This is a genomic window from Pseudovibrio sp. Alg231-02 (assembly GCF_900143565.1).
In the GTDB taxonomy this organism is placed as follows: Bacteria; Pseudomonadota; Alphaproteobacteria; order Rhizobiales; family Stappiaceae; genus Pseudovibrio.
In genome coordinates this window covers 1,207,919-1,264,723 of record NZ_FREX01000001.1, presented here as the reverse complement: position 1 = coordinate 1,264,723, position 56,805 = coordinate 1,207,919, and the positions used below count along the sequence as shown (strand labels likewise).

The window sequence follows — 56,805 nt, the reverse complement described above, 5'->3', positions numbered from 1 at the left end:
CGCGGCAACTTGGTCCGCAAACCGGTAAAGTTATCCGCATCTCCATGACAATCCGCGCAGGACTGATTGGATTTTCCGGCGGGCGTTTCCCAAAGTTCCTCTGCATATTCAATGGCCACAAACGCTGGATTCTCGAAATCATCCATTTGCAGCGCCTGAGTTTCAGCAGAGCGGAAACGCCAACCTGAAATCAGCTCGTCCAGTGGATGGTCATCCGCCGGAACAGCAGTGGTTGCAATTGTTTCGCCGTCGATGACAAGTTCGCGTCCGTCATCAGCAAGCGCAGCAGTGCTAAGTGCGCCGAAAAGAAGCCCCCCAGCGAGTATTGAAACCGTCCTTTTCATACCCTTCTCCTCCCAAAGAATGGCTGCCTAGGCGACCGTGATTTTCTTTTCCATGTCGTAGACCGAGCCGTCATCATCGGTCCATTCAAACCGAACCGCTCCAGACTCTGGAATCCGCATCTGAAACTCGATGTAAGGATTTGCCGAAACAGAAGGTTCAATATCTGCCATGAACACGGGCTCGCCATTAAAGCTGGCAGCAAACTTATTGATGATCTTGCGTGGAATGGTCTCGCCGGTTTTCTTGTCCTTGCGCTGACCAGATTCCATCGGATGCGAGATCAGTGTCTTGATGGTCACGACCTCGTTTACGCTTGCCTTTTTAGGCACTTTGACGCGTGGTTTTACCTTTGCCATGTGTTTCTCAATGCCTTTTCTGATTAACCGCCACAGCCACCGATGGTGACCTTGACACTACGCTTTGTCATGATGGCGGACCCGTCCGGCATCTTTGCAATGGCGACAATGTCCTGCGTTTTCGCAAGGCGAATACGGGTCTTGGCTTCCTGAGCACCGGAAAGAGCGCTGAAATGGAATGTCGCAACACCTGGGCTCGGGTTGCCTGCTGCAAGCAGCATGATGGAGGCTGCACCCGGCGCAGACACTTCAATCGGAACAGTATTCCCGTTTTCAGCAATCTCTGGCGCACCAATGGTAATGTCACCGCTTCCCGGCTTTGCGCCGCCAGTGAACTCCACAATTGCATCTTCAACAGCATTGCCTGCTGCAAACGCCGGCGCGGTAAAACGCAGTGTCGTCAGAGCGGCTGCGCCTCCCACTGCCAAACCAAGCGCTTCACGTCTGGTAACAGTCATTAAAAATCCTCCTTGGAGCGTATCTCCCCAACAGGCGCTGAGCACTCTTTGGGAAAATACGCTTAAGCAATAATTCTGAGCGTGATGCGGAACTGGTCAGCAACGCAGCACGCTCAAGGCAAACGCGCCTATTCTTTCAAAGTCGCCAGATAAGCGACGATGTCTTCAACTTGCTCTGCTGAAAGAATGGTCTTTCCCGCAAACTTCTTTGCCACGCGGTTCAAACCTTCGCTCTTGTAGAAGGCAGGCATAATGGTCGCTTCCCCGAAGACTTCCTTCGAGTTCACAACAATCGCCCGCAATTCCGCTTCGGTATAAGTGTCTCCGATACCCTCAAGGTACGGACCTATCTCTCCGTGGAACTGCTCTTCAGCAAGATCATCATTCGCGTGACAGGCAAGGCAGTTTCCCAGTTTCCGATTGGCGAACCATTCCCGTCCTTTGGCTGGGTCACCAACTGCACCGGTCAAAGACACCGGCACTGCTGCCTCGACAAATTGAACGTCACCTGGAGCAACAACTCCGGCAACGGCACTTCCTGAAATTAGCAGCGTTGCAGCCGCTATAGTTTTGGCAATCGCCTTCATTGCTCCCTCCCAATTACAGCGATTCAATATTTTTATGCTACTCAGATACGTAGAAACACTCAACTTAAAATTCACATAATTGAATATGTTAATATATCGACCTTAGTCTAAGTAATTGAGTGAAAACGCTATTCTGAGGCTGCTTTTTGTTTCAAAAATTCACGTGCATGAAATTTTTGAAAATGTTCTTCGCCCTCATAGCCCTTCTGTTTGACCCAGCGGAGCATATTGAGGGTGGTCCATTTTCCAAATGAACCAGGCATGGTCTGCACAGAGGCAGTCCCTGCTGTCTTGCCAGTCCCAACCTCTTCAGGCAGGAACAGGAAGGTGGGCGTGAACACAACGCCCCAGCGACGTGCGATGTTCTTCTCGGTTTGAACTTCCCCGTCGAAGTCCGTCACCTCTTCATCGCCAAACAGGTTCATCTGAACCACGAAGTAGTTGTCTTCAATGAATTTGCGAACCTCCGGGTCGCTGAAGACATTCTTATGCAAGCGCGAACAGTAAATGCAGCCGCGTTGCTCAAAGAGAATGACCATGCGTTTGCCTTCTTCATTGGCAGCGGCAAGGTCCTCTCTAAGGTCTTTGAAGGTAAGGCGAAGCCATGGCTGTTTGTGGAGACCGTCCTCTCCAACCTCAGCAAAGCTCAGTGTCATGCTGGCGAAAATCATCGCTGCAGCAAGCATTAATTTTTTAAGCATCGATCCCTCCCATAACGCACCGCTTCCAAGAACCCCTCTATGGTTTCAGGACGCGGAAACGCCTCAGCTTAAAGATGTCAATCCTGGCGCATACTCAATCATTTGCTCTGCAATCCAGGAAACGGTGTTCGTCCCAATCAACACCGCAAAAATAATCAAAAGAACGCCCATGCCTTTTTCGATGGCACCAAGGTACTTCCGAAAACGGCCCATGAAACTCAGGAATGGCTTTGAAAAAACAGCTGCCAGAATGAACGGCAACGTCATGCCAACCCCATACGCAAACAGCAGCAACATGCCCTGAGAAACATCATCACTGGCACCAGCCGTGAACAAAATAGTTGCCAGAACCGGACCAACACAGGGCGTCCAGCCAAAGGCAAAAGCCAGTCCCACAAAGTAAGCGCCAATGATTCCAGCCGGGGCCGAAGAGCTGTCGAGCCGGGCTTCTCTCAGCAGCAGATTGAGCCGGATGATGCCAACAAAATGCAGGCCAAGAATAAAGATGACAGCAGCAGCCATGTAGCGCAGCACATCAAACCAGTCTCGCAGCAACTGGCCGAAGACCGTTGCTGTTGCACCAAGGCCGACAAAGATTGTGAGAATACCGGCAGCAAAGAAAAACGACGTAAAAACAACACGTCGCTGGATGGCAGGGGTCACCCCGTCACCGGAAAGCTCGTTCATTCCAATGCCTGCAATGTAGCAAAGGTAGAACGGCACAATTGGTAAAATACAAGGCGATAGGAACGAGAGTAACCCCGCGCTCCCCGCCGCAATGATAGTTAGATCTGGATACATATGGGCACTTGCTAAAAACACATTCTATTATTAGAATATTTAGATATCATAGATTTTAAAATGTCAATCGTGGATATCATGAGCAATTTTGGTTGGATCTCATTTGTCATTTTCGCCCTACTTTTCAGCAGCGCTCAAGCGGCTGGTTCGACCATGAAATTGCTCATGGTCGAGGACGAAATCTGTCCTTGGTGTGAACGCTGGGAAGAGGAAATTGGTGGCGCCTACGGCAAAACAGAGGAGGGGCAAAAAGCCCCTTTGATGCGGATGGATATTGATGATCCGATTCCCAAAGACGTGACCCTGAAAGGAAAGGCGCGGTTTACGCCAACCTTTATCCTTTTAATTGACGGCGCCGAAGTCCAGCGGATTGAAGGTTACCCGGGAGAAGACTTCTTCTACCCCGCCCTGAACCAGATGCTTCAGTCTGCTCAATAACAATATTGAAAAGAAATTCATCTTTCCCGGCCAGTCCGGGGCATAATTCAGTTGGGAGAACTCCATGAAATCATTCATCACAGGGGCGGCATTGCTCGCAATGTCCGCAGGCTTCAGCGTTGCGCAGGCCGAAGATGAATCCGCCTTTGTCAGCTTCAAGTCATTGAAGCCGGAAATCGCCATGAAGCTTGCCGTCGCCACCATGGAAGCTTGCCGCGAAGGCGGCTATCAGATCTCTGCTGTTGTCGTTGACCGCTTCGGCCAGACACAAGCGGCAATTCGGGATCGTTATGCTGGCGTTCATACAGTCGACACAGCCCGCGGAAAAGCATGGACGGCTGTCAGTTTCCGCGGATCTACACTGGAAATTCAACAGGAGATCAAGGCAGGCAATCTGTCGGCAGGTCTGCGCGACATCCCGGGTGCTGTGGCACTGGGTGGTGGCCTCCCAGTCGAATCTGCAGGCGCTATTGTTGGTGGAATTGGTGTCTCCGGTGCGCCCTCTCCAAAAGTTGATGAGGAGTGTGCCCAAAGTGGCCTAGAGGAAATCTCGGATTTGCTGGACTTCTAAAAGGTAATCGCCGTGCAATGGTTGAAAAATGATTGCATTCAGCGTATGCCACCACTTCAAAGGTGTGCTGCAAGGTCAGCTTTAATTTATTCAACTTTAGCTGACCTTGCCATTCCGTTCCGACTGGTCTGCAGGATTTGGTTTAATGGCTATACCCATGATTGAACGTGGGATGAAAGAAGAAGACATCGAGCGCATGGTCGGCCATGCCAAGGATGCAACTGATTTCCTGAAAGCATTGACACACGAAGGCCGATTGATGATCCTGTGTCATCTCGTTACGGGCGAAAAGTCTGTAACAGAGCTGGAGCAGCTTCTGTCGTCTCGTCAGTCTGCGGTCAGTCAGCAACTTGCACGTTTGCGCCTGGATGGTCTGGTAAATTGCCGAAGGGACGGCAAGGCAGTCTATTACAGCCTCAAGGATGAACGCGCAGCTCGGGTTCTGGACCTGATTTTCGAGTTGTTCTGCACCGAAGAAAACAGCGATAAGTAATATTTAAGCTCCGGCGTTTTGGTCTTGGGAGGGATCAAATGTCCGAGGATATTCTGGCGGCATTCGCAGGCCTTGCGGGTGGTGTTTTGCTTGGTCTTGCTGCACGTCTTGGCCGCTTCTGCACACTTGGCGCGATTGAAGACGCCCTTTATGGCAAAGAATGGCTGCGCATGCGCATGTGGGCCTTCGCCATTGCCATCTCCATCGCATCGACGTTTCTGCTGGCGGATCTTGGTCTGATCGCGCTGGACCAAACCATCTATCTCACCCAAAGCTGGAACCCGCTCGCCTGCATCGTCGGTGGCCTGATGTTTGGCTATGGCATGGCCATGGCTGGCTCCTGCGGTTTTGGCGCTTTGGCACGCTTGGGCGGCGGAGATATGCGGTACTTCGTGCTCTCTCTGGTGATCGCCATTTCAGCGGCCATGGCCGTGGGCGGACCAACAGCCTATCTGCGTGTGTTCCTGTTCCCGACCGAACTCTCGGAGGCAAGCTCAACAGGCATCGCGCACGCTCTTGCCCAACGGCTGGAGCTTTCCGAACTGACAATTGCGCTGGTCATTGCCGGAGCAATTGGCCTTTTCGCTGTCAGCAACAAAGAGTTCCGCCAAAGTCCAAAGGCCATTATCGCTTCATTGACTGTTGCTCTTGCGATCCTCCTCGGCTGGGTTGCAACCAGCTATCTCTTTGAAGAAAGCTTTGAAGAAGTTGCAGTGGCCAGTCACTCCTTCACAGTCCCGGTGGGCGATACCCTCATGTATCTCATGACCGCATCTGGGGGTGGTCTGTCTTTCGCCGTAGGCTCAGTCTTCGGCGTCCTCAGTGGAGCATTCCTTGGCTCACTCATCAAAGGCCATTTCAGATGGGAAGCCTGTGACGACCCACGCGAACTAAGACGCCAGATCCTTGGTGGTTTTCTGATGGGCACTGGCGGCGTGATTGCTCTGGGCTGTACCATCGGGCAGGGCATATCAGCCTTCTCAACACTCGCAGTCAGCGCACCTGTTGTCATGCTCTCTATCATCGCCGGAGCAGCAATCGGGTTGCGTCAGCTCGTTGTTGGCTTTCAGTTTGCCTTCTGGAAGCAGTAACCGGACGCTGTGTTCGCAGTGACTTGTGCACAAAGATGGCCTTGGAGTAAGGCGCCCAAGACACACATTGCCTAAATTATAGATTTTACCTCTGGTTGCGGATTAATCCCGCATATTTTGCTTGAGTTTGGCGGAGATTATCGCAATATTTCGCGCTGGCCACTTCGGTGTATCTAAACGTCCTCGCATTTTGCTCTGCGAAACTCATACAGGACTACTCATCGCGAACAGGAAGCAACCATGACACGACCGGCAAACGAAGCTCTGATTATGATTGATATTCAGAACGATTTCTGTTCGGGCGGAGCTCTGGCTGTGAAGCACGGTGAGCAGATCGTCCCCTTGGTCAATGAGCTGCAAAACGACTTTGCCGTCAAAGTGTTGACGCAAGACTGGCACCCGCAGCATCATAAATCCTTTGCGGACAATCACGATGCCAAGCAGCATTATGATATGACCGATATGCCTTATGGCCCGCAGGTTCTCTGGCCAAACCATTGCGTGCAGGGCACAAACGGCGCAGCCTTTCACAAAGACCTGAAGACCGACAGCGCGGACCTTATCCTGCGCAAAGGCTTCCGCCCGCACATCGACAGCTACTCCGCGTTCTTCGAGAACGACCACACTACCCCAACAGGCCTGTCGGCTTACCTGCGTGAGCGCGGGGTCGATACGCTACACATGGTTGGTCTGGCGACAGATTTCTGCGTCCGGTTCTCAGCTGTGGATGCGGCAAAGCTGGGGTTCAACGTGATTGTACACCTGGATGCCTGCAGAGCGATTGACCTGAACGGATCCCTGAAAGAGGCTTTGAATGAGATGCAAAGCCACGGCGTCAAATTCTCTGGCGAGATGGTTGCACAATGATTGATATTGCCTCCCGCGTTTATAACCACAATTGGAAAATCGATCCGATTGTTCGTTCCCTGATCGACACCGACTTCTACAAGCTGCTCATGGCGCAGTCGGTCTTTCTGAAAAAGCCGAACACGCAGGTCACCTTCAGCCTCATCAACAGAGCACAGCACATTCCACTGGCAAAGCTCATTGATGAAAAGGAACTCCGCGACCAGCTGGACCACATCCGCACGCTCTCCCTGTCTCGCGGGGAAAGCACATGGCTGCGCGGCAATATGTTCTACGGCAAGCGGTCCATGTTCCGCGCCGAGTTCCTTGAATGGTTCGAAAACCTGCGCCTGCCGCCCTATCATCTGGAAGTCAAAGACGACCAGTACGAGCTCACCTTTGAAGGCGACTGGCCTGCCGTGATGCTCTGGGAAGTTCCGGCTCTTGCCGTGCTGATGGAACTACGCTCCCGCGCGGTGCTCAAAAACATGGGCCGGTTTGAGTTGCAGGTCCTGTATGCCCGCGCCATGACCAAACTCTGGGAAAAAGTCGAATGCCTGCGCAAGGTTGAAGACCTGTCACTGGCAGACTTCGGCACCCGCCGCCGCCACTCCTATCTGTGGCAGGATTGGTGCGTGCAGGCCATGATGGAAGGCCTCGGCAAGAAGTTTGTCGGCACATCCAACTGCCTGATCGCAATGCGCCGCGAAGTGGAAGCAATCGGCACCAACGCGCACGAACTGCCTATGGTCTATTCCGCTCTGGCAGAAAGTGACGAGGAACTGGCCGACGCACCGTATCAGGTGCTGAATGACTGGCAGGAAGAGCACGACGGCAACCTGCGCATTATCTTGCCAGACACGTTTGGGACCGAAGGCTTCCTGAAACGTGCTCCGAACTGGCTGTCCTCCTGGACAGGCATCCGCATCGACAGCGGTGACCCAGTCAAAGGCGCAGAAGCAGCAATCAAATGGTGGAAAGCCTGCGGTGAAGATCCAACACAAAAGCGCGTCATCTTCTCTGATGGGTTGGACGAAGACATGATTGCCCACCTCCAGCGCAAGTTCCATGGCCGCGTTCGGTGTAGTTTTGGTTGGGGAACTATGCTCACCAACGACTTCCGCGGGCTCGTGCCAGATGATGCCTTGGCGCCGTTCTCACTGGTCTGTAAAGCCATTTCTGCAAACGGCAAACCAACCGTCAAGCTCTCCGACAATCCCAATAAAGCTATGGGATCACGAGAAGAAATTGAACGCTACAAGCGCGTTTTCGGGGTTGGCAAGCAGATGAGCCAGAAGATTATCGTGTAACGCGGCGTATTTTAGCCATCACTCAAAATAATCCACTTGCATAGTTTCCCTATGCGTAAACTCTGTGTAGCATGCGTCACGCAGCACAGTTTATACGTGTGGGGGAGCGACGAAGATGAGAAGATGGAACGGTTGGGGCGATGATACGCACCAGGCGGAGCTGGCCGATTTTGCTAAGGCCTTGATCGCAGAGCTTTTAGGCGAGACACATCCGTTATCTGACGCCACCTTGCAAAGCGCCATTGAGCGTGTTCCTGCGTCTCGCGCACCAGACCATCCCTTACTGGATAAAACGCCCTCAACGCGCATCAGGCATGCATCTGGGCAGAGCTTCTCAGATTGGCTGCAAATGCGCAGTGGCAAGTTTGAAAACATCCCTGATGCAGTCGCTTTCCCGGAAACCTCCCAGCAAATCCGTGAGCTTATGGACTGGGCAGCGCAGCAAGATGTCATCCTCGTCCCGTATGGTGGAGGCACGTCCGTTGTCGGCCATCTGGCATGTCCTGTTGGCGAGAAACCACAGATCACCATTGCACTCACGCGCATGAATCGCCTGCTGGACTTCGACAAGGAAAGCCAGATCGCGACTTTCGGAGCTGGCGTGCGCGGGCCGGATCTTGAAGCCCAACTGGCAGCCATCGGTTATACACTCGGCCACTTCCCGCAAAGCTTTGAGCTTTCCACCGCAGGCGGCTGGGTCGTCACGCGTTCCTCTGGCCAACAATCTCTGCGGTATGGCCGCATTGAGCAGCTCTTTGCCGGTGGCACGCTGGAAACGCCAAAGGGAACATTGGAAATTCCAAGTCTCCCCGCATCATCTGCTGGCCCTGATCTGCGGGAAATGGTGCTCGGCTCTGAAGGCACACTTGGCATCCTGACTGAAGTAAAACTACGCGTCACACCATTGGCTGAGGCGGAGCAGTTCTATACAGTCTTCATGCCGGATTGGGAAAGCGGTGTCGCTGCAGTTCAGGCCATCACGCAAGGCCGCGTTCCGCTCTCCATGATGCGCCTGAGCAACGCAACAGAAACCGATGTGAGCCTGAAACTGGCGGTGCCAGAGAAGAAGCTCTCCAAGCTCAATATGCTCTTCAAACTCAAAGGCCTGACAGATCAAAAATGCATGCTCACCTTCGGGCTGACAGGATCAAAGAAGCAAGTCTCCGTAAACCAGAAACTTGCAAACACCTACCTGAAACAACATGGTGCCAAGCGCGTTCTCTCCAAGATGCTGGGCGACAAATGGAAGGAAGGCCGCTTCAAAGGGCCATACCTGCGCCATCCTTTGTGGGAGCATGGTGTGGGCGTCGATACCTTTGAGACAGCAATGGACTGGTCAGCCCTGCGCCCATACATCAACGTGGTTGAACAGAGCGTCACCAAAGCACTGAAGGAACAAGGCATTCCCGTGTTCGCCTTCACGCATCTGTCTCACGTCTATCCGCAGGGCTCCAGCGCATACACCACCTATCTGTTCCCAGTTGCCAGCACCTATGAAGAGACGCTGGAACGCTGGAAAATCATCAAGAAAGTCGCATCTGAAACCGTGGTTGCCCATGGCGGAACCATCAGCCATCAGCATGGTGTCGGACGTGACCACGCGCCGTATCTGCCAGCAGAAAAAGGCGTGCTGGGCATGAGTGCTCTGAAAGCCCTCAGCAACAATTTCGACCCAGACCACCGCATGAACCCCGGCGTTCTGATCTTCGAGGAAACCGTAGGCAACACAGAACCCGCATAACTCTCAATATTAGAGGAGGGGGCAATGGCGAATACAGGACAACTTAGCAGGCACGAAAAGCTGTCACTCATAAATGAGCGCAGCAAGCCGTGGGACATGGTTGTTGTTGGCGGTGGCATCACCGGAGCCGGTGTTGCATTGATGGCAGCAAGAACCGGACTCGATGTTCTGCTGCTGGAAAAACAGGATTATGCATGGGGCACGTCCAGCCGGTCCTCCAAGATGGTGCATGGCGGCCTACGTTACCTGTCTCAGGGCGAGTTCCGACTGGCGCGGGAATCTGTACAGGAACGTGAAAGGCTGATGAAGGAAGCCCCAGGTCTCATCGAACCCATGAGCTATCTTTTTCCGTTCCGCGAAAAGCAGTTCCCAACTCGCCGTGCCTTCTCTGTCCTTCTCAACATCTACGGATACTTCGCCAGAAAGCGCGACCACAAATATTTGGACCGCGACCAGACCATCGCCGCGTTACCGGGGCTCAATGAACATGGCTTGCTTGGCTCAGCGCAATATACTGATGCCCTCACAGATGACAGCCGCCTTGTCCTGCGCGTCCTTACTGATGCCAGACGCAGCGGTGCAACCACACTCAACTATGCTGCTGTGAAGATGGTCCATAGTGAGGGGGAAGGATCAAAACTCCTTGAAGTGCAAGATCAGGAAACCAGCGAAGTCTTTGCCATTGCATCCAAAACAGTCATCAATGCGACCGGAGTTTGGGCGGATGGCCTGCGCGAGCAATTGGGCCAGACCAAACGCATTCGCCCTTTACGTGGCAGTCATATCATAGTCCCGTCCTGGCGCATGCCAGTGCATCAATGCCTGACCTATCTGCACCCGCAGGACAAGCGCGGTGTCTTCATCTACCCGTGGTTGGGCCGCACGGTAATCGGGACGACTGATCTGGATCACTCTGAGGATCTGGATCAGGAAGCCGCGATCAAATCGGAGGAGGTGGCGTATCTGCTTGATGGTGCCAACCACAACTTCCCCGGCACAAAGCTTACTGAAAAAGACGTCATTTCAACATGGTCTGGCGTCCGGCCAATCGTAGGCAATGAAGGCGTTGACCCTAAAGAACTGCATCCGTCAAAAGCCAAACGCGACCATGTGGTGTGGGATGATGATGGCATCATCACCGTGACAGGCGGAAAGCTCACCACCTTCCGTGTAATGGCAGAGCAAGTGCTGGAAACCTGTGAGACCTATCTGGAAGGCAAGAGCACTGCGCGGGCGGGAGACTATGTGTTCGAACCTCCCATTGAAACGAAGGACAGTATTGGGTTACCAGAAGCCGAATTCAAGCGATTACAGGGCTACTATGGCGCTGATTTTCCAACACTTATCGCAGCAATATCTCCCAAGGGTCTTTCCTTCATCAGTGGCACAAACCGCATTTGGGCAGAGCTTGAGTGGGCTGTCATGCATGAAGAAGTCGTGCATTTAGACGATCTCCTTTTGCGCCGCACACGAATTGGCTTAGTGTTGGAGAACGGCGGGGCAGCATTAGCTGATGAGCTAGAAATACAACTGAGAGAAAAACTGGGGTGGTCCATGGACAAATGGCAGGATGAGTGGTCGCGATATCAGAAGATTTGGCGAGACCACTACTGCTTGCCAACAACCCACGCTCCCCAAGAGCAGGAAATGATGCATGAGGTCGCAGGATGACCGAAACGCTTCTCGCCATCGACTGCGGCAGCCAGAGCATCCGGGCCTTGCTGTTCTCTCCAGACGGGGCGCTGCTGTCCAAGGTACAAAAGCCGATCACGGATTATCGAAGCGACAATCCCGGTTGGTCAGAGATTGATCCGCTTATCCTGTGGGAGCTGCTGGGCCGCTGCTGCCGTGAGCTGTGGGATAGAGGAGCTGATCCTACTGCCGTCAAAGCCATGAGTGTCACCACACAGCGCGGCACGCAAATCTCAGTTGATGAGAGAGGCATCCCTCTTCGTCCTGCGATCACATGGATGGACGAGCGCATTGAAGACCAACAGAAACCATTGCCACTGCTTTGGAAAACAATCTTTGGCGTGGCAGGCTTGTCCCGATCGATCAAGAGCGTACGTAGCGAATGTGAAGTGAACTGGATCGCAGTCAACCAGCCCGGAATTTGGAAGAAAACCTATAAGTTCCTGCAGGTTTCCGGCTACCTCAACTTCAAGCTGACAGACCTTTTTCGCGATTCAACAGGCGCTCAGGTTGGCTACATTCCCTATGACTACAAAAAGCAGCAGTGGGCGAGTGATAAGCACTTTCTCTGGAAGCTCTTCGCCTTCAAACGCAGCCACCTGCCAGAACTCATAGAACCCGGAAATCCAATCGGCTATGTGAGTGAAGAAGCTGCCCAGCACACTGGACTTCCAGAAGGCTTACCAGTCATCTCCGCAGCTGCTGATAAGGCATGTGAAGCCGTCGGCTGCGGCGCAGTGGATGCCAGCGTCGGCTGCCTCAGCTACGGCACACGGGCAACGGCGACCATTCATTCCAAAAAGTACTTCGAGGTGGAGCGCCCTCTGCCAGCCTATGCTGGCGGTATGCCGCGGATGTTCACGCCAGAAACCTCCGTCATTCTGGGGTACTGGATGGTCAATTGGTTCAAGGAAGAGTTCGGCCACCCGGAGCAGGAAAAAGCCAAAGAGATTGGCAGTCCGGTCGAAGTGTTCTTTGACGACCTGCTCAACAGCACACCTCCCGGGTCCCATGGCCTGACCCTATTGCCCAAATGGGGCCGCGACAACGGACGTTCCACGCCAGTGAAAGGCGCGATTATCGGCTTTGGGGATGTGCATACCAGAGGCCACATCTACCGCGCTATCATCGAGGGCATTACGCTGGAATTACATCGTGGTCTGAAGCGGATCGAACGCAAAAGCGGCGAGAAGATCAAAGTCTTACGTGTCTCCGGCGGTGGCTCTCAGTCTGACGCCATCATGCAGATCACCGCAGACATCTTTGGCCTGCCCACCGAGCGCCCGCATACCTTTGAAACTGCTGGTCTGGGTGCCGCCATTGCCGCAAGCGTAGGTGCTGGGGTCCACCCTGACTTCACGCAGGCCATGAAGGCCATGACACGGCAAAACGAGGTGTTTCAGCCGGACCCGAAAACGGTTCAGCTCTACAAGAAGCTGTTTGAGGATGTCTACCTGCCCATGCCGCGCAGGCTTGCCCCGTTGAACAAAGCACTCAGAAAGATTGTCGGCTAGGCAACATCGCTCTTGGGCTGGGATGCTGTCTGCACCACACCAGCCTTCGCGAGCGTCTGCACCCGTTTGGACGCCACAATTTCCTTCTTATTCGCAAACACTTCGTGGTTCTGCGAAATCTTTTGCAAATCGTAAAGATAGTTCACCATCACCCCCGCCGATTGCTTTTTGCCGTTCTCAGAAGTATCCGCCCCCACATGCACGTCATGCACCAGCGCACCGTTGTAAAGATGGAACCGTGCCACCGGATCAAACGGCATATCGTTCTTCCGCTTGCCTTCAAGAAGGTAATAAGCAGCGAGTTCTTTAAGGGCTGCATCAGTCTCCGGCAACTCAATCTCTTGCTCTTTGGCCCACTTGCAGAAAGTAGGGAGCGGCGATAGCGTCACAAACGTCTTCAGCTGACTGAGCTCACGCGAAAGATCCTGTACCACCTGCTTGATCAGCGAGTTGCCAAAGGAAAGACCGGCCAGCCCGCTCTGGCAGTTGGAGATCGAGTAGAAGACCGCCGTATCCACTTCATCAACCGGCACAATATCCCGCTCTTCTGCAAGCACGCCTTGAATGGACGAGGGGACCCCCTTGGTCAGCGCCACTTCCACAAAGATCAACGGCTCATCTGGCAATGAGGGATGGAAGAAGGCAAAGCAACGCCGGTCTTCCGGTTGCAAGCGACGGCGCAAATCATCCCAACTATCAATAGCATGCACGGCCTCATAGGCGATGATTTTTTCCAGTATCTGCGCCGGACTATCCCAGCTGATAGGTCGCAGCACCAGAAAACCACGGTTGAACCACGAGTTAAACAGGTGCTGGAAATCCAGATCAGTGCGCGCCAGATTCGGCTGCTCCTTCATGAAGCCCAGCAAGTCCTTGCGCATGTGTACCAGCTGATGAGTGGCACCGGGAACCTGATTGAGCCGCCGTGCCAACTCCTGCCGTTTTGGCTCCGCAGCTTCCACAAGCTTTCGGTAATTGGCTTCCGTCCGCTCTGTTTTATAACTGGAAACAACGGTTTCCAGCTTATCTGGATCGATGTCCATTTCGCGGTTCAAATGCTCAAAAAACGCCCGCTTTCCCTCAGTGTCTGTGGTGGCATAACCATCCAGAATCTCGTGAGCAATGGCAGCACCGGAAACGTCTCCCTGACTGCTCATCAAGGCATTGCAAAGTTCGGTAAGGGGACGCTCATCCCGCTTGCCCATAAAAACATAACGACGATCAAAAAGAGTAGAAAGTAAATCTGCCAGCAGGCTCATGGTCAGGCGTCCCGTAGTTGCACAGCGCAGTGCATCAGAAAATCGCCGGAAGCCTAACAAGGGACTGCTGGGAACGGAATGCAACAAACAGCTTAACAATGAAGTGATCCCTAACAGCACGCTAACATCTGTAAATGAGCGACAAGTGTGCTTAACTTGAGAGCATCATGTGATGGAGGCTTCAGTGAAGATCAACGGCGATTTTTCAAAGCGAGTGGTTGAGTTCAGCGACGATATTCCTTGGGTCGCGTCCCCAATGAAAGGCGTTGAGCGCAGGCCACTTGATCGATTGGGAGATGAAGTTGCACGAGCAACCACCGTTGTTCGCTTCGCACCCGGAAGCCATTTCTCTGAGCATGTCCATACAGGCGGAGAAGAGTTTGTTGTGCTAGCGGGAGTATTTCAGGATGAGCACGGGGATTTCCCGGCTGGCTCCTACATCCGCAACCCACCTGAATCCAAACACACACCAGCCTCTGAACCCGGTTGTACCATCCTCGTCAAACTCTGGCAGTTCGACCTTGCAGACCGCACCCATGTGCGCGTGGACACCAACAAACTTGGCCGCGTAAACGATGCTACGCGCAAAGGTGTTGCCGTCTCCCCTCTGTTTCAGGATGAACGCGAGAACGTGCGCATGGAGCACTGGCAGGCAGGTGTAAACCACGCGGTTGAGGCTGACGGCGGAGCAGAAATCTTCGTGCTGGAAGGCTCAATCATCGAAGACGGAGAGGACCTTCCCAAACACGCATGGCTCCGCGTTCCCGTCGGTTATGACCTCAACATCACAGCAGGAGAAGAGGGCGCCAAGCTCTGGATCAAGTCCGGACACCTTCCCTTTGTCACTGCCCCACATGGGGAATAAGAGGACCGCCTAAAGCTGCTCCTGCAACCAGACCCGACTGCTTTCTTCCAGCGCGTTGCGAGCTGATATGATGTTCGCAACATGCTCCGGAAAAGAGGAGAGCTCATAGCGCAGCGTATATTCCAGCTGTCCCTGCTCCCCGTCAGGATGCCACGTCACCTGCTGCACCGCAGGTGTGCTGCCATCCAAAACCGCTGGCTTCTCCAGCCACGGCAGTGCAGAAAGCGTTGTTTCTTCAGAGAGTTCAATCTCAGGCGAAACCCCTTTTGCAACATCCATCCGCTGCGAGACCTGCGTCGAAATCGGCAAAGTCCAAAGCACGGTGAGAAACCAGAGCAGAGCTGGCACACGTGCGACCTCAACAAAGCGCAGTTGATATTTGCCCTCCAGAAACTGCGAGATCATCACGAGACCAGCCAGAATAAGCACCACACCAAACGCCAGCTCCCGCGCACTCAGTTGTGGGGACAGGAAGATAAACATGGTCACCAGCAGCACCAGCAGCGCGAATGAGATGCCACAGTACAGCTTGGTCAGCGGTGAGATCTCCGGATCAAATTTAGGGCGATTGGTGACGCCTGTTTTCTGCAGTTTGCTGGTGTTCCGCCGCCTGTCTTCTGGTCGCCATCCCGTTGGTTTGAACCACAGCCGGACCTTGTCCCACCAGCTGCGCGTATGAAGGCTGTCGCGAAACAGCATGGACCAGTGCTGCAAGTTGGCTTTCACCGGATTCCACGTTTTCAGCGGCGTTGTGGTGCCATAATGGCAAGGGTGCTCTGCAACCTCCGGCTGCCAGCTACCAAACATACGATCCCAGATCACCAACGTGCCGCCGAAGTTCTTGTCGATGTAAATCGGGTTCTTGGCATGGTGGACACGATGGCTTGAGGGCGTGGAAAACACACCTTCCATCAGGGGGATACGATCAATCGCCTGGGTGTGCAGCCAGAACTGATAGGCCTTCAGCAGCATAAATTGCACAAGGAACACCTCTGGCGGGCAGCCAAGGAAGGCGAGAGGCAGATAGAAGACCCACGAGAATGAATACTGAAACGCACTCTGCCGCAGCGCCGTGGTCAGGTTATACTCCTCACTTTGGTGATGCCCCACATGGGCGCCCCAAAGAAAATTGTAGGTGTGTGCAATGCGGTGGAACCAGTAATAGCAGAAGTCCACACCAAAGAAGAACAGGACCCATGTGGCCCAACTGGTTGAGCCAAAGTCAAACAGCCGATAGGACGACCACGCCCAGATAAACACCGAGAATGTAAAGGTTTTTAGCAGCGCATCTGAAACCAGCAGGCAAATGCCCATGGAAAGGCTGGCAATGTTATCGCTAAACCGGTGCAGGTCCCGCCCGCTCATGCGCAGGTAGGCGTATTCCATCAGCATAAAAAACAGAAACAGCGGAATAGCCAGCGCCGTCACATTATACTCTGCCATTTTATTCCCCCTCGCACTGCATTCCAAAAGAATGGTCGTGCAACAAAAAAGCGTCGAGCTGCAGGCCTGAGCGAATACCAATAAAGGACCGCAAAGGCGCTTATGTTGACTTTAACGTAAAGGCAGAGAGGTGGGCTGACAACACAATTCTGAGCTCATGAAAATGGCGATAAGTAGAAGTTCTGCAAGAAGATGCAGGAGTTTTGCGCAGAACTAACATAAATGATTGCCATCCAACATATTGATTTAAATGAACTAATTAAAATGACAGTGCGGCAACTGATCGCATTTTGAATATTTTTTCTGCAAATGATTTTTTTTGCGTTAAAAGTGCAATTACAGGGTAGGGTCCGCCTTGTCGGGCGACCTGAATATTCAAGGACCTTAGCTGGCTGTCCTTCACGGTTTTCGGTCATACACTCAGGGGACTGCAGGGGTATGGGCGCGCAGTAAAAGCAAGGGCTGTAGTTCAAAGAAAACAGAGTTTTCTGAACAATAAGAAAGAATTAACGGGAGACACCATGGCTGAACTGCTTATGTCAACACTTGCTGGCTTCATTATTGGAGCGATCTTCACCGCAATCAAACTGCCTATTCCCGCTCCACCAGTTCTGTCTGGTTGTGTAGCGATCCTTGGCGTTTGGGGTGGTCATCAGATCATGCTGCAGATCACTGAGCGCTTCTTCTCCTAAAGTGCGTTCGGTTTGATTGAGGCCAATCAAACCCTTCAACGTATCTCCGAAAAGTGGAAACCGGTTTTCGGATAAAGATACGCAAAAACAAAGGCTAAAGCAGTGCAAGTGTTTCAGCTTAAATGCGAACTGCTTTAAGTGTTCGCTAGAATAAAGAAGTGTTTACGGTCAAATTTCAAAAAGCGGTGCTGAAGTTCAGTGCCGCTTTTTTTGTACTTGCATAATAAAGAAACAAAAATGTATATAAAAACAAAAATATTGTCATATGGAGTTTCCCATGAATATCCTCCTCATCTCAGGAAGCACCAGAGAAGGCTCGTTGAATAAGAGCCTGCTGGATGCCGCTGAAGAAGAAGCGCATAACCTGAACCATCAGACGACCAGCCTGTCGCACCAGCTTGCCTCTTTTCCCCTCTATCACTCCGATCTTGAAGCAGATGCCGCCGTTCAGAACCAGCTCTCGATGCTACGGCAACAGATTGAAGCTGCTGATGTAATTCTGATCTCCTCTCCCGAATACAACGGCTTCCACACTCCGCATCTCCATAACATATTCACCTGGGCGTCCAGACGGGCAGCTGGCAAGTCCCACTCCGTGCTTGAGGGAAAAGTGGTCAGTCTGCTAGCCGCTGCACCGGGTCCGTTCGGGGGTGTAAGAATGCTTCCGCGTCTGGCGTCGTTTGCAGCTGATCACGGTTGTTGGGTACATCCGCGATATGTCGCTGTCGGTAATATGGCATCAAAGACCAATGATGATGGTCAGCTAACCTGTTCTGAGACAAGGCAAAAACTGCGCAATCTAATCAGCCAGACCTGCAAAATGGCCGAACCTGTAAAGATCACAGAGCCTGCCTGAACAGACCTGCTGCATCTCAGAAAAGCCAAACCCGGTGTCTCAAACACCGGGTTTTTTATGTCTGATTGCTTAGCAGACGGGCAATCTGATCAAACAATGGGCAGTATTATCGATTTCTTGGATCCTCCTTCAATGAGTTCCATCCGGAAATATACACATATTCATCAATGAGTTATCAGAAGATCGGTGCGTCATCGTTAGTTTGGCACGCCCCTTGCGAATGTGCCGACCAACAGAGTTTGCACAAACAGCGCGCGGAGAGGGGGCAGCTACAGAAACTCACAGTGCCACGTTTGGAGAGGCGGGCCTTAAGGCTTACGGCAAGTGAGTTTCTAATCCGCGCGCGAGGGGAGATGAACCATCAGTCATCTCCCCTTAGCCTTCCGGATTTTGGGTTGCGTTCGTATGTGCGTTGCTTTGCGTTATTTATGTGTTTCTAGCGTTGAATTGGAAAACCCATGGAGCTTCTTCGCTCTTTTGATGCCACACTCATTTTTGGTTTTATCGTCACCTTCATGGCACTCAATTTCACACCCGGTCCCGCGGTCCTGAAAGTGGTTGGCGACAGCATCACAAACGGTATTGGTAAAACCCACGCCAGCATGGCGGGTGTGTTCGGAGCCAACCTCATGTATGCGCTCCTCGCCGCGGGAGGCATGAGCGCGCTGCTGCTGTCTTTTCCGGTTCTGTTTGAGACGGTCAAATGGATTGGCGTAGCTTATCTATTGTATCTTGCATATGGCTCTTTCAAAGCCGCTTTCTCAGCCTCGCTGGGCGAAGCAAAAGAACAGAAACCAGCATCCACTTTGAAGCTGTTCCTCACCTCATTCGCAATGCAGGGCGCAAACCCGAAATCCGTCCTGTCATTTGGCGCAATGCTGCCTGTGTTTGCTGGCGAAGGTGATGGCATGGCCCTGCGCATGATGGCACTGGCCATCTTCAACATCGCGCTCGAATACCCGGCATTGCTGTTTTACGCCTATCTCGGAACTCGGGCCTCCAGATTCGCAGTCTCCGCCCGTTCTCGCGCAGCTATGGATGCCTTCGCCGGCACAGCATTGGCCGGTGCAGCCTACATGATCTCCAAAAGCACGCTGAAAACACAGTAGGCAGCTTCTCACGCATTCAGGAAACCCAGTGCCTTCTCGTTAAAGAGCGCTGGGTTTTCGAACATCAGGAAGTGGCTCCCGCCATCGGTCTTGCGGACCACCTCAAGCGCGCCATTTGGCATTGAGGAGGCGATGAACTGCTGTGAAGCCAGCGGATGCCAACTGGCCTCGCCTGTAAACACCAGAGTGCGCTGGTGAATGTTAGGCAAAAAGGCCCGCCAGTCTTGCATCATGAGGTTTTCGATAAGAGCAGCAGCATGCACGCGGGGCAATTTCAGGTTCTCGGCAGCCAATGCGCGCAAGGCAGCATCACCAACCCTGCTGGTGAACATCCCGCTAATAATCTCAAGATGATCCTCAACACTGCGGGTCCTGCGAATAGCCACCACCATCTCATCAAGTGACTCCAAAGTGGGATGGATAGAACCCGCCTCGTTGATCTCTTGTTGTGTCCAGGATGGCCGTGCCATGAGGGCCGCTGGCTCGTCGATAAAAATCAGACGGCGCGCAGGGCGTTCAGCCCCGAACATATCCAGATATGCCCAGAGCATGGCGACGGAAAGCGAATGGCCAACCGCGTCGAAATCGCGAAGGTCCAACGCCTCGACAACATCAAACAGATCCTTGGCAAACCGATGGATCCGATAACCATCCGTGGGCTTTTGTGACGCGCCGTGCCCCCGGTTCTCAAGAGCATAAACCGTATGGCTCTGGCAAAAGTCGGCGAACTGTCCTTCATATACAGATGCCGTCTGGCTCCAGCCACCCAGCAAAAAGACAGGCCGTCCTTGCCCGCCTGTCAGATAGGAGAGTTCCACCCCATCTCGGGTCCGTACACTCTTGCGTTCCATCCTCTTTGGCCTTTCGCAGACAACTCAACACGCTCCTGCAAGTATAGAACCCAACACGTTACCCAGCCGCAAATGAGGTCTTAATCGCGATGTGAGGAGCGCCACCTTGAATAACTGGTCCTAAATTTTACAGGCTGATCGCCTATCAGCCAGAAAGCTCTAACAACCACCATGCCTTGCTCCGGTATTGATGCAACAAGGCAGGCGACTGCGTTGGAAAACAGAATTGCAGTCAAAGACTTATGCAACCTGAAAAGTTTGTATTTGATTTGTCACCATGAGTGTTTGTGCAAGTTTCAGCTGTGCAAAATAAAGTAACTACCCGCGAACTTTGAAAGTAATACCAATTCAAAATTATGGATTTATTTGTCTGCCAAGGTGTTGACAGGCCCAGCCAAGTAGAAGCTATGCTACTGCGTGTTCTTCAGGAAATGAAACCTGATTTTCTGACAAGGACAGTCGCAAATTCAAGCAGTTAGAGCATACGTTCAGGCAACCCGTTGCCTTTGGTGTGCTCGCTGCAACATCCTGAAATTGGTGAGGAGTCGTGGGCATGGAAGCTGCTGCCTGTGCTGATACTACAATCAGAATGGAAACATGGAGAACGGAGGATCGGCAGATCAACTGCATCCTCTCTGCCAAGTGCGATGCACCCATCTCCAACTACACCTTATGCTTCAGCATGCTTGCGCCTTGTGAGGTGATTGAAGGCGCCTTTGTCAAGAAAATGACGGCGGGCTACATAGAGCTTGGCTTTGACAGAGATGTACTGGGAACAGGGCAGGCTCTGGCGTTCACGCTCAAATACAAGCGAAGCATGAACCCCTCCAACCGCAGCTGGCTGCCAAAAGGCGCTTATCTGCGTATGGAGGATGGCAGCATTGCGCCAGTCCAGCTCGCCCCGCGTGGCATTGATCAGGCCTTCACCACCAAACTGCCTGAACAACAGGCCGATCCTGCATCCAGCGAACTGATGCTTGTCCCAGCCCCGCAAAGCTGGCAGCCCTCCGGTGATACTCTGGACGTAAGCGCAGGTTACAAGCTGGATCGTTCTTGGGATGCAGAAGGCGAGGCCGACAGCACGGACGCTGTGGAAGCCCTTGCAGAGCGCAACAACATCGGCCCGTTCCTCTCTGAGGATGGCGTTGCGCTTCGCTTTGCCAAAAACGAAGATCTGGCGCAGGATGCCTATGAACTCGCAATCACACCAGAGGGCATCACACTCTCTGCGTCAGCGGCAGCCGGTGCTTTTTACGGTTCCATCACACTGCTCAACCTCAAGCTGATCTACGGTGGAACCATCCCTTGCGGCCAGATTTCCGATGCACCACGGTTTGAATGGCGCGGCCAGCATCTGGATTGCGCACGCCACTACTACGAGCCGGAGACACTGCTTCGGCTTGTCGATATGCTGGCCCTGTTCAAACTCAACCGCTTCCACTGGCATTTCTGCGATGATGAAGCCTTCCGTCTGGAAGTGGAGAGTTATCCGGAACTCTGGAAGAAGTCAGGCATGCGCGGTGAAGGTCGCGTCGTGCCGGGCATTTACGGTGCAGCAGACGGACCACAAGGCGGCACCTATTCCAAAACCTTCGCCAAGCGACTGGTGGACCACGCCAAAGCATTGAACATCGAAGTCCTGCCAGAAATCGAAGTTCCCGCTCACTCCTGGGCGGTTCTTCAAATCCACCCAGAACTGCGCGATGCTGCGGATGAAAGCGGTGAGGTCTCCGTCCACGGCTACCTGAACAACACCATCAATCCCGCCCTGCCAGAAGTGTGGACCTATATGGAAACGCTGGCCAAGGAAATCTCCGGCATCTTCCCGTTTGCTCACTTGCACCTTGGTTGTGATGAGCGCCCGCCAGCAGCATGGACCAGGTCTCCTGCCATCGAACAGTTGAAGACTGAGCAGGGTCTCAAAACAGCGGATGATGTGCAAGGCTGGATGATGGACAAACTGGCGTCGTATGTACGTTCGCTGGGCGTACGCCCCGCAGCGTGGGAAGAAGCGGCCAAAGGTGCCAATGGAGGCATCAACAACGACGCCATCCTGTTCTCGTGGACACAGCAAGGACCGGGTCTGGAAGCTGCCCGTAAAGGATACTCGGTGGTGATGACCCCAGCTGCGCACGCCTATTGGGACATCGCTCCCTCCGGCAACTTCAACGAGATCGGCCTCAACTGGGCCGGCATCACCAGCCTTGCAGACAGTGTGAACTGGGATCCGGTGCCGGAAAATGAGCCCGAGCTGGAAGGCAAGATCATTGGCGCTCAGGGTTGCCTGTGGTCAGAGGTCGTCCTGCGAGACGCCAACATGGAAACCATGATGGCTCCGCGCATTCTGGGTATTTCTGAAATCGGCTGGGCGACCCGCGCCAACAAACCGGATGCAGATGAGATCACGCAAAAGGCTGCGTGCTACAGCAAGCTGTTCTCTGCCATCGGGTGGTGTCAGGATGTAAGGGACTAAACAGCAAAAGCCCCGCTTATGGTCTATGATGCGGGGCTTTCGACATCTCAGACGTTGCGCAATTCTGCAACAAAATCATAGATATCACCGCGATAAACGCCTGTGGTCAACTCGATCGCCCGGCCACTCGCCAGATAAGCCGTGCGGTCAATGTAAAGCGCTGCATCCCCTTCACAAACTTCCAGCAAGTCAGCTTGCTCTTCTGTCAGCTTGCAGGCGGAGATACGCTGGATAGCACGGGAAGGGCGCATACCGTTCAAAGACAATTTCTCATAGAGAGACGTTTCAATCCGCGATGGATCAGGCACGAACTCGGTTGAGAGCGAACTGGTCTCGATCGCCAGAGGAATACCATCCGCACGGCGCAGACGGGTAATCCGCGAAACCTGACCGTCAGACGCAAGCCCAAGCGCAACAATTTCCTCAGGTGAGGGAAGGTAAATCCCACAGGACAGCGTCTCGGAGGAGGATGTCTTCCCGCGCCGCTGCATGTCCTCGGTAAAGCTGGTAAGCGCAGACAAGGACTGTTCCATGCGCTTCATCTGCGGAGCCACATAAGAACCTGAGCCCCGGCGCTGAATCACCAGACCATCCACCACCAGCTGCGAAATGGCTTTGCGAATCGTCACGCGGGACAGCCCGGTCAGTGTCGCCAGCTCACGCTCTGCTGGCAGAGTGGTCGCTGCTGCTAACCGTCCATCTTTAATGGCAGATTCAAGGTGTCGGTAAAGCTGCAAGTAGCGTGGACCGCCACTCCTCTGCTGCCAGGATGTCGTTGAGAACAGATCGGTATGGGTATCTTCTTGTGCGCTCATTCTGCTCTTCTTTATGTGAATCCGTATTATCTATAATACCTTTTTGATACCAATGCAAAACAATACCGATGACATACCAATGAAAGAAATGAAGCTTATCCCCTTGCGATTTTCTTGAAAAATCGGAGTTTTTTCGTCTGAAACAGAAATATTTCACAGGAGGTACTGAAATGGTAGACAAATGGATTTGTTTTGGTATTATTTTGGTGCTCGCAAAAAACACGCGGTTCGTCTCCCTGGCGATAACAAGACGCAAGCGGCGAGTGACAAGCGATCACCTTTGGGAATTGGGGAGAGCGCATGACACATGCGTCAGGGGACCTGCTGCCTTATCAGGGCGAGCGCGGCGGTTCGGCACAAAAGAAACAAGGGATGCTGCAAGGGCTCATGCGCTCACAGGCAACCTTTGCATGGCTACTGATTGCTCCGGCAGCATTGTATCTCGTATTAGTCGTGGCCTGGCCGCTGGTAGAGACAGTCCGTTTGTCTTTCACCAACGCCAACATTGGCGGCGAAGCCTACATCGGCACTGCCAACTATGAGAAGCTGCTCAGCTCTCGCAAATTCGGTCAGACAGTGTCCAGAACGTTCTATTGGATGTTCCTGTCTGTTTCATTCAAAATCATTTTCGGTTTGATCGGCGCAACGCTGCTCAACGCGGCAATTCCGGGGCGGGCTCTGTTCCGCATGCTGGTCATGCCGCCGTGGATTGTGCCTGTAGCGATTGGCTGTTTCGGCTGGTTGTGGCTCTACAACGGCCACTTCGGCATCATCTCGGGAGCCTTGCAATACGTAGGCATTCTGGATGGTCCGTTCGAGTTCCTCGCCTACAAACAAAGCGCGTTTTACTCCGCCGTTGTCACCGATGTCTGGGTCGGTCTGCCTATGGTGACCATCTTCATGCTGGCAGCCATGCAAGGCGTGCCGCGCGATCTTTATGAAGCTGCCTATGTTGACGGGGCCTCCCGTTGGTACCGCTTCCGCCGCATCACCATTCCGCAAATCCTGCCGGTGATCATCACCATGTCGATCCTGTCGATCATCTGGACCTTCAACTCCTTTGAGATCATCTGGATTTTGACAGAAGGCGGCCCGCGCAACGCAACCACAACGCTGATCATCGACACCTACAAGATGGCCATTGCAAACTTCAAGTTCGGGCAGGGGGCAGCCCGTGCTGTGATCGTGGTGACACTGCTTAGCGTGTTCTCACTGGTCTATCTGTTCGCACTTCACCAGATCAAAAAACGTTTCGAGGCAGCCTAAAATGATGGATCGTTACTCGCTGCCACATAAAGTATTTCTCTACTTCTGCGTGGTGCTATTCCTCGGCTTCATTCTGCTGCCGTTTTTTGAGATGTTCATGACCTCGCTGCGGCCACTGGAACACCTGTTCCGCTCGCCCTACCAGTTCTGGTCAGACGACTTCTCGTTCAAAGCCTACTCCCAGATGTGGGAGACAGTGCCAATGCTGCCGCGTTACATCGCAAACAGCATGCTGATCTCTATCTCGGTGACAGCTCTGGCTTTGGCGTTCGTCATTCCCGCCGCTTATGCCTATGCCCGGTTTGATTTCAAAGGCAAATCACTCAGCCTCGGCATCTTTCTGGCGGTTAACATGTTCTCCGGTGCTGTCCTGCTTATTCCGCTGTACAAGCTCCTGAGAAACTACGGCCTGCTGAACACCTACTTCGCCATGATTGTTCCCGGTGCAGCGTTTCTGGTGCCAATGGGAATCTGGCTTCTGAAATCCTATCTGGAGAAAATCCCGCGAGAACTGGAAGACGCAGCCTTCATGGATGGCGCCAGCCGTCTGTACACCTTGCGCCGCGTTGTTCTGCCTTTGGCGGTTCCCGGTCTCATTGTGGTGGGTGTGGCTGTGTTCCTGTCAGCCTACGCACAGCAGTTCCTGTTCGCGATCACGTTCAACAGCGTCAAGGAGTTCATGCCTCTGCCAGCGGGCATCCTCGAGTTCATCGGCTATCAGTCAGTCAAATGGAACCAGATGATGGCAGCAAGCATAGTTGGAATACTGCCCGTACTCGTAATTTTCCTATTTTTACAACGCTACTTGGTGGCCGGCCTCACAGCCGGTGCAATCAAGGAGTGATTTTTAAAAGTGTCAATGGTTACTACTGGGAGGAGAAACCATGAGAACCAAACTACTATTTGCAGCGGCTGCAGGGGCAGGCGCAATGATGGCAGCAACATCTGCACAATCAGCTGAGCTACATTTCATCCGTTGTGGGGACAACGGGTTGGATGAAGATCGCAAGGTTATTGCCGCATTTGAAGCCGCCCATCCCGGCAACACCGTCAACATGGAAAGCCTTCCATGGGGCACCTGTCAGGATAAGTCTTTGAAACTTGCATCCGCAGGCAGCCCGCCATCTGTGTCCTACATGGGCTCACGTACGTTAAAACAGCTGGCAGACAACGACCTCGTTGTTGATGTGACGATCTCTGAAGATCAGCAGAAAGCCTATCAGCCGGGCGTTCTGAACACCGTGAGTTACCGCGACAAGTTCTGGGGCTTCCCGCGTGCATTTTCCACCAAGGGTCTGTTCCTCAACTGTGACATCTTCGAGGAAGCCGGTCTTGCGTGTGAAGCACCAAAGACCTGGGACGAGATGTATGCGGCTGCGAAGACCATCAAGGATAAAACTGGTAAAGCAGGTGTCGGTCTGACGGGCAAAGACTTCGACAACACCATGCACCAGTTCCTGAACTACCTGTATTCCAACGGCGGTCAGGTCATCGATCCATCCACCAACGAAATCACTCTGGATTCCAAGAACACTCTGGAAACTCTGAAGTTCTACGGCAAGCTGGTGGAAGTTGCTCAGGAAGGTCCAACCGCATTTGAGCGCACGCAGGTCCGTGATCTGTTCAACGACAACAAAGTTGGCATGTACATTGACGGCCCTTGGGCACGCGGTCAGCATAAAGAAGGCATCACCACCAAGGCTGCTCCAATTCCAGCAGGTCCAAGTGGTGTCAGTGGTACACTTCTCATCACCGACTCCCTCGCTGTCTTCAAAGGCTCTGGCCATGAAGAACTGGCGATGGAATTTGCGCGCATGATGACCACAGGCGACTCTCAGTACACGCTGGACAAACCAGACGGTTGGGGTCTGACACCAATCCTGAAATACGAAGAGCTGGGCTATGAGAAGCCATACTACATGGATGACCCATACTGGGCAGTCTTTGTAGACTCCATCCCAACAGGTGGTCCGGAGCCTCTCTTTGTTGATTACAAAGCGATGCAGACAACCATCAACTCCATGATTCAGGGCATCATCCTGAAAGACGATACCGCTGAAAACCTGGTGGCAATCGCCGCTGAAGAACTCGAAGAGTTCAAGTAAGCAAAACCCGGAGAGGCTGGCGACAGCCTCTCCCCGTTCCTTAGTGCGAGAAGACGAATATTATGGCCACGCTCCAGCTACAAAACATCGAAAAATCATTTGGACCAACAACCGTGTTGAAAGACGTCAACCTGTCCATTGAGGATAAGGAATTCGTCGTCTTCGTTGGCCCTTCTGGCTGCGGAAAAACAACGCTCCTGCGGATCGTGGCAGGTTTGGAAATAGCCTCCGAAGGCTCCATCATCATTGATGGCAAAGACGTTTCCGATGACCACCCTATTGACCGTGGCATCTCCATGGTGTTCCAAAGCTACGCGCTCTATCCTCACCTCTCAGTTTTTGAAAACATCGCCTTTCCGCTGCGCGTTGCAAAACGCCCGGAAGAGGAGATCAAGGACCGCGTCAACAAGGCCGCTGCTATTCTGCAACTGGAAGAGCGCCTGAACCACAAGCCGGGACAGCTCTCCGGTGGTCAGCGCCAGCGTGTTGCCATTGGCCGCTCCATTGTTCGCAATCCAAAAGTGTTCCTGTTTGACGAGCCGCTCTCAAACCTTGATGCAGCGCTGCGCGGGGACATGCGTGTGGAACTCTCCAAGCTCCATAAAAGCCTCGATACCACAATGATTTACGTCACCCATGATCAGGTGGAAGCCATGACCATGGCCGACCGCATTGTGGTGCTCAACGGCGGTGTGGTGGAGCAGTGCGGCACCCCGATGGACCTGTACCTGCGCCCGCGCAACAAATTCGTGGCTGGCTTCATCGGCCATCCAAAAATGAACTTCCTGCCTGCCATCGTCAGCCGCGTTGAAGACCGCATGCTGCACGTGAAGCTCGCCAATGGTGGTGTCATGAGCATGCCAGTGGCGTCTGAGGGCGTGAAGGCCGGTGACAACGTGGATATCGGCATCCGCCCTGAGCATATGCAGCTCGATGAGAATGGACCAGTTTCCATGCATGTAGAAGTGCTGGAGCGTCTGGGAGCCCATTCCATCGCTTACGGTAAAGTTGAAGGGGACGGCGCGTTTTGTGCATCCTTGCCTGGCATGGCTGAGATTCCGGAAGGCACAACCATAAAACTAAGTATCAAGCCGGAGGATGCCTACGTCTTTGACGAAAGAGGAGTTGCACTGCAACGCCTTGGTGCTCTGGAACTGGCATAGGAGAAACACATGCGTATCATCGTTGTTGGTTTGGGTTTGCGAGCTGTCAGTGTTCTGGAAAGACTGCAGGCTCACATGAGCGAAGCGGAAGTGGTGGCCTATGTAGACCCCAAACCGCACCAGATTGAACGCCTCAGAAACCACGAGGCCATCAAACCCTACGACACGCTGGAAGAGATGCTGGCTGGTGAAAAGGCGGATCTGTTGTTCGTCAGCTCTCCCAACCACATGCATCTGGAGCACATCCGTCTGGGTCTGGAAGCTGGTATCCGCATGTTTGCAGAAAAGCCTGTCGTGATCTCCATGAGCGAGACCATGGAACTGGCAGAGCTGCTTTCCAAACACGGTGCAGATCAGGTGCTTATCGGTCTGGTTCTTCGCTATGCCCAGCATGCAAGAGATCTGCGGGATGCGCAGGCGGCTGGGCAGATCGGTGATGTGGTTTCCATTGAGGCCAACGAGCATATTGCGCCGTATCATGGAGCCTTCTTCATGCGTGACTGGCGCCGCCATGAGAAATATTCCGGCGGCTTCATGCTGGAAAAATGCTGCCACGATCTTGATATCTACAACATGGTGACCGGCTCGCGCCCATCCCGCGTTGCCAGCTTTGGCGGTAGAAAATCCTTTGTCCCGAGCAATGCACCAGCAAAAGAAACAGATACGCAAGTGTATCATGTTAAAGAGTCCATCTGGGAAGCTGCGGAAGACCCGTTCCTCTCTGATGGCGATATCGTCGATCACCAGACCGCGATCCTCGAATACGAGAGTGGGGCCACCATGGCCTTCCACACCAACATCAACGTACCGGACGAACACCGCCGGTTCTGCGTGATTGGTACCAAAGGCATGGCAGAAGGTGACTTTGTGCGCGGTTATCTGAAAGTGACTGATGCCCACACCCGCGGCACATTGGTGGATGAAGATTACAACAAGTCCATCGACCGCCCCGGCGCACACTACGGCGCTGATGACATGATGTGTCAGGACCTTTGCGCCTATCTGCGCGGTGAAATGGACAGCCTGCCAGTTTCCGTCGTGGATGCGCTGGAAGCAGGCGTCGCCGCACTGGCTCTTGATCAGGCGCGCACAACCGGTCAGGTCGTGGACCTGACGTCCTATTGGCAGAAATTCGACAGTTTCAACCTGCGGGAAACCGCAGCAACAACAAAAAAGATGGAATCAATACAGTGACCAAACTCCCCGGCGCGTACATGCGCGCTGAGATAGATCAGGCAATTCCGGCATTCGCAGAAGGGGTCCGTCAGGACCTCACTGAGAGTGTCAAAGCAGCAGCGCTGGACAAGCTCGACACGTTCTACACCATTGCGCGTGGAAGCTCAGATGCAGCCGCCAACTTGATCTCCTATGAACTGATGGCCGAACTGCAAAAGCCGGTAACAACACTGCCGCCCTCTGTGTTCAGTCTGGGGAATGGATTGCAGTTGGGCAATGCTGGCGCCCTTATTTTCTCCCAATCCGGAGGAAGCAAGGATCTGGTCAGTGCTGCAATCGGGTTTAAAAATGGCGGCGGTAAAACGCTCGCCATCACCAACACACCGGGTTCTCCGTTAGCAACTGAGACGGACGCCTGCGTTGATATCAAAGCAGGGCTGGAGCAAGCCGTTCCGGCCACCAAAACAGTTATCTGCACCATTGCCGCCGGAATGGCTCTTCTGGCAGTCCTCAAACCAGACTACGCCAAAGCCTGTGAAGCAGCAGCAAAAGCCATGCTGGCCAGCGCTGAGGCGAAACTTGAGCAGGCTGACGAGATCATTGAAGCCGTGAAGTCCACGCCGCATGTGTATGTGATCGGACGCGGGTGTGGCTTTGGTGCAGCGCAGGAAGTTGCGCTGAAACTGAAGGAAACAACAGCCATTCATGCAGAAGCGTATTCCGCTGCTGAAGTGCTGCACGGCCCGCTGCAACTGGCCACAAAACCGCTCTGTGTCCTCATCCTGGATACGGGGGAAGAGGTCAGCAACCAGAGCCTGAGCCTGGCGGAGGAGCGGTTCCGCTCTGTCGGCGCAAATGTTTTCCGCCTGACACCAGAAACCGTTGGTGCGCAGGGCCTTACTCCCGCAGCAAGCTCGGCCATGCTGCTGCGTGCATTGTACCCGGTGATTTTGGAAACTGCTCTCCAGTTGGGTCTAGATCCAGACCAACCGGAAACACTTTCTAAGGTAACTGTAACTATTTGATTTTATGAAGGAATGCTGCGATGGTCGATCTGACCAAATGGGCAACTACGCGCGAAATTCAGGCGCAACCGCAAATCTGGGCAAGTTGGGGACAGGAATTCGCTGCGCGTCTGAGTGATCTGAGCGAATGGGTTGCCAACTCCGGAGCCACGGAAGTCTGGTTCTGCGGGGCAGGCACATCCGCCTATATTGGCGACCTTCTGTGCAGAGCGCTGGACGCAACCTCTGTGTTGCCAATGCGCTCCGTTCCTTCAACAGATCTCGTCAGCGCCCCGCACGTGTTTAAACGCAACGGTGTCATTCCGCTGGTTGTCTCTTTTGGGCGCTCCGGCAACTCCACCGAGTCCATTGGCACGCTGGACTTGCTGGACGCGATCTTCCCCGAAGCACCACGGCTGAACATCACCTGCAACAAGGACAGTGCACTGGCAACCCGCCAACCTGCCTCAAAGGCCAGTCAGCGCGTGATCGTTCTGCCAGACGAATGCCACGACAGCGGCTTTGCTATGACCTCCAGTTTCACCACCATGATCCTGACAGCTATGGCAGTGTTTGGGCAGGAGACGCCAGAAGAATTCGCGGCCAATATGAACGAGATCAGCCACGCAGCTGAAATTGTTTTGGCGCAAGCGGATCAGCTGGCAGGCAAACTCACCATCCCACAGCGCGCCGTCTTCGTAGGCTCCGGTCCGCTTGCCTTTGTTGCCCGCGAAAGTGCGCTCAAAGTGATGGAACTAGCCGCAGGAAAAATCCCGTCTATTTGGGACAGCTCCCTCGGTTTCCGGCATGGACCAAAGTCCTTTGTCGATGACCAGACCAAGGTCTTTGTGTTCCTCTCCAATAACTTGCATTCCCGCCGTTACGACGAGGACTTGGCAGAAGAAGTGAAGGCACAGTTCGGCGAGCAAACAGTTACCACCATTGGTAATTCTGCAAAGGCAGATGTACACATTCCATGCAAACTGGAGGATGGCTGGATGTCCGTGCTCCATGTACTCATTGCGCAGTGGCTGGGGGTGGCTTGGTCTGACAAGCTTGGTTTCAACGTCGACAATCCGTTTGAAGGGCAGGGCACGCTGACCCGCGTTGTCTCGGGCGTCAAGCTATATGCACTGGAAGAGGCCTGATATGGTTCGAGCTGGCGGCATTGATCTGGGCGGCACCAAAATCGAGGCAACCGCCTTTGATAGTGATTGGGCGGTGGTTGAAACCAAACGCATACCAACCCCTCAAGATTCCTACGAAAATCTGGTTGACGCTCTCTGCGAGATGGTCGTGTGGCTGGAAGAAACCGCAGGCTCAAAAGGCTTGCCGGTTGGTGTCGGTATTCCCGGCTTCCATTCCAAACGAACCGGCAAGTTCCTCACCGCCAACCTGCTGGCCTCAGGCCGCACCGTCCATCAGGACCTGATCGACAAGTTGGGCAGAGCCGTCGCGTTTGAAAACGACTGTAACTGCTTCGCGCTTTCTGAAGCCATGTTGGGCGCAGGCCGCAGCTATGCCAGCGTCTTCGGCCTGATCATCGGCACAGGTGTTGGTGGCGGTTACTGTTCCAACGGTACGTTGATCTCGGGCCTGAATGGGGCTGCTGGAGAATACGGTCACCTCGGCATTCCCTACATGACCATGAAGGAACTCGGGCTCGACGGTATCCAATGTGGTTGTAGTCGCACCGGCTGCTTTGAGACCTATCTGGCTGGCCCCGGAATGCGCCGCCTCGCCAAACATGTCACCGGCAAAGACGCCGATGCGAAGACCATCACCACGGCAGCCGCTGCTGGTGATCCGCAGATGCAGGAAGTCATGCGTATGTGGGCCCGTATCGCGGCGGAACTGGTTGCGGCGCTTCAATGCACGGTGGACCCGGACTGCATTGTGCTCGGCGGTGGCCTTTCCAAGATCCCGAACATCGACCGCCTCATTGCGCAAGCTCTGCCCGGCCATTTGCTGGACCAGACCGAGCCGCCCGAGATCCGCGTTGCAGAATACGGTGACAGCAGCGGCACACGCGGAGCAGCGCTTGCAGCTGTCCAAAACTATCAAATACTGGAGGAGCCGTCATGAGCAACCCTTTGCTTGAGGTGATCACTGCCAACCGTGCAGGCGCCAGAGCCGCGCTTCCCTCCATCTGCTCCGCGCAGCCGGATGTCATCCTTGCTTCCGCTCTGCTCGCAGCAGAAAAAGGCACGACCCTGCTGCTGGAAGCGACCAGCAACCAGGTCAATCAGGATGGTGGTTACACAGGGATGAAGCCAGCCGATTTCGTCAGCTATGTCAAAGGCATTTGCGCCACTGCCGGATTGCCGGAGGACGCGCTCATCCTCGGCGGCGACCATCTCGGCCCGCAAGCATGGCGCTCCATGCCAGCTGATCAGGCCATGGCAAAAGCCAAAGAGCTGATGAAAGCCTACGTGCAAGCTGGCTTCACCAAAATCCATCTGGACTGCTCCGAAGGGTGCGCAGGCGAAGAGGCTCAGGTCGGTGATGAACTCAGCGCCAGCCGTGCTGCGCAATTGGCTGCTGTTTGTGAAGAATATGCACCAGACCCAAGCCGCCTCAGTTACATCGTCGGTACGGAAGTTCCTCCTCCCGGGGGCGCGCGTGAAGAAGGCGAGGCTCATAGCATTGAGCCAACCCCACCCGCGCGTGCCTCCCGTACCTTGCAAATGCATTTTGAGAAGTTCGATGAGCTGGGCCTGCAGGATGCAAAAGGCCGTATCTGCGGCCTTGTCGTGCAGCCGGGTGTCGAGTTCTCACCCTTCCACATCGATCATCTACCCGCTGATGACGGCAAAGCTCTGCGAGCAGCGCTTGACCCATTCCAGACCGTTGTGTTCGAAGCGCACAGCACCGACTACCAGCTGGACAATGCGTTCCAACGCCTCGCCAACATGGGTTTTGCGATCCTGAAAGTCGGCCCTGCGCTCACCTTCGCCTACAGGCAGGCCATCTACGCGCTCGATCAGTTGCTGGACTGGCTGGAAGAAGACAAGCGCACCGCGCCAAAAATCTCGAAGATTCTGGAAGCAGAAATGCTGTCTGAGCCCAAGTACTGGCGCTCCCACTATCAGGGATCGGATCAGGAACTGCGCCTGCTGCGCCACTTCAGTTATGCAGATCGCATCCGGTATTACTGGCCGCGAGAAAAGGTACAGGATGCCCTAAAGGCACTCTTTGCTGCCCTCCAAACCCATGAGATTCCAAAGGTACTGCAGCTTCAACTGTTTGCATCTCGCACTGTTGAACGTGCACGGGCTTTGCAGCGCCATGGTTTTGGCATAGAGAAGGCGCTGGTGCTTGCTGAAATCCAGCAGGCATTGGACCCATATTTCTTTGAGAGAGTTGAGGCACCTCAGCTTGAGGAGGCTCTATGAGCACCGCACCGGGCAACCAAGACATCTGGCTGTGTCCAGATCAGCTGTTTGACGGCCAGAACCTGCTAACCGATACCGCCATTCATCTCGTGAATGGCAAATGTGCAGGCCTGTCTCCAGCAGACCAGTTGCCCGCTGATGCGACCGTGAAAAAACTCTCTGGCCTCATCACGCCGGGCTTCTTTGATATCCAGATCAACGGCGGCGGCGGGGTTCTCTACAACACCTCTCCATCACCAGAAGGTCTGGCTGCTATTGCAGCGGCGCACCGCCAGTTCGGCACTACAGCCTTACTGCCAACAGTCATCACCGATGCGCCAAATGTGCTGGAGGACGCCGTTGAGGCCATGAAAGATGCTTACGGCACCTATGGCATCAAAGGCATCCACATCGAAGGCCCGCACATCAGTGTAGAACGCAAAGGCACCCACGAAGCCAGCTGGGTTCGCCCACTCAACGAGCGCAGTTTGCAGCTGGTCCGCGACCTGCGAGATCGGGACATCCCGGTCCTCATGACGGTCGCACCAGAAGGCGTTGCCAAAGGTGATGTTGCAAGACTGGTTGAGATGGGCGCAGTTGTCTCTATCGGCCATACTGATGCAGGCGCAGCGCAGATCAAACCTATTCTGGAAGAGGGCGCAAACCTCTTCACACACCTGTTCAACGGCATGTCCCAGATGGTCAACCGCGAGCCCGGTGCAGTTGGAACGGGCATCAACAGCACCGCCTATTGCTCGCTGATCGTAGACGGGCACCACGTCGCCGATGATATGCTCCGCCTTGCCATACGTGCACGGCCTGTCAAAGATCATATGATCATCATCAGTGATGCTATGCCAACTGTCGGCGGACCGGAAAACTTCAACCTTTACGGTCATCAGGTCTATCTGGAAGACGGCAAGCTCATCAACAAAGCCGGATCTTTGGCGGGGGCACATGTCACCATGCTGGAGTCTGTTGCGCGCATGGTAACGGAGCTTCAGTTCCCGGCAGAAGAAGTGCTGCGCATGAGCCTGTCCAATCCGGCTGTCCTGATGGGGCTGCAACAGTCCGTGGCCTCTCTGCAAAACACTGACTTGGCCGATATGCTGTTGCTCGCACCGGACTATAAATCCTTCTCATTCCTCTCGCCTATGCTCTAGTTTGCTGCGAGAGGAGTTGCTGTCTCACCGCTCGCGAAATGCCTCCGCTTTCACCTTGAGCAGTGGTTTGGCAAGATAACTCAGCACGCTTTTCTCACCGGTCAGAATATCAATGCTCGCCGTCATGCCCGGCGTGATGGGCAACGGGTTTTGCTCTGATCCCAGATGGTTTTGCTTGGTCCGCACAATCACCTTGAAAAACGCCTGTCCCCGCTCGTCCTCTGACGTGTCCGGACTGATCCGCTCCAACACCCCGTCCAATCCACCATAGATAGAATAATCATAGGCCGTGATTTTCACGCTCACATCCTGACCCGGATGTAGGAAGGCCACATGTTGCGGCTGGATTTTTGCAGCAATCAGCAAAGTATCTTCCAGCGGAACAATCTCTATCAGTGGCTCACCAGTCTGAACCACCGCCCCAATGGTGCTGACATTAAGTTTGTTGATCACCCCGCGAACGGGTGCCACCAACGCACTGCGATGCACCCGATCCTCCGCCCCACGCAGCCGCTCCTCAATCACAGCAAGTTCTGCTTTGGTCGCCACCAGATCTGACTGTGACTGAGAGGCAAACGTCGTCTGCGCGGAAGCTACCTTTTGTAGAACCTCTTCCTTGGCAGAGCGAGCGCTTGCAAGAGAAGCCTCCAGCATCTGCCGCTCCCCCTCCAGAGTTGTGTACTGTCGCTTGAGCCGCAAAAACTCGATCTCTGGCAGGACACCACGTTTATAGAGCTGCTGGTTGATCTCCAGTTCTCGCGCAATGATGGTAAGATTGGCGCTCAGCATCTGTGCTTCAGCTTCAAGCTGCTTCAGATCCTGTTCTTTCTGGCTGAACTGACTGCGAAGCACCGCAACTTCCGCAGCAAGCTGCTCTTTGCGAGCTTTATAAACCGCCAGCTCTCGCTGCAAGAACGCGGCAATGTCGGCAGGCGTGTTTGAAAGATCAAGCGCCAGATTTGCCTGACGGGCCTCAGCGGTCAACCGTGCAAGACGAGCCTGCAACGCATACTTCTTCTGCAACAACTCCCCCAACTGAGAGGCAAAGCCGGTATTATCCAGTTTCACCAGAACCGCCCCTTGCTCAACGATCTCACCCTCATAAAACAACACCTCAGAGACAATCCCGCGTTCTGGAGCTTGCACAATCTGCATCTGACGAGAAGGGATGATGCGTCCATTGCCTCGTGTGACCTCTTCCACATGCGCAAATGCAGACCAGACGAACAACAGCAGCATAATTGCGGCACATGTGAAGATCAGGATTCTGGACTGCTTTGGGCTGTGAAACTCTGGCAAATGCAGCGGTGTAACGGGAAGCGACCAGCCCTTCATGCTCTCAGCCTTTCTTCAATCGGAACCTGCGCAGGCTGTGGCACTTCATGCAGACGCGGTTGCTGCATGGATTGCTTCACTTCCTCGCTCGGTCCATCTGCAATGATGCGGCCTTGATCCAGAGCGATCAGCCGATTGGTGAGCTTCAGGAGGGAAGGGCGGTGCGTGCTGATAATGAGTGTCAGAGAACCGTTGTTATAGCGCCGCAAGCCACGCAACAAACGCTGCTCCGCGGAAAGATCCAGCTGACTGGAGGGTTCATCCAGAAACAGGATCTTCGGCTTGCGCAAAAGAACACGAGCCAACGCCACACATTGCCGCTGCCCACCAGAAAGCGCAGCTCCGTTTTCACCCACAATCAGATTGTAACCAGCTGGATGCTTGTTCACGAGGCTATGCAGCCCCGTTACATGGCAAACTTCCTCAATCTCCTCGTTGGAAAGGTGTGGCAATCCAAGGCAAAGGTTGTCTCTCAACGTGCCCTGAAACAGCGTATTGTCCTGAGACAGATACCCAACAAAATGGCGCAGGTCTGCTGGATCAAACTGGCGCGTGTCAATTCCATCAATGAGAACAGCACCCTCAGAAGGATACCGAAGCCCGCTCATCAGCCGGCCTACGGTCGATTTTCCGGACCCGACACACCCAACCAGCCCAATCGTATCCCCAGGCTCAATCGAGAAATTGCAGTGGGTCAGGCTAGCCTTCTCACTGAGTGGATAAGAGAAGCTGACATTTTGAAACTGAACTTCACCACGGCAGCACCGCAGGTTTGCAGTTGCTTTTCCTGTCTTGCGTTCTGTTGGCTGGCTTAGCAAATCTCCAAGCTGGCGATAGCTGTGCAGGACTTGACGAAACCGGACCAACGCATTGGCGATAGAAGAGATTGGCGCCAATACACGGGCTGACAGCATCATCGCAGCAATCAGCCCGCCCATGTTCACGGCACCCGCCTCAACCTGATAAACACCCCAGACAATAATCAGCACCGACACCATACCTTGCACATGCCCTGTTCCCACCATTGCCAGATTGGACCAATGACGGCTCTGCAACAGGATCTCGCTGCTGCGGTCAACAGACTGCTCCCAGCGGGATTGCATGTGGGCCTCTGCATTGAGAGCACGCACTGTCTCGTGCCCACCCAATGTCTCCATCAAAATGTTCTGCCGCTTGTTCCCTTCAAGGCTTGAGGCTTGAACGGTTCGCTCCAAAGGCAATTGAGCCGCCAGATTAAGCAGGCAAACCACGGGCACAGCAAGCAGTGGAATCCAGGCGATGGGGCCAACGATGAAAAACAGGATGCAGATGAAAAGACCGACAAAGCAGAAATCCAGCAGGGCGATCAAGGCAGTTGAGCTGAAGAATTCGCGGAGCTTTTCATAGTCATGAACAGTCCCAGCGTATTCTCCGGCACTCTTGGTCTTGGCAGAAAAATCAATGTTCTGCACATGAGAGAAAATCTTGGAAGCCAGCCGCCGATCTGCCTTTTTACCAAGGCTGTTGAGGATGGATGATCGCGCCACCTTCAGCAAACTATCTCCCGCCAGTGCCAACGCCACACCAATTGTCAGAGCCCATAGCGACGCCACAGCGAAGTTGGGCAGGATGCGGTCGTAAACATTCATGATGAACAAGGGGGAAGCGAGGGCAAGGCAGTTGATCAGCAATGTCCCGAGCGCAACATTGCCATAGTCAGGCCAGAACCGTGTGAACTCGGACCAGAACCAATGCTTGTTGTCTTGATGAACCTGCCCACTGCTGTCGCGTGCATGAAGAGATGAAAATAGGATCGCATACCCTGAGTATGCCCGCTGCAAAATATCCAAGCTGAGATACTGCGGTCTTTCCAGATCTAAGGGGTCCAGCAGTTTGGCCTGCCGTGTGGCTGCGTCATAACCCACCAGCAGGCGCAAGGCTCTGTCATGAAACACCAACAGGCACGGAAGGCTGCTGCTGGAGATCTTGCTAAGAGCAATCCGTTGCTTTTCGGCTTGTAACCCACAATTCTCGGAGGCTTTTTCAACCTGAGAGAATTGCAACCGCCCATTGATCAGCGGAAGTCCGGCAGTCAACGCTGTTTTACTGAGGAAATTCCCATGGGCGCGGGAGACATAAGCGATGCTTTCAATCAGGGCGTCCAGCACCTCATGCATTGGATGGCTACCTTCCTCAGTATTGAGGGCATGAGGGCTGGACAAGCGAAAATCACTCACGGCGTGTTCCCTTGATTTATGACAGTAATCGCAGTTTCATTTATTTGTTTTTTCGAGGGGCCACGCTTTGTTTGGTCTTCTTGCGAGAAGCAGAAAGGTTAGGAGATACAACGCATTACAGGTATCAAGTAATCTCTCAGTTCCCGCTAAGAAGTTTCGGTGTTCTTGTGGGATCTAAGAAAACACCCTGAGTAAAATGTGGCAATCTCGGGAACTTGTACTGTCAAATAAAGGGGCAAAAATAGCAGGAGTGTATTTACCAAGGCATTCGCTATAAGATCAGCGCCTTAAAATTCTGATTGTCCGGAATCGCAAGTTTCCCAATGAACACAGCGTTTCTCTCCAAACCAACATATCCGAAAGTTTGAGAGTGAGCGTGTGTACGAAAGGGGATAGTGGGATAATTTCCCCTACGGCAAGTTATCCCATGCATTCTTAGGGGTAAAACACGGGACCAGTGAGGTTCAGCACCCAGAACCTCTCAATCACAATAGCTTAGGCAGTTTCCCGGCTAAGAAATCAAAAAACAGCTTTATGCGTGGAATTTGCTTGAGAGTGTGCGGAGAAGCCAGCCAAACAGGCAAAGCAGGCAATGGGTCCTCCAGATCAAGGCGCACAAGGCTGTCATCCTCAAGGCCGATTCCAATCTGACCAAGACCAACCCCACATCCAGCACGCACCAATTCCCAGTAAGTCACCCTGTCATCACACCGCACACTAAAGAAGTCCCGGTCCACGTTCAGGCCAGCTTCCTGCATGCCGCGCAGGATCAGGTCAGACCTGTCGTACCCGATCCAATCAAGCGCTAAGAGTTCCTCTCTTGTGCTCGGCATGCCAACCCGCTCTACAAACGCGCGGCTTGCAAAAAGCCCCAATGGTGTCTCGCCAATCTTCTTGGCAACAATATCCAGCTGCGTCGGCGTAAACATGCGCACTGCGATGTCAGCTTCCTGAAACAACAGGTTTTGCGCATCGTCAGAAGGGAGAAGCTCAATCTGGATCTCAGGGTAGTTCTGCCGAAATTCTGCAATAAGCTTTGGCAGCACATAATGAGAGATCACCTGACTGGCGGTGACACGCACAGGCCCAGCAAAACCGCTTTGCTTGCGCTCTTCTGCATGTAGCAGAAACTGAGCTGCCGCAGAATGCATAGCCTTGGCGTGGGGCAGCAACGCTTCCCCATCCTCTGTCAAGCCAAGCCCGCGCTGATGACGGTAAAACAACGAGACGCCCAGCTCCGCCTCAATCGCCTTCACTTGTCGCCCAATTGTCGGTTGGCTCTGGTTCATCTTCTTGGCTGCAGCTGAAAGACTACCTGTCTCCGCAACCGCTACAAAAACACCAATGAGATCCCAGGAAAGATGATGTAGTCTTCTATTCATAATTGAATATCATACCTGCATTTCATTCGAATTTACATAGGAAATAGAGCGCCTACTATCGTGTCTAAAGCGTATTCCCAAAACGTGACTACCGATGTTCGGATAAGAATATGCGATTTGGAAAAGAGTATTGGACAGGAGCGGTCATGAGACCCGTAGCTTTGATTTTAGGTGCCTCTGGCAGATTTTCAAAAAACATGACTGAGCAGTTAGAAGCTGCAGGCTGGGAAACCCGCGCCTTTGATCGTGCAAACCAAAACATGAAAAAAGCTGCAGAAGGTGTTGATGTCATTGTGAATGGCGCAAATCCACAATATCCGCACTGGAAGCGGGATGTGTTGCCCTTCACCCACAAGGTGATTGAAGCAGCCAAACATGCTAAAGCCACAGTCATCATCCCGGGCAACAATTACTGCTTCGGCCCAAACATGAGCTCTCCCATTGGCCCGCAAACACCTCAAAAAGCAACCAACGAACTAGGTGTGATCAGAATAGAACTGGAACGCCTCTACAAAACATCAGGTGTGCAGACCATTTTGCTCAGAGCTGGAGACTTCATCGACACCTCCGCCAGCGGCAACTGGTTTGACCTGATCATGTCCACCAAGCTGGAGAAGGGGAAGCTCATCTATCCCGGCAAGACCGATATACCCCACGCATGGGCGTATTTGCCGGATATGACGCGTGCTGCCGTCCAACTGCTGGAAATGCGAGACCAGTTGAACACCTATGAAGACATCTCATTCCCCGGTTACACGTGGACGGGGAATGAACTCCGCAAAGCACTCACAGAAGTCACCAAACAGAATGTGAGCATCAAACAGTTCAGCTGGTGGCTGATCCGTCTGAGCCGACCTTTCTGGCCCATGGCAAAACACCTTTTAGAAATGCGCTATCTTTGGGATACCCCGCATTGGATGGATAAAACACGGTTTGATGAGCTGCTCCCTGACTTTGAGGCAACACCGGAACGGGAAGCTCTGAAGCAGGCCATCAGCCATTTACCCGCTTTCCAGCTGAACAAGCCGATCTCACTGAGACAGCCCAAAAGAGCGGTATGAGATTTTGCCTGAAGTGGCCTCCAAGAGTTTACAGAGGCAAAGCCGACAGGATATAACTGAGTAGTCCAATCAGATGTATTATGCGGCATTTGCCTCTTTGAATTTTGGAGTGCTCTTTGACCTTTAAACTTGGAATTCTGGAAGTTGGCCGACCACCCGAGAACCTGAGCAAGACATTCGGTGATTACCCGTCAATGTTCGAAACGCTCCTGAAGGATCAGGGGGGCAATTGGCATTACATGTCTTACCCTGTGGTGGATGGCCAACTGCCTCAAAACGTTCATGACTGCGACGGCTGGCTGATCACCGGCTCCAAGCACGGTGTCTATGATGATCTTGAGTGGATCGACCGGCTTAAGACATTTCTGAAAACGGCCTATGACGAGCACGTGCCAATTGTCGGCATTTGCTTCGGACATCAGATCCTTGCAGAAGCGCTGGGCGGTAAAGCTGAAAAGTCCAACAAAGGCTGGGGCTGTGGCGTCTTCACTTACTATGTCCTGGAAAATCCCAATTGGGTGCCAGAGGGCCTGACCAGTTTTTCCATTGAAGCCTATCATCAGGATCAGGTGACAAAACTGCCAGCAGATGGAGAGGTCATCGCGTCCTCAGATTTCTGCGAGTTTGCAGCGATCGATTACAAGGGCAGGGCGCTCACGCTACAAGGGCATCCGGAGTTCAACAAGGACTACTCAGTAGCCCTGTTTAAGGAACGCCGGGGTGACACGCTGCCTGAAGACATCGCCGATCATGCAATCGCCTCCTCGGAAGCGCCCATGCAAATTGGAGAGGTCGCACACATGATCGTAAACTTCATTCAGCAGGCAGCAGTGAAAGAAAAGCAAGAAGGGCACTAACTGTTGCCCTGCGCTGTTTAAGAGGCTCGGGTTTGCAACCTGAGCCTTCTCAAGGACTTATATGGCTATTTCCCAAGGCTTTCTTCACGCCAATGATAAGGCAGGCCAATACCCAGCCTCCTACTACACCGCGACCGCAAACAAGCATCTCTCCTTTCCCGCACTGGAAGGCGAGCATACCTGCGACGTCTGCGTCATCGGCGCTGGTTATGCAGGCCTGTCTTCTGCGTTGCATCTGGCTGAACGTGGTTACAAAGTCCATCTTCTCGACGCTCACCGTGTTGGTTGGGGAGCCTCAGGCCGCAACGGCGGTCAACTCGGCAGCGGCCAGCGGAAAGATCAGGACGAGCTGGAAAGTCTTGTTGGTCTGGAGTGTGCCAAAGAACTCTGGAACCTTGCTGAAACCGCCAAGTTCCTGACGAAAGATCTCATTGCAAAACACCAGATCCAGTGCGACCTGAAACCGGGAATTCTCCACGCAGATCACAAACAAAGCTATGTGAACCACAGTAAGGCCTATGCCGAAAAGCTGGCAAACACATACGGTTACGAAGAACTTCGCTTCGTAGACTCTGCCGAAATACAAGAGATGCTCGATACAACGGCGTATCATGGTGGCACACTGGATATGGGGGCAGCTCATCTGCATCCGTTCAACTTCGCACTGGGTCTTGCTGAGGCTTGCCAGAATGCTGGCGTGCAGATCTTTGAAAAGTCAGAGGTGCTGGAGGTCGAAAAGGGCGAGCCAGCTAAGTTGAAGCTCGCCAATGGACAAGTCACTGCCCGCTACGTGGTCTTTGCCTGCAACGGTTATATTGATAGCCTTGAGAAGCGCGTCGCGGCGCGAGTCATGCCCATCAACAATTACATCATTGCCACCGAACCACTGGGCGAAGATTTGGCCCGCTCACTGATCGCCAATGATGTAGCCGTGGCAGACTCTCGGTTCGTGATCAACTACTACCGTCTGTCCGCAGACAACCGTCTCTTGTTTGGGGGAGGGGAAAGCTACAGCTTCCAGTTCCCGCGCGACATAAAGGCCTTCGTCCGCAAACCTATGCTGCAGGTTTACCCGCAGCTCAAGGACGTATCCATCGAATACGGCTGGGGCGGAACGCTGGGCATCACGCTCAACCGCATGCCATACTTCGCCAAACTCGCCCCCAACATGCTCAACGCCAGCGGCTTCTCCGGTCATGGTGTCGCCATGGCAACACTGGCAGGTCAGCTCATGGCAGAAGCGATCGACGGGCAAGCCAGCCGGTTTGACATCTTGGAAAAAGTCCCAACCCACGCCTTCCCCGGTGGCCGCCATTTACGATGGCCCCTGATGGTTCTGGGCATGCTCTACTACAGCCTGCGGGACAGGCTTTAGACGCGAATTCAGACCGGAATGAAAACCTGACGCACGGATGAACTTCTTACCATTTCTTCGCCGTGTGTTGTGGAAAGGGATTGGTAATTATGAGTGTCATCGGAGTAACCTTTTCCTGCGCCATGGTAGCCAGAAACCTCTGGGTGTTCAAAACCAGCCTTCTTAAGGTCATTCGCTAAGTATTGAGCAAATGCCTGTTCTCTGTCTACTTCGATGAACAGAAAACTATTAATTTTTGTTTCGGATGCGATTGCCAAATCTTCTGGCGCGAAAGATGTAGGCAATCGCGCATCTGCACCAAAGCATGATACCACGCGAATATCTGAAAAGGACTTGTTTAACCCTCCATGCGCAAGTTCTTTGGCTATGTCTTGAGACCATGCAACTTTGTAGCCATTTTCGCTTGAGCTCGTTTTTGAAGTAATACCTGCTGCACCCTGTAGTCCATGTCCTGCAATATAGAGCTTGTCTTCGCCCTTTTTCAGCGTACTCAGGATGCCCGTTTCCTCGTTACTGATTACGTTGACTCGCAATAGTGCATCAGCACGCCATGCATGATCACTTGCAGCACTCAGCATGTCTTCAAATTTATCAGGACCACACGCGGCTATGAAGCCATCTTCTGAGAGATCATTGTCCGCCATGTAGGAGTTAAAACCAGAGGCAAGATCACCAGCTTCTTGGTACATTTTCTCAGCGAGTTGATACTTCTGTATTTCGAGTTCAGCCTTGTCAGCGTTTGTCGCAACAATAAGAGAGCGCAAATCTTTGCCTGCCTTGTCCCTCGATAAATTGGTGCCAGAAACCATTTTGAGTATATCGTCAGAGGCGAACGGTGCGTAGAAATACCCCGTTTTGTTGTCCTTCGAAGGTTCTGCACGCGGCTGAGTTACCTCCTGAGCGTCAGAAGGACGAACATCAGGCGCAGTATGCACCTGTTCACTGGAGGAGGGGATCGGTGATGAGGCTAAATTCGAAATAGGCATAAGGCACCAATGTTATAGATTAGATGCCAACCATAGAGGCCTACTTATGCGTGCACTGTGACATTTAAGACATCCTGCATGTGACGATGGGGCCAGTTAGGACACTCAGGTCTTTGAGTTATGTGATTTGCGTTTTGCCTTACAGGAATATGCGTCTTGCATTTATTCTTGGCAGTCTGTCGTTGGCACTCAGCTCTTCTCCAGCTCTTGCTCCATTTCCGGCTTGTCCAGATAAAGCCGTTGCCGCTGATAAAGCTTGCCGTCAACCTCCACCAGCAGCCCTTGTCTGCGTAGTGAAGCCACATATTTGGCCATGCCTCGTCGTCCTTTCTTTTCAAAGAACGGCAGAATACGAGGCATCATGTTGGGTAACAGCATGGCCAGACGTGTCAGCCAGGAGTCGCTGGCTTTTGGGTAACGCTCCAAACATGGTTTTTCCAGATGCTTCACGAACTGATCAGCCACCACGCTGGGCGATTGCGGTTCATCGATGAAATTAAGCACGCTGCCACCTTCTAACGCTTCCTGCCGCAGCATGTAAGTATCTGTGGCCGTGGGCAGAACGCAGCTCACCTTGATGCCATGCAGGTCTTCATCCAGCGCAAACGAAAGCATGGCACCACGCAGTCCAAACTTGGTCGCTGCATAAATAGGTGTTTCGCGAAGCGGTTGTATGCCACCAAGAGAGGTGGTTGTGATGATACGTGGATCATCGCCCTTCAGCAGATAAGGCACAGCCAATCGGCTTAGCAGCAACGGTGCGATCATGTTGATGGTGATCTCTTCTTCAATGCTCTCTGGCGTGCGCTCATGAAAGCGATCAACCTTGGTGATCGCCATATTGTTGATGAGTACATCCAGCACGCCAAAGTTCTCTTCCACCTCGCGCAAAAGACGTTCCATCTCCTCGCGCTGTGTCAGATCTCCCACAAACACATGAACCCGCAGGTTATCCAGCCGGGCCTGAAGTTCCCGCGCAGCCCGGCCATTTTTGTCGGCCAGCACGAGGTTCATTCCCCGCTCATGCAAACGCGTGGCGATGTGGCCGGCAATGTCTCCACCACCACCAGTGATCACCGCCGTACGCCCCTGAAAACGATAAGTGCTCATGCTGCCACCTCCGCTTTCTTTGCGCTCGGTGAACCCTTTGGCTTAGGTGCAGCCCGCTTGAAGCGAATTTCCTCCGGGAAGGTCCAGCCCATCCGCTTGTAAAGCTTCTTCACATACTTGGTGTGCGCTGTGGCATCACAATAACCCGCATGGCGGTCCGTCTTCAAAAAGTGGATGCCACCAGAAAGATCCGGCGTTTCACTGCGGATGATTGCGTCCAATTGGCTGGCACGAGATGGATTGTCTTGCTGGTCCTTCAGATAGTTGGCAACCAGCCCAGCCATATAGTCAAACCGCTTGTAGGCGCCGGAGTTGGTCTCGATATAGCTGATGCCAAACAGGTTTTTGTGCTCGCGGGAGGCTGCCTGAATAAACATCTTGGGCCGTCCGCCCTCATAGCTGAAATACTCACCCGCAAAGTCCAGCTGCTGGTTGAACCCGGTCGCGCACAGGATCAGGTCAATCTCTTCCCGGCTGCCATCTTTAAACACCACGTATGAGCCATCCAGATGGTCCACATCCGGCTTCACAGTCACATCACCATGTTGCAATGAATGCACCAGTTGAGTGTTGAGCAAAGGATGGGTCTCGAACAGCTTATGATCCGGTTTGGGAATGCCAAACCGTTGCAGCGTACCATTGAACATACGCAGCAACAGCGTGAAGAACGGGCGTATCATCCAGACAGGCAGATCAGGGCCACCATCAGCAAACACGTCCGCAGGCATGCCAAAAACATGCTTGGGAATGATGTAATAGCCGCGCCGCATGGAGATGAAGGCCTTCTCCCCCAAGACACCCGCGTCACAGGCAATATCACAGCCGGAGTTGCCCGCTCCAATCACCAGCACGCGCTTACCGTCAAACTCACGAATGTTCTTGTAAGTCTGGCTATGGCGGATCTCACCATCAAAGGAGCCTTGCAGCTCCGGCATGTTGGCCTGCCATTGCGAGCCCGTAGCGCAAACCACGGCCTTATACTCGCGGCACTCCCCGTTGGAGAGATGAACCTGCCAGCGATCCTTCTCAGTCTTGGCCAGTTTTTCGATCTTGGTTGAGAAGGTAATCTTCTCACGCAGCCCATAAGCCTCTGCGAAGTCGCGCAGGTACTTCAGGATTTCGGTGTGTTTGGGATAATCTGCGAAATGGTCTGGCATCGGAAAATCCGCAAAGCCAGACAAGCTGCGAGAGCTGATAAAATGCGCGCTCTCATAAATGGCTGTACCATCGTGCTTGATGTCCCAGAGACCACCCACATCCGGGTTTGGGTCAAACTGATCCCATTCGATGCCGTTGTGCTGTAATGCCCGGGCCATCACAAGCCCCGCCGGGCCTGCACCAGCAATGCAAACCGCGTCACCCCTATCTACAATCTCCACCGTTCCCTCCCCGAACTGTGAAAATCTTACCCTACGGCAAGAGGAGGCAGGTTTAGAAGGACATATACGGACGTAGGGCGGACAAATTCGGTCATATCTTGCGGTCACTCCCGTGTTTCCGTAGCATGACTGCTTTGGGAGAGGGCATGCATTCTGAATTTGGCCAGTTGGCACCGCCAGAAGTGGCGCAGCATTCAAAGGTTCCACCGCACCTGTTGCGCTATCTGTTGCAGGAGCTGGAGCAGCGCGGCATCGCCGCAGAAAAGGTGCTGCCTAACACATTCCTGAGCCAAAACACTGACCCCTCGGTGTTTCTGTCTCACGAGGCCCGCCTGACCTATCAGCAGAGCCGTCTCATTATCCTCAAGGCACTGGCGTTGACGGGAGATGAAAGCCTCGGCCTTGCTGTCGGCCACCGTCAGTCCATCACCTCTCTCGGGCTCGTCAGTCTTGGCGTTATGGCAAGTGCAACGGGAAGAGCGGCGCTTGAGTTCGGCATCAAGTACCACCGCCTGACCGGAAGCATGCTGGAGATTGATCTGGAACCTGCAACCGATAATGCAATCACGATGATTGCGCGCAGCCGGTTCCATGAGCCAGCGTTGCTCACGTTCTTCGTGCAGGAACTGTTTGCCGCCATGGTAGGCGTTGTCCGCTTCACAACAGGAAGCAAGCAAGCCATTCAGCGTATTGAGATGATGCAGGCACCACCAGCAAAGAAAAGCCTCTATCAGGAGGCACTCGGACCATCTGTCAGGTTTGATGCGTCACGAAATGCAATATTTTTTGACGCAGAGCACCTGCAACGCCCGCTGGCAACCGCAGACCGGTTTGTTGTGCAGGAAGTTGAAACACTTCTGGCAGGCATGATGCAGGAAGAAAGCAACCGTCTGGGTTTCCTTAAAACCGTGGAGGAAGAAGTCCGCCGTGGCCTGAAAAGCAACCCATCAATCGAAGAAATTGCGGGTGGGTTCTCCATGGGTGAACGTAGTTTTCGGCGCAAACTAGCCGCTTTTCAAGTCTCCTTCCGCGATATCCTCTCGCAGATCCGCCAGTCGCAAGCCATGGAGCTGCTCTTATGGTCGCGCTTGTCATCTGAACAGATCGCAGCAGAGCTCGGCTACTCGGATCCAAGGGTGTTTCGAAGGGCATTTAAGCAATGGACAGGGGAGACACCAAGCCAGTTTAGAAAGTCCGCAACTCAACTGTGAATGGTACATACCGCACCAAAAGTCCCATTGGGTATCTCAACGTTATTTTATATTCTCCGAAAATTCCTTATAAAGGCGCAGGAAGCACATGTTGCACTGCGCAATTCCGAAAGACAAAGAGTGGCTTTCGGTGAGGTCGCGTAAAGACATAAGTCTGAAAGCACAGGCACAGATCAAAAACCAATAATAATAAGCGTACGCCGGTTTGATGCTGAACGGACTGGCAATGAGTGCGCGGAATAACAAAGAATGAAGGCAGTTGGATTGCTCCAGACAAAGGGCCAGCTGCTTTGGATGAACGAAACGGGCACCTAAAACAATGTCTCATACATCTGCGACTCGGCGGAAAACCATTAAAGACATCATGAAGGCAAAAGGCCATCACAAGCTGGTCTGCCTCACGGCCTACACTGCACCAATCGCACAGATGCTGGATGAGCATTGCGATCTGCTGCTGGTGGGCGACAGTGTCGGCATGGTGCTCCACGGCTTGCCAGACACGACAGCAGTCACGCTGGACATGATGATCATGCACGGCAAAGCCGTTATGCGTGGTTCTCAAAACGCACTTGTTGTCGTTGATATGCCTTTCGGCTCCTTTGAAGAAAGCCCACAGGCCGCATACCGCAACGCGTTGCGCGTGATGCAGGAAGCCGGCTGTCAGGCCGTCAAGCTGGAATACAATTCCGCAGCGCCAGAAACCATACGCTTTCTCGTAGACCGTGGCATTCCTGTTGTCGCTCACATCGGCCTGCGCCCCCAGTATCTGCATGTGGAAGGCGGCTATAAAGTTGCTGGCAAAAGCGAAGAAAGCCGCAAAGAACAGCTGGAATGCGCACGTCAGGTGGCCGATGCTGGTGCATTCTGTGTTGTTGTTGAAGGCACAAAAGACGAAGTCGCTCGCGAAATCTCCGACAGCGTACCAATCCCGACCATCGGCATCGGTGCTTCTGTTGACTGCGACGGCCAGATCCTCGTCACCGATGACATGCTCGGGATGTTCGACAAGACGCCAAAATTCGTGCGCAAGTACGCTGAACTGAAATCTCAGATCGAACAAGGCGTAAAGGCGTTTGCAAATGACGTTCGCCGTGAGCAATTCCCGGCTGAGAACGAAACTTACTAAGATCGAAGACCGTCGTCGGGATCAATAACACCTGCTGGATTGTGTGCAGGTCCTGACGGCTTTGCTCCCCAAAATTTGGAAATGTCAGCCCCCCACAGCAGCATGATATGGTGTGGGGACTGGCATGTCTTGGCTTGGGGGAGCGAACGGTGCTTATTCTGGTTTTAGGAGCTTTACTTTGCGTGGCAGCCCTTGCTGCCTATACCTTTTGGGGTGTCCTCAACATTCAAACACCAACCAACGGCCCGTCGATCATGTTTGAAGGCCGCGGAGGCACTGCGCTGTTGGTGATTGATGTTCAAAGTGACTTCATCAAGGAAACCAGCTCTCGAAGTTGGGAGCCCGACTATCTGCAAGCCCGCCTCAACTACATAAACGCGCTTGGTGAGCTGGCACAGCAAAAGGGCTGGCCCGTCATCTCCATCCGGCAGGTTTACAAGGGATGGTACACCAACCTTCTGGTCCGCCTGTTGGGAGGAGGTTTGGGGGCAAAAGGCTCTGATGGCCTAAAGATAGATCCACGCATAACTATTGAGCCAGATCTGGATCTCGTGAAATCAAAGAGCGACGCTTTTGGCGAACCGGCGCTCGCTGAGTTCCTGAAAAATCAAGAAGTTGACCACCTGATCGTGACAGGTCTGGATGGCAATGCCTGCGTCAAGAACACAACAATCGGTGCGCTTAACAGAGGGTACCGCGTCGAACTTTGCGCCCCCGCCATTCTCGCCCAAAATCAGAACGCATGGAAACTGCAAAAGGAGGCACTGCAGGAAATGGGCGCCGCCGTCTCATGGGATATCGTGGAGAACGAAGCCGATCTCGTAACAGAGAAAGACTCAGCCTAATCAATCAGTTTGCCATCCTTATCAAAGAATGGGTGTTGGCCACCAAAGTCGCCGATAAAACTCAAATGGTTGATCAATTCGCCCTCGGACCAGCGGAATACACGAACCGCTGGCGGGTCCATAACAAAGCCAGGTTCCCCGTCTGGATCCAGATCAAGCGTGACCTGATGGCCTGAAGCAGGGCAGATGCTCACCGGAATGCCGTTCTTGAAGACCTCGATCGCCCGGTGAACATGACCACAAGCAATCTGCCGGATTTGTGATTGCCCTGTAACCACAGGCCAGAAATCCTCATCAGCGCGCATCAGCATAATATCATCCATATGCTGAATACCCGTCTTGAACGGTGGGTGATGCATGAACACCAAAGTCGGCTGATCTTTATGTGCGTCCAGTTCATCGCGCAGCCATGCTTGCTTATGAGCATCAAAATGGCCGTCATGCTTGCTCGGAATGGTCGTATCCAGCCCGATAATGCGCAGGCCGTCTTTCTCAATTGAAAACTGAAGCGCACCCTCTGAAGTCAGGTAGTCATGATCCGCAAACGCATCCCGCATTGCATCCCGGTGATCGTGATTACCGGGGATCACATAAAACGGCATATCCAGCTGGTCGATCTCTTGCCGGAACAACTCATACTCATCCGCATTGCCCAAATCCACCAGATCGCCGCTGATCACCACAAAATCAAGTCGTGGACGAAACGCGTTGAGGTGCGCAACGGCCTGACGCAAATGAGAAAGCGTATCAACACAGTTGTAGGCGAACTTTCCGCCAGCCTTGATGTGAATGTCGGTAAGCTGCGCGAAGATCATGTGTGGTACCCCAAAAAATAGGCTGCAAGTCAGAATAAACTCTAAGCGATGAATAAGCCTGCATCAGCGGAAATTGCGCTGCTGACTAATCCGTCTGACCTCAAACAACAAGTGAACTTTTCATGACAGGGGCATGGTTGCAAGGCATCACTCCGAACAATCAGAAGGAGTAGGCTGGCGTCAGCCGCAATACAACCGCAGGCCACCCACATATTAGCGTCGCCTTGATTTGCTCATTTTCGCCAGTTTTAGGCAATAAAATCGCCTAACTGCGGGTTTTGACGCATTGAAAGGATTTTTAAAACATATCACAGTACACCCCTGAAATATGAGAGGCGAATTTTCGGGAGATATTCGGCTCCGGACAGTTTCGAGCCGTAGCGGAGGAGGAACCGCGAGCGGTTCATTGGGAGAAGGGCGTGCTATGGGGATAGCACGCCCTTATTTTTGCTGGGTCTGTTAAATAATCAGACTTCTTAAGGTGTAAGAGACCACTGCGATGGAGGCAACGCCTGCCACCCAAAGGGCTGCAAACCAAAGCAACCGCTTCCATAAAGGTTGGTCAATTTCGCCGGTTTTATCGAGGCTCATCAGTGATACCCTTCCGTTGATTTTATTTTGCCACGGAACACGTAGTACGCGTAGGCCGTATAGGCGAGGATCATCGGGATGAGGATGACCGCTCCCACAAGCAGGAATTTCAGGCTGCTGTCAGGCGCTGCTGCTTCCCAAAGGGTGTAAACATTTGGCACCACATACGGGAAGATGTTGATCCCAAGTCCCACATAGGTCAGCAGGAAGATCACCAGTGAAGCGAGGAACGGTGTGTAATCCGCATCGCTCATCAAAGCCCGCCACAGCACCAGCGTGGTGACTGCTACAAGAAGTGGAACCGGGAATGTGTAAAGCAGATACGGGAAGCTGAACCACTTCTCCATAATGCTCTCATTGATGAATGGCATCCACATACTGACCAGCAGAAGGAAGCCAATCAGGATAAGAGCGGCGTACTTTGAGACGCGGCGGAAATGCGCTTGCGGCACACCTTCCAGCTTCATCACCAGCCATGTGGCCCCAAGCAGGGCATAGCCGGAGATCACGGCAAAACCGGTCATGACAGAAAATGGTGTCAGCCAATCCCACCAGCCGCCTGCATAAGTGCGGTCAACCACCTCAATGCCTTGCACAAGCGTACCAAGCACCAGTCCCTGACAGAATGCAGCAACGATAGACCCTGCAAAGAAGGATATATCCCAGAACGGCCTGCGCTCAACAGATGACTTGAAGCGGAACTCAAAGGCAACGCCTCTGAAGATCAACCCGATCAACATGCCAATAATCGGTGCGTAGACCGCAGGCATAATGACCGAGTAGGCGAGCGGGAACACGGCAAACAAACCACCGCCACCAAGGACGAGCCAGGTCTCATTGCCATCCCAGACAGGAGCGACGCTGTTCATCATCAATGTGCGTTCATCAGCGTCTTTGGTGGTCGGGTACAAGATCCCGATGCCAAGATCAAAGCCATCCAAAATCACATAGGCGAAGATCGCGACTGCAATGAGAAAACCCCAAATGAGTGGATAATCAAGAATCATGAGAACGATCTCCCTCATGTGGTTGAAGGGCCTGTGCAGGAGTGATGCCTGCGGTTCTGACAGGTACACCTTCCTCAACGCCCTGGCTCGCATCCGGAGACTTCGCCATGGACCGGAAGATGTAGAAGATACCAACGCCAAAGACGATACAGTACACCGCTACAAAGATGACCAGCGAGGCCCAGACGGCAGGTGCTTCAACAGGTGAGACGGATTCTGACGTCTTGAGCAACCCGTACACGGTGTAAGGTTGGCGACCAACTTCCGTTGTTGTCCAGCCTGCGATGACGGCGACAAAGCCAGCAGGTCCCATAACAATGGAAGCTCGCTGAAGCCATTCACTCTCATAAAGCCGGCCACGGATCCGAGACCATAGGCCCCAAACGCCAACCAGCAACATCAAGACACCAATACCAACCATGATGCGGAATGACACAAACACGATCGCTGCCGGTGGCCAGTCTTCCCGTGGGAATTCATTCAGTCCCGGCACAACACCATCAAGGCTGTGGGTCAGAATAATGCTCGAGAGATAAGGGACCTCAATCTTGTACTTTGTTTCTCCAGCTTCCACATCCGGCCATCCAAAGAGGATGAGCGGGGCAGGGCCTTGGGAATCAAAGTGCCCCTCCATAGCAGCAACCTTGGCAGGCTGATGCTCCAGAGTGTTGAGGCCATGATAGTCCCCCGCAAGCATTTGGATTGGCGTGACCACAATCATCATCCACATTGCCATGGAGAACATCACCTGCGCCGCCGCATTAAAACGGTTCTTCAACAGATGATAGGCACCCACGGCACCAACCACGAAGGCTGTGGTCAGGTAAGCTGCCAGCACCATGTGCACGAGCCGGTAGGGGAAGGAGGGGTTGAAGATAATCGCCCACCAATCCGCAGGCACAAACTGGCCCACGTCATTCATGGCGTAGCCTGCTGGTGTCTGCATCCAGCTGTTGACGGAAAGGATCCAGAAAGCGGAAAGGGCGGTGCCAATGGCAACAACCACGGTGGCAAAGAAGTGCAACTTCTTGCCTACGCGGTTCATACCAAACAGCATAATGCCGAGGAAACCTGCTTCCAGGAAGAAGGCCGTGAGCACCTCATACCCCATGAGCGGTCCAATGACCGATCCGGTTTTGTCTGCAAAGGCAGACCAGTTGGTGCCGAATTGATAAGCCATGACGATGCCGGAAACGACACCCATAGCGAAGGAAAGTGCGAAGATTACGAGCCAGAACTTGAAGACCCGCAAGTATACATCACGTCCTGTCCATAGCCATAAGCCTTCAAGGACAGCAAGAAAACTTGCCAGACCTATAGTAAAAGCCGGAAATATGATATGGAACGCGATTGTAAAAGCAAATTGGAATCGAGCTAGATCAACTGCTAAACTGTCCATGTGACCACCTGTCGATGGGATGTGCTAATTTTAAATCATGGAATTCCGTAGCGGAACACTGTTAATAATTATGTTTTTTCCGCGATCCATGACCAGTGCACCCCAAAAGATAGGGCACTTGTCTTTGCTGTAGTAACTGTTTCCTTGAAAAAGTGAGTTGCATTAGGAGCTATGCGCTATGCAAAGTGTCGCATAATTTCTGCTTATGCCCGATCCGACACAGCACTATCCAGTTTGTATTAATTCTAATTCTAATATTTCGTTTTGCCATGGAATGATGGCTGCACAAACCAGTAAAGCAGCAGCAAACCGCCTAGAATCGGTATGAAAGCGATGAGTAGCCAGAAGCCGGATCGATTGATGTCATGCAGTCGCCGCACGGCCACGGCCAGATTAGGCAAGAAGAACGCGATGTTCAAGATGGAGCTTAACGGAGCACCATCCTGCACACTCCCCGTGGGCAATCCCAGAGTAGGGGCGATCACAAAGTTATCGATAAGGTGAGCTGCGATCATCACTATGAGCAGGAAGAGTACCCACCACCAAAACTCGGAGCGAGGCGCACGCCCAGTGAACTGCACATACTTCTTGAAACAGGTTCTGATGGCGCTTTGAAAACTAACCACGCTACTCTCCAAGTTTTTGTAGGGGTGTTAGACCGCACATGCTGACCAGAACGTCCAGGTTGGCTGTCTAACGATGTGCCAGAGAGCAAAGAACTGAGGTCTGTGCTCCTGTTTTGCGTGCGTACTTTTTGCCTTAGCTGAGTGTGAGTGTTTACTCGTAATTGGCGTTGACGGTTTGCCTTGAAGGAAGCAGATGCCAGTACAATAGAAGCAATGCCCCAAAAAACGGGATCACCGTAATGAACACCCAGAAGCCGGAACGATCAACATCGTGAAGACGACGAACGGCTACCGTTAGTGTTGGTAACAACAGGAAAAGTGTAACAATCATTGTGAGGATGTTGGGCAGGAACATACCGACTGCCATTGCAGTTCCCGAAGTACCTGATGATTGCTGAAGCTCTGAGATGCCCAAAATAAGACCACTCATAACCAGAATATCAAAAAGAACAGCTACGGTGATGACAAGCGCATTGAACAAAAACCACCACCAGTATTCAGCGCGTGATGCACGACCATAAAAGTTAAAGTAGTTCTTCAGGCATGAGATGATGGCATCTTTGAAACTAAGTTCATCTTGTGAGTGCGTGTAGGCCATTGAGCCCTCCTTTTTGCAGGAAAGGCTAGAGCGCGCTTTCTCACCAGAAAGTTGAGGGCATAGGCCAAATGCAAAACAGGAGAGTAAAGACCCGGCCTTACTCTCCTGTTTGTGTTTATTTGCTTAAGCAGAGCTTATTGTTTGAGCTGATACTGAACCGTCGGCGCAAAGCTGCATCCCCCACAGGAGCTTGCACAGCTACTGGAGGCGGAGCTTGAAGAGCACCCCACTTCCTCAATGCGCCCCAATGCTTTGAGTTGCGAAACCATGGCCATAGCAAAGTCACTCGGAATGTTCATATCCTGAGCGATCTCGCCAACAGTGGCACCGCCACGCTTTGCCAAAACACCTTCAATCTGCTGCAACATTTTATTCTGCGGCCTCCAGTGCTGCCCGATGCGCAATGGTGCTCTCTGCTTTCTGGCGCATGAAGACCAACACACTGACAATTGCAGCCAGCAGTCCAATGATCCAGAGCGCAGAAGATGTTGGGTGGCGAGCGAAGGTGCCAATCTGATAAGCCAGAGAAGCGCCGGAGTAGGCCAGTAAAGTGGTCCAGCCTGCCGCAAACAGAGCCCAGTTGCGCCCAACCTCACGCCAGATGGTAGCCAGAGCCGCAGTGCATGGAATGTAAAGCAGGACTGCAATCATGTAGGCAAATGCGCCTACTTTTCCGTCAAAGTGCGCCGCAAGTGCGGTGAACAGGCCCACCTCAACCTCTTGCTCTTCAGCAGCTACGTTATAGCTGGAGGTATCACCAATATCGATGCCAAGTGGATCAAGCATCTGCGAGGTCAGATCCACAATGCTGGTCGTGAAGATATTGATGGCCTCTTGTGCGGTCCCCAGCGGGGCAGGGGCTCCACCTTCTTCATCAGTGGTGACGTAAAGCGTCTGCAAGGTACCAACCACGGCTTCCTTCGCAAAGATGCCAGTGACCAGACCAACCGTGGCAGGCCAGTCATCTTCACTCAGGCCCATTGGAGCGAAGATTGGTGTCACTTGTTTGGAAACAACAGCCAAGACAGAGTTGCCATTGGCCTCGTTGCCAACGTTTCCTTCAAAGTCAACGGAGTTCAAAATAGTCAGAACAGCCACCACCGTGACAATAATCTTACCAGCGCCAAACAAGAAGATCTTCAGGCGCGTCCAGACCAGCTTCATCACTTGTGAAAACTGCGGCATCTGATAGGTCGGCAGCTCAATAGCAAGGCTGGTGGATTGCCCTTTGTAGAAGGAATTGGACAGCGCCCAGCCTGTAAAGATAGCCACGCCAACGCCAAGCAGATAAAGCGCAAACACAATGTTCTGGCCGTTGACCGGGAAGAACGCCGCTGCAAACAATGCATACACTGGCAGGCGTGCGCCGCAGGACATGAACGGCGCCATCATGGATGTCACCACCCGCTCGCGTTCCGTCTCCAGCGTACGGGTCGCCACAACAGCGGGCACAGTACAACCAAAGCCCAGAATAAGCGGCAGAAAGGCACGACCGGGCAGTCCGATCCGGCGCATCAGGCCATCTGCAACCACTGCTGCACGGGCCATATACCCGCTCTGCTCAAGGAAAATCTGACAGAGGAAAAGCAAGCCGACGATAGGGGCGAACGTACCGACAGTTTGTAAACCTCCGCCAAGCGCTGTGATCAGCATTTCCAGTGCACCACCTTCAAGCCCAACCGCATAAAGCAGGCTTAGGGGTGCCTGAATAAACAAGGCATCTCCCAATCCATCAAACAGATCAATGAAGTAGGAGGAAACATTAATCGCGATGAAGAACATCGCATACATCGCGCCAAGGAACACAAACGGGCCAGCCCACTTGGAAAGCACAAAGCGGTCAATCTTATCTGAGAAGCTGCGTACATCCTGTGGCTCAGGCAGTTCCATCAGTTGCGCGAGAGAATAAGCCCGATTGAAGTAACTCGTCGCCATCACCAACTCAGTTGGGTCTTGCAGGCGAAGCTCACATCTTTGGGAAACAGCTTGAGCCTTCTCCAGCACAGCAGCAGGCACCATCTCACGCGCCAGCTTGTCTCCTTCCATCAATCGATGCGCTAATGGCATGGATTGATCTGACAAGGCCGGAGCCAGTCTGGCGATCTCATCTGCGAGCTCTTTGACAGGCTCAATCAGATCAAACGGATCTGTCAGCAAACGGGAGGGGACATCTGGTGAGCGAACAGCAGTCGACAATTCATCACGCAAGCCAGCCAGTGAATGCTCGTCGTGTACGGAAGTCGCGATCACCGGCATAGCAAGCGCAGCTGAAAGACGATCCGCAGCTGATTGCAAAACACCGGCAGGCCACAAATCTGCTTTGGTCAT

54 protein-coding genes (2 of these 54 only partly in view) are annotated in these 56,805 nt (G+C 53.2%); 30 read left to right on the top strand and 24 right to left on the bottom strand.

Annotation, left to right across the window (positions count from 1 at the left end):
- The 6 genes from soxA to DHN43_RS05555 form a co-directional block, all read right to left on the bottom strand.
- On the bottom strand, nt 1-344 hold the 5' end (the start) of the coding sequence (gene soxA / locus DHN43_RS05580) for a sulfur oxidation c-type cytochrome SoxA (protein WP_108817959.1). Its footprint begins 499 nt before the window's first position; the window shows 344 of its 843 coding nt (coding positions 1-344); its start codon is at nt 342-344; its stop codon lies off the left edge, out of view.
- Nucleotides 345-371: 27 nt separating this feature from the next.
- Nucleotides 372-701 carry a thiosulfate oxidation carrier complex protein SoxZ gene (gene soxZ / locus DHN43_RS05575; protein ID WP_057463825.1) on the bottom strand — a complete coding sequence of 110 codons (330 nt, stop codon included), beginning with the start codon at nt 699-701 and terminating at the stop codon, nt 372-374.
- A gap of 23 nt (nt 702-724) precedes the next feature.
- Complete coding sequence (soxY, locus tag DHN43_RS05570) at nt 725-1,159, bottom strand: thiosulfate oxidation carrier protein SoxY (protein WP_063287072.1); 435 nt, start codon at nt 1,157-1,159, stop codon at nt 725-727.
- A gap of 128 nt (nt 1,160-1,287) precedes the next feature.
- On the bottom strand, nt 1,288-1,746 hold the full coding sequence (soxX, locus tag DHN43_RS05565) for a sulfur oxidation c-type cytochrome SoxX (RefSeq protein ID WP_057463823.1): 459 nt from the start codon (nt 1,744-1,746) through the stop codon (nt 1,288-1,290).
- Between the two features lie 128 nt (nt 1,747-1,874).
- Nucleotides 1,875-2,447, bottom strand: a complete 573-nt coding sequence (locus tag DHN43_RS05560; RefSeq protein WP_063287073.1) for a SoxW family protein — start codon at nt 2,445-2,447, stop codon at nt 1,875-1,877.
- A gap of 63 nt (nt 2,448-2,510) precedes the next feature.
- On the bottom strand, nt 2,511-3,248 hold the full coding sequence (locus tag DHN43_RS05555) for a cytochrome c biogenesis CcdA family protein (protein WP_063287074.1): 738 nt from the start codon (nt 3,246-3,248) through the stop codon (nt 2,511-2,513).
- 60 nt (nt 3,249-3,308) lie between these two features.
- On the opposite strand from DHN43_RS05555, the gene DHN43_RS05550 reads away from it, so the two are divergent.
- The 9 genes from DHN43_RS05550 (at nt 3,309) to DHN43_RS05510 (ending at nt 12,944) form a co-directional block, all read left to right on the top strand.
- Nucleotides 3,309-3,686 carry a thioredoxin family protein gene (locus DHN43_RS05550; RefSeq protein WP_244271727.1) on the top strand — a complete coding sequence of 126 codons (378 nt, stop codon included), beginning with the start codon at nt 3,309-3,311 and terminating at the stop codon, nt 3,684-3,686.
- A gap of 64 nt (nt 3,687-3,750) precedes the next feature.
- Entirely contained in the window at nt 3,751-4,257 is a 507-nt protein-coding gene (locus tag DHN43_RS05545; RefSeq protein ID WP_063287075.1) for a GlcG/HbpS family heme-binding protein, read from the top strand.
- 145 nt (nt 4,258-4,402) lie between these two features.
- Nucleotides 4,403-4,750 carry an ArsR/SmtB family transcription factor gene (locus tag DHN43_RS05540; protein WP_063287076.1) on the top strand — a complete coding sequence of 116 codons (348 nt, stop codon included), beginning with the start codon at nt 4,403-4,405 and terminating at the stop codon, nt 4,748-4,750.
- Nucleotides 4,751-4,788: 38 nt separating this feature from the next.
- Nucleotides 4,789-5,841: a YeeE/YedE family protein gene (locus tag DHN43_RS05535; RefSeq protein WP_108817958.1), complete on the top strand. Its 1,053-nt coding sequence runs from the start codon at nt 4,789-4,791 to the stop codon at nt 5,839-5,841.
- A 240-nt stretch (nt 5,842-6,081) separates the two neighbouring features.
- Nucleotides 6,082-6,708, top strand: coding sequence for a bifunctional nicotinamidase/pyrazinamidase (gene pncA / locus DHN43_RS05530; protein ID WP_063302534.1), 627 nt, complete (start codon nt 6,082-6,084; stop codon nt 6,706-6,708).
- Nucleotides 6,705-7,997, top strand: coding sequence for a nicotinate phosphoribosyltransferase (pncB, locus tag DHN43_RS05525; RefSeq protein ID WP_063287079.1), 1,293 nt, complete (start codon nt 6,705-6,707; stop codon nt 7,995-7,997). The genes pncA and pncB overlap by 4 nt, the downstream gene beginning before the upstream one ends.
- A gap of 115 nt (nt 7,998-8,112) precedes the next feature.
- Complete coding sequence (locus DHN43_RS05520; protein ID WP_108817957.1) at nt 8,113-9,738, top strand: FAD-binding oxidoreductase; 1,626 nt, start codon at nt 8,113-8,115, stop codon at nt 9,736-9,738.
- A gap of 24 nt (nt 9,739-9,762) precedes the next feature.
- On the top strand, nt 9,763-11,409 hold the full coding sequence (locus DHN43_RS05515; protein ID WP_108817956.1) for a glycerol-3-phosphate dehydrogenase/oxidase: 1,647 nt from the start codon (nt 9,763-9,765) through the stop codon (nt 11,407-11,409).
- Nucleotides 11,406-12,944 carry an FGGY-family carbohydrate kinase gene (locus DHN43_RS05510; protein WP_108817955.1) on the top strand — a complete coding sequence of 513 codons (1,539 nt, stop codon included), beginning with the start codon at nt 11,406-11,408 and terminating at the stop codon, nt 12,942-12,944. The genes DHN43_RS05515 and DHN43_RS05510 overlap by 4 nt, the downstream gene beginning before the upstream one ends.
- On the opposite strand, the gene DHN43_RS05505 is transcribed toward DHN43_RS05510, so the two are convergent.
- Nucleotides 12,941-14,203 carry a malonyl-CoA decarboxylase gene (locus tag DHN43_RS05505; RefSeq protein WP_108817954.1) on the bottom strand — a complete coding sequence of 421 codons (1,263 nt, stop codon included), beginning with the start codon at nt 14,201-14,203 and terminating at the stop codon, nt 12,941-12,943. The two genes, DHN43_RS05510 and DHN43_RS05505, sit on opposite strands and share 4 nt — an antisense overlap.
- 172 nt (nt 14,204-14,375) lie before the next feature.
- On the opposite strand from DHN43_RS05505, the gene DHN43_RS05500 reads away from it, so the two are divergent.
- Entirely contained in the window at nt 14,376-15,068 is a 693-nt protein-coding gene (locus DHN43_RS05500) for a cupin domain-containing protein (protein ID WP_441344330.1), read from the top strand.
- Nucleotides 15,069-15,077: 9 nt separating this feature from the next.
- Here DHN43_RS05500 and DHN43_RS05495 read toward each other — a convergent pair whose 3' ends face one another.
- Nucleotides 15,078-16,511 (bottom strand): sterol desaturase family protein, encoded by a 1,434-nt coding sequence (locus DHN43_RS05495; protein ID WP_108817953.1) that lies wholly within the window; start codon nt 16,509-16,511, stop codon nt 15,078-15,080.
- 521 nt (nt 16,512-17,032) lie between these two features.
- Here DHN43_RS05495 and DHN43_RS05490 point away from each other — a divergent pair.
- The 3 genes from DHN43_RS05490 to DHN43_RS05480 all read left to right on the top strand — a co-directional run bounded on the left by DHN43_RS05490 (nt 17,033) and on the right by DHN43_RS05480 (nt 19,168).
- Nucleotides 17,033-17,203, top strand: a complete 171-nt coding sequence (locus tag DHN43_RS05490) for a XapX domain-containing protein (RefSeq protein ID WP_057463812.1) — start codon at nt 17,033-17,035, stop codon at nt 17,201-17,203.
- A gap of 277 nt (nt 17,204-17,480) precedes the next feature.
- Nucleotides 17,481-18,059: an NADPH-dependent FMN reductase gene (locus tag DHN43_RS05485; RefSeq protein ID WP_108818018.1), complete on the top strand. Its 579-nt coding sequence runs from the start codon at nt 17,481-17,483 to the stop codon at nt 18,057-18,059.
- Between the two features lie 458 nt (nt 18,060-18,517).
- Nucleotides 18,518-19,168 carry a LysE family translocator gene (locus tag DHN43_RS05480; protein ID WP_208994864.1) on the top strand — a complete coding sequence of 217 codons (651 nt, stop codon included), beginning with the start codon at nt 18,518-18,520 and terminating at the stop codon, nt 19,166-19,168.
- Between the two features lie 8 nt (nt 19,169-19,176).
- On the opposite strand, the gene DHN43_RS05475 is transcribed toward DHN43_RS05480, so the two are convergent.
- Nucleotides 19,177-20,019 (bottom strand): alpha/beta fold hydrolase, encoded by an 843-nt coding sequence (locus tag DHN43_RS05475; protein WP_108817952.1) that lies wholly within the window; start codon nt 20,017-20,019, stop codon nt 19,177-19,179.
- A gap of 553 nt (nt 20,020-20,572) precedes the next feature.
- On the opposite strand from DHN43_RS05475, the gene DHN43_RS05470 reads away from it, so the two are divergent.
- Nucleotides 20,573-22,492 (top strand): beta-N-acetylhexosaminidase, encoded by a 1,920-nt coding sequence (locus tag DHN43_RS05470; protein ID WP_108817951.1) that lies wholly within the window; start codon nt 20,573-20,575, stop codon nt 22,490-22,492.
- A gap of 47 nt (nt 22,493-22,539) precedes the next feature.
- Here the strand turns inward: DHN43_RS05470 and DHN43_RS05465 are convergent, their stop codons facing one another.
- Nucleotides 22,540-23,307, bottom strand: a complete 768-nt coding sequence (locus tag DHN43_RS05465) for a GntR family transcriptional regulator (RefSeq protein ID WP_057463808.1) — start codon at nt 23,305-23,307, stop codon at nt 22,540-22,542.
- Between the two features lie 372 nt (nt 23,308-23,679).
- On the opposite strand from DHN43_RS05465, the gene DHN43_RS05460 reads away from it, so the two are divergent.
- From DHN43_RS05460 to nagA, 10 genes are all read left to right on the top strand, one after another.
- Entirely contained in the window at nt 23,680-24,573 is an 894-nt protein-coding gene (locus tag DHN43_RS05460) for a carbohydrate ABC transporter permease (protein ID WP_193775920.1), read from the top strand.
- 1 nt (nt 24,574) lies between these two features.
- The gene (locus DHN43_RS05455; RefSeq protein WP_108817950.1) at nt 24,575-25,417 is read left to right on the top strand and encodes a carbohydrate ABC transporter permease; all 843 of its coding nucleotides are present in this window, start codon (nt 24,575-24,577) and stop codon (nt 25,415-25,417) included.
- Between the two features lie 40 nt (nt 25,418-25,457).
- Nucleotides 25,458-26,678, top strand: a complete 1,221-nt coding sequence (locus tag DHN43_RS05450) for an ABC transporter substrate-binding protein (protein ID WP_057463805.1) — start codon at nt 25,458-25,460, stop codon at nt 26,676-26,678.
- Nucleotides 26,679-26,740: 62 nt separating this feature from the next.
- Nucleotides 26,741-27,841, top strand: coding sequence for an ABC transporter ATP-binding protein (locus tag DHN43_RS05445; protein WP_063302522.1), 1,101 nt, complete (start codon nt 26,741-26,743; stop codon nt 27,839-27,841).
- 9 nt (nt 27,842-27,850) lie between these two features.
- Nucleotides 27,851-29,035, top strand: a complete 1,185-nt coding sequence (locus DHN43_RS05440; RefSeq protein ID WP_108817949.1) for a Gfo/Idh/MocA family protein — start codon at nt 27,851-27,853, stop codon at nt 29,033-29,035.
- Nucleotides 29,032-30,042, top strand: coding sequence for an SIS domain-containing protein (locus DHN43_RS05435; RefSeq protein ID WP_108817948.1), 1,011 nt, complete (start codon nt 29,032-29,034; stop codon nt 30,040-30,042). Before DHN43_RS05440 ends, DHN43_RS05435 begins: the two co-directional genes overlap by 4 nt.
- 20 nt (nt 30,043-30,062) lie before the next feature.
- Complete coding sequence (locus DHN43_RS05430; RefSeq protein WP_108817947.1) at nt 30,063-31,169, top strand: SIS domain-containing protein; 1,107 nt, start codon at nt 30,063-30,065, stop codon at nt 31,167-31,169.
- Nucleotide 31,170: 1 nt separating this feature from the next.
- Nucleotides 31,171-32,106, top strand: coding sequence for an ROK family protein (locus DHN43_RS05425; RefSeq protein WP_108817946.1), 936 nt, complete (start codon nt 31,171-31,173; stop codon nt 32,104-32,106).
- Nucleotides 32,103-33,416, top strand: coding sequence for a class II D-tagatose-bisphosphate aldolase non-catalytic subunit (locus tag DHN43_RS05420; protein ID WP_108817945.1), 1,314 nt, complete (start codon nt 32,103-32,105; stop codon nt 33,414-33,416). Before DHN43_RS05425 ends, DHN43_RS05420 begins: the two co-directional genes overlap by 4 nt.
- Nucleotides 33,413-34,558, top strand: coding sequence for an N-acetylglucosamine-6-phosphate deacetylase (gene nagA, locus DHN43_RS05415; RefSeq protein ID WP_108817944.1), 1,146 nt, complete (start codon nt 33,413-33,415; stop codon nt 34,556-34,558). The genes DHN43_RS05420 and nagA overlap by 4 nt, the downstream gene beginning before the upstream one ends.
- 24 nt (nt 34,559-34,582) lie before the next feature.
- Here nagA and DHN43_RS05410 read toward each other — a convergent pair whose 3' ends face one another.
- The 3 genes from DHN43_RS05410 to DHN43_RS05400 all read right to left on the bottom strand — a co-directional run bounded on the left by DHN43_RS05410 (nt 34,583) and on the right by DHN43_RS05400 (nt 39,491).
- A complete protein-coding gene (locus tag DHN43_RS05410) occupies nt 34,583-35,893 on the bottom strand; it encodes an HlyD family type I secretion periplasmic adaptor subunit (protein WP_108817943.1) in 1,311 nt (436 codons plus the stop codon).
- Nucleotides 35,890-38,109: a type I secretion system permease/ATPase gene (locus DHN43_RS05405; protein WP_208994862.1), complete on the bottom strand. Its 2,220-nt coding sequence runs from the start codon at nt 38,107-38,109 to the stop codon at nt 35,890-35,892. Before DHN43_RS05405 ends, DHN43_RS05410 begins: the two co-directional genes overlap by 4 nt.
- 485 nt (nt 38,110-38,594) lie before the next feature.
- Nucleotides 38,595-39,491, bottom strand: coding sequence for a LysR family transcriptional regulator (locus tag DHN43_RS05400; protein WP_108817941.1), 897 nt, complete (start codon nt 39,489-39,491; stop codon nt 38,595-38,597).
- A gap of 146 nt (nt 39,492-39,637) precedes the next feature.
- Between DHN43_RS05400 and DHN43_RS05395 the strand changes: the two genes are divergently transcribed.
- The 3 genes from DHN43_RS05395 (at nt 39,638) to DHN43_RS05385 (ending at nt 42,784) form a co-directional block, all read left to right on the top strand.
- Nucleotides 39,638-40,552 carry an epimerase gene (locus DHN43_RS05395; protein WP_108817940.1) on the top strand — a complete coding sequence of 305 codons (915 nt, stop codon included), beginning with the start codon at nt 39,638-39,640 and terminating at the stop codon, nt 40,550-40,552.
- Nucleotides 40,553-40,668: 116 nt separating this feature from the next.
- Nucleotides 40,669-41,409 carry a glutamine amidotransferase-related protein gene (locus DHN43_RS05390; RefSeq protein ID WP_057463794.1) on the top strand — a complete coding sequence of 247 codons (741 nt, stop codon included), beginning with the start codon at nt 40,669-40,671 and terminating at the stop codon, nt 41,407-41,409.
- A 61-nt stretch (nt 41,410-41,470) separates the two neighbouring features.
- The gene (locus DHN43_RS05385; RefSeq protein WP_108817939.1) at nt 41,471-42,784 is read left to right on the top strand and encodes an NAD(P)/FAD-dependent oxidoreductase; all 1,314 of its coding nucleotides are present in this window, start codon (nt 41,471-41,473) and stop codon (nt 42,782-42,784) included.
- Nucleotides 42,785-42,792: 8 nt separating this feature from the next.
- Here the strand turns inward: DHN43_RS05385 and DHN43_RS05380 are convergent, their stop codons facing one another.
- The 3 genes from DHN43_RS05380 to DHN43_RS05370 all read right to left on the bottom strand — a co-directional run bounded on the left by DHN43_RS05380 (nt 42,793) and on the right by DHN43_RS05370 (nt 46,259).
- Nucleotides 42,793-43,770, bottom strand: coding sequence for a hypothetical protein (locus tag DHN43_RS05380; RefSeq protein ID WP_108817938.1), 978 nt, complete (start codon nt 43,768-43,770; stop codon nt 42,793-42,795).
- A 189-nt stretch (nt 43,771-43,959) separates the two neighbouring features.
- Nucleotides 43,960-44,880: an SDR family NAD(P)-dependent oxidoreductase gene (locus tag DHN43_RS05375; protein WP_108817937.1), complete on the bottom strand. Its 921-nt coding sequence runs from the start codon at nt 44,878-44,880 to the stop codon at nt 43,960-43,962.
- Nucleotides 44,877-46,259, bottom strand: a complete 1,383-nt coding sequence (locus tag DHN43_RS05370) for a flavin-containing monooxygenase (RefSeq protein WP_108817936.1) — start codon at nt 46,257-46,259, stop codon at nt 44,877-44,879. Before DHN43_RS05370 ends, DHN43_RS05375 begins: the two co-directional genes overlap by 4 nt.
- Before the next feature lie 146 nt (nt 46,260-46,405).
- Between DHN43_RS05370 and DHN43_RS05365 the strand changes: the two genes are divergently transcribed.
- The 3 genes from DHN43_RS05365 (at nt 46,406) to DHN43_RS05355 (ending at nt 49,441) form a co-directional block, all read left to right on the top strand.
- Nucleotides 46,406-47,470 (top strand): AraC family transcriptional regulator, encoded by a 1,065-nt coding sequence (locus tag DHN43_RS05365; protein WP_108817935.1) that lies wholly within the window; start codon nt 46,406-46,408, stop codon nt 47,468-47,470.
- A 319-nt stretch (nt 47,471-47,789) separates the two neighbouring features.
- Nucleotides 47,790-48,596 (top strand): 3-methyl-2-oxobutanoate hydroxymethyltransferase, encoded by an 807-nt coding sequence (gene panB, locus DHN43_RS05360; protein ID WP_108817934.1) that lies wholly within the window; start codon nt 47,790-47,792, stop codon nt 48,594-48,596.
- 149 nt (nt 48,597-48,745) lie between these two features.
- Nucleotides 48,746-49,441, top strand: a complete 696-nt coding sequence (locus DHN43_RS05355) for a cysteine hydrolase family protein (protein ID WP_208994860.1) — start codon at nt 48,746-48,748, stop codon at nt 49,439-49,441.
- Here DHN43_RS05355 and DHN43_RS05350 read toward each other — a convergent pair.
- The 8 genes from DHN43_RS05350 to feoB all read right to left on the bottom strand — a co-directional run.
- Nucleotides 49,438-50,256: a phosphodiesterase gene (locus tag DHN43_RS05350; protein WP_108817932.1), complete on the bottom strand. Its 819-nt coding sequence runs from the start codon at nt 50,254-50,256 to the stop codon at nt 49,438-49,440. The two genes, DHN43_RS05355 and DHN43_RS05350, sit on opposite strands and share 4 nt — an antisense overlap.
- 459 nt (nt 50,257-50,715) lie before the next feature.
- The gene (locus DHN43_RS05345) at nt 50,716-50,847 is read right to left on the bottom strand and encodes a DUF2474 family protein (RefSeq protein WP_108817931.1); all 132 of its coding nucleotides are present in this window, start codon (nt 50,845-50,847) and stop codon (nt 50,716-50,718) included.
- Nucleotides 50,847-51,854, bottom strand: a complete 1,008-nt coding sequence (gene cydB / locus DHN43_RS05340; protein ID WP_063287108.1) for a cytochrome d ubiquinol oxidase subunit II — start codon at nt 51,852-51,854, stop codon at nt 50,847-50,849. The genes DHN43_RS05345 and cydB overlap by 1 nt, the downstream gene beginning before the upstream one ends.
- Nucleotides 51,844-53,253 (bottom strand): cytochrome ubiquinol oxidase subunit I, encoded by a 1,410-nt coding sequence (locus DHN43_RS05335; protein ID WP_084404363.1) that lies wholly within the window; start codon nt 53,251-53,253, stop codon nt 51,844-51,846. The genes cydB and DHN43_RS05335 overlap by 11 nt, the downstream gene beginning before the upstream one ends.
- Before the next feature lie 251 nt (nt 53,254-53,504).
- Complete coding sequence (locus tag DHN43_RS05330) at nt 53,505-53,879, bottom strand: DUF805 domain-containing protein (protein ID WP_108817930.1); 375 nt, start codon at nt 53,877-53,879, stop codon at nt 53,505-53,507.
- A gap of 151 nt (nt 53,880-54,030) precedes the next feature.
- Nucleotides 54,031-54,477 carry a DUF805 domain-containing protein gene (locus tag DHN43_RS05325; RefSeq protein WP_108817929.1) on the bottom strand — a complete coding sequence of 149 codons (447 nt, stop codon included), beginning with the start codon at nt 54,475-54,477 and terminating at the stop codon, nt 54,031-54,033.
- A 134-nt stretch (nt 54,478-54,611) separates the two neighbouring features.
- Entirely contained in the window at nt 54,612-54,845 is a 234-nt protein-coding gene (locus DHN43_RS05320; protein WP_063287111.1) for a FeoC-like transcriptional regulator, read from the bottom strand.
- A 1-nt stretch (nt 54,846) separates the two neighbouring features.
- Nucleotides 54,847-56,805, bottom strand: partial view of a ferrous iron transport protein B gene (gene feoB, locus DHN43_RS05315; protein ID WP_108817928.1) — the 3' portion only. Its footprint extends 384 nt past the window's final position; only the last 1,959 of its 2,343 coding nucleotides appear in the window; the start codon falls outside the window, past its right edge — the gene reads right to left on this strand; the stop codon is at nt 54,847-54,849.

What these genes read in the sequence shown, in the direction of transcription:
- DHN43_RS05515 (WP_108817956.1), top strand. Translation starts at nt 9,763, where the DNA reads ATGGCGAATACAGGACAACTTAGCAGGCACGAAAAGCTGTCACTCATA.
- DHN43_RS05450 (WP_057463805.1), top strand. Translation starts at nt 25,458, where the DNA reads ATGAGAACCAAACTACTATTTGCAGCGGCTGCAGGGGCAGGCGCAATG.
- DHN43_RS05545 (WP_063287075.1), top strand. Translation starts at nt 3,751, where the DNA reads ATGAAATCATTCATCACAGGGGCGGCATTGCTCGCAATGTCCGCAGGC.
- DHN43_RS05395 (WP_108817940.1), top strand. Translation starts at nt 39,638, where the DNA reads ATGAGACCCGTAGCTTTGATTTTAGGTGCCTCTGGCAGATTTTCAAAA.
- DHN43_RS05430 (WP_108817947.1), top strand. Translation starts at nt 30,063, where the DNA reads ATGGTCGATCTGACCAAATGGGCAACTACGCGCGAAATTCAGGCGCAA.
- soxX (WP_057463823.1), bottom strand. Translation starts at nt 1,746, where the DNA reads ATGAAGGCGATTGCCAAAACTATAGCGGCTGCAACGCTGCTAATTTCA.
- DHN43_RS05555 (WP_063287074.1), bottom strand. Translation starts at nt 3,248, where the DNA reads ATGTATCCAGATCTAACTATCATTGCGGCGGGGAGCGCGGGGTTACTC.
- soxY (WP_063287072.1), bottom strand. Translation starts at nt 1,159, where the DNA reads ATGACTGTTACCAGACGTGAAGCGCTTGGTTTGGCAGTGGGAGGCGCA.
- DHN43_RS05475 (WP_108817952.1), bottom strand. Translation starts at nt 20,019, where the DNA reads ATGGAACGCAAGAGTGTACGGACCCGAGATGGGGTGGAACTCTCCTAT.
- DHN43_RS05445 (WP_063302522.1), top strand. Translation starts at nt 26,741, where the DNA reads ATGGCCACGCTCCAGCTACAAAACATCGAAAAATCATTTGGACCAACA.
- DHN43_RS05540 (WP_063287076.1), top strand. Translation starts at nt 4,403, where the DNA reads ATGGCTATACCCATGATTGAACGTGGGATGAAAGAAGAAGACATCGAG.
- DHN43_RS05325 (WP_108817929.1), bottom strand. Translation starts at nt 54,477, where the DNA reads ATGGCCTACACGCACTCACAAGATGAACTTAGTTTCAAAGATGCCATC.
- pncB (WP_063287079.1), top strand. Translation starts at nt 6,705, where the DNA reads ATGATTGATATTGCCTCCCGCGTTTATAACCACAATTGGAAAATCGAT.
- DHN43_RS05535 (WP_108817958.1), top strand. Translation starts at nt 4,789, where the DNA reads ATGTCCGAGGATATTCTGGCGGCATTCGCAGGCCTTGCGGGTGGTGTT.
- DHN43_RS05485 (WP_108818018.1), top strand. Translation starts at nt 17,481, where the DNA reads ATGAATATCCTCCTCATCTCAGGAAGCACCAGAGAAGGCTCGTTGAAT.
- DHN43_RS05380 (WP_108817938.1), bottom strand. Translation starts at nt 43,770, where the DNA reads ATGCCTATTTCGAATTTAGCCTCATCACCGATCCCCTCCTCCAGTGAA.
- DHN43_RS05425 (WP_108817946.1), top strand. Translation starts at nt 31,171, where the DNA reads ATGGTTCGAGCTGGCGGCATTGATCTGGGCGGCACCAAAATCGAGGCA.
- DHN43_RS05495 (WP_108817953.1), bottom strand. Translation starts at nt 16,511, where the DNA reads ATGGCAGAGTATAATGTGACGGCGCTGGCTATTCCGCTGTTTCTGTTT.
- DHN43_RS05345 (WP_108817931.1), bottom strand. Translation starts at nt 50,847, where the DNA reads ATGAGCCTCGATAAAACCGGCGAAATTGACCAACCTTTATGGAAGCGG.
- pncA (WP_063302534.1), top strand. Translation starts at nt 6,082, where the DNA reads ATGACACGACCGGCAAACGAAGCTCTGATTATGATTGATATTCAGAAC.
- panB (WP_108817934.1), top strand. Translation starts at nt 47,790, where the DNA reads ATGTCTCATACATCTGCGACTCGGCGGAAAACCATTAAAGACATCATG.
- DHN43_RS05375 (WP_108817937.1), bottom strand. Translation starts at nt 44,880, where the DNA reads ATGAGCACTTATCGTTTTCAGGGGCGTACGGCGGTGATCACTGGTGGT.
- DHN43_RS05410 (WP_108817943.1), bottom strand. Translation starts at nt 35,893, where the DNA reads ATGAAGGGCTGGTCGCTTCCCGTTACACCGCTGCATTTGCCAGAGTTT.
- nagA (WP_108817944.1), top strand. Translation starts at nt 33,413, where the DNA reads ATGAGCACCGCACCGGGCAACCAAGACATCTGGCTGTGTCCAGATCAG.
- DHN43_RS05320 (WP_063287111.1), bottom strand. Translation starts at nt 54,845, where the DNA reads ATGTTGCAGCAGATTGAAGGTGTTTTGGCAAAGCGTGGCGGTGCCACT.
- DHN43_RS05350 (WP_108817932.1), bottom strand. Translation starts at nt 50,256, where the DNA reads ATGATCTTCGCGCAGCTTACCGACATTCACATCAAGGCTGGCGGAAAG.
- DHN43_RS05365 (WP_108817935.1), top strand. Translation starts at nt 46,406, where the DNA reads ATGCATTCTGAATTTGGCCAGTTGGCACCGCCAGAAGTGGCGCAGCAT.
- DHN43_RS05550 (WP_244271727.1), top strand. Translation starts at nt 3,309, where the DNA reads ATGTCAATCGTGGATATCATGAGCAATTTTGGTTGGATCTCATTTGTC.
- DHN43_RS05385 (WP_108817939.1), top strand. Translation starts at nt 41,471, where the DNA reads ATGGCTATTTCCCAAGGCTTTCTTCACGCCAATGATAAGGCAGGCCAA.
- DHN43_RS05560 (WP_063287073.1), bottom strand. Translation starts at nt 2,447, where the DNA reads ATGCTTAAAAAATTAATGCTTGCTGCAGCGATGATTTTCGCCAGCATG.
- DHN43_RS05400 (WP_108817941.1), bottom strand. Translation starts at nt 39,491, where the DNA reads ATGAATAGAAGACTACATCATCTTTCCTGGGATCTCATTGGTGTTTTT.
- DHN43_RS05490 (WP_057463812.1), top strand. Translation starts at nt 17,033, where the DNA reads ATGGCTGAACTGCTTATGTCAACACTTGCTGGCTTCATTATTGGAGCG.
- DHN43_RS05460 (WP_193775920.1), top strand. Translation starts at nt 23,680, where the DNA reads ATGCTGCAAGGGCTCATGCGCTCACAGGCAACCTTTGCATGGCTACTG.
- DHN43_RS05455 (WP_108817950.1), top strand. Translation starts at nt 24,575, where the DNA reads ATGATGGATCGTTACTCGCTGCCACATAAAGTATTTCTCTACTTCTGC.
- DHN43_RS05510 (WP_108817955.1), top strand. Translation starts at nt 11,406, where the DNA reads ATGACCGAAACGCTTCTCGCCATCGACTGCGGCAGCCAGAGCATCCGG.
- DHN43_RS05480 (WP_208994864.1), top strand. Translation starts at nt 18,518, where the DNA reads ATGGAGCTTCTTCGCTCTTTTGATGCCACACTCATTTTTGGTTTTATC.
- DHN43_RS05465 (WP_057463808.1), bottom strand. Translation starts at nt 23,307, where the DNA reads ATGAGCGCACAAGAAGATACCCATACCGATCTGTTCTCAACGACATCC.
- DHN43_RS05505 (WP_108817954.1), bottom strand. Translation starts at nt 14,203, where the DNA reads ATGAGCCTGCTGGCAGATTTACTTTCTACTCTTTTTGATCGTCGTTAT.
- DHN43_RS05335 (WP_084404363.1), bottom strand. Translation starts at nt 53,253, where the DNA reads ATGGACAGTTTAGCAGTTGATCTAGCTCGATTCCAATTTGCTTTTACA.
- DHN43_RS05500 (WP_441344330.1), top strand. Translation starts at nt 14,376, where the DNA reads ATGGAGGCTTCAGTGAAGATCAACGGCGATTTTTCAAAGCGAGTGGTT.
- DHN43_RS05420 (WP_108817945.1), top strand. Translation starts at nt 32,103, where the DNA reads ATGAGCAACCCTTTGCTTGAGGTGATCACTGCCAACCGTGCAGGCGCC.
- DHN43_RS05440 (WP_108817949.1), top strand. Translation starts at nt 27,851, where the DNA reads ATGCGTATCATCGTTGTTGGTTTGGGTTTGCGAGCTGTCAGTGTTCTG.
- soxZ (WP_057463825.1), bottom strand. Translation starts at nt 701, where the DNA reads ATGGCAAAGGTAAAACCACGCGTCAAAGTGCCTAAAAAGGCAAGCGTA.
- DHN43_RS05520 (WP_108817957.1), top strand. Translation starts at nt 8,113, where the DNA reads ATGAGAAGATGGAACGGTTGGGGCGATGATACGCACCAGGCGGAGCTG.
- DHN43_RS05470 (WP_108817951.1), top strand. Translation starts at nt 20,573, where the DNA reads ATGGAAGCTGCTGCCTGTGCTGATACTACAATCAGAATGGAAACATGG.
- cydB (WP_063287108.1), bottom strand. Translation starts at nt 51,854, where the DNA reads ATGATTCTTGATTATCCACTCATTTGGGGTTTTCTCATTGCAGTCGCG.